Annotated in this window: 47 protein-coding genes and 1 tRNA gene (1 of these 48 running past the window's edge); 17 read left to right on the top strand and 31 right to left on the bottom strand. The window is 72.4% G+C overall.

What is annotated here, in order from left to right:
• The 4 genes from ACETWP_RS12945 to ACETWP_RS12930 all read left to right on the top strand — a co-directional run.
• Positions 1-706 carry the 3' portion of an HRDC domain-containing protein gene (locus tag ACETWP_RS12945; RefSeq protein ID WP_373972672.1) on the top strand. Its footprint begins 581 nt before the window's first position, so 706 of the gene's 1,287 nt are visible here — the last part of the coding sequence; its start codon lies beyond the left edge, outside the window; its stop codon occupies positions 704-706.
• Between the two features lie 137 nt (positions 707-843).
• Complete coding sequence (locus ACETWP_RS12940; protein WP_373972671.1) at positions 844-2,085, top strand: thiolase family protein; 1,242 nt, start codon at positions 844-846, stop codon at positions 2,083-2,085.
• A 2-nt stretch (positions 2,086-2,087) separates the two neighbouring features.
• Entirely contained in the window at positions 2,088-4,223 is a 2,136-nt protein-coding gene (locus tag ACETWP_RS12935) for a 3-hydroxyacyl-CoA dehydrogenase NAD-binding domain-containing protein (RefSeq protein ID WP_373972670.1), read from the top strand.
• A 116-nt stretch (positions 4,224-4,339) separates the two neighbouring features.
• Complete coding sequence (locus tag ACETWP_RS12930) at positions 4,340-4,768, top strand: Rieske (2Fe-2S) protein (RefSeq protein WP_373972669.1); 429 nt, start codon at positions 4,340-4,342, stop codon at positions 4,766-4,768.
• Positions 4,769-4,771: 3 nt separating this feature from the next.
• Here the strand turns inward: ACETWP_RS12930 and ACETWP_RS12925 are convergent, their stop codons facing one another.
• On the bottom strand, positions 4,772-5,749 hold the full coding sequence (locus tag ACETWP_RS12925) for an aldo/keto reductase (RefSeq protein WP_373972725.1): 978 nt from the start codon (positions 5,747-5,749) through the stop codon (positions 4,772-4,774).
• Between the two features lie 191 nt (positions 5,750-5,940).
• On the opposite strand from ACETWP_RS12925, the gene ACETWP_RS12920 reads away from it, so the two are divergent.
• Positions 5,941-8,148 (top strand): Stk1 family PASTA domain-containing Ser/Thr kinase, encoded by a 2,208-nt coding sequence (locus ACETWP_RS12920; protein WP_373972668.1) that lies wholly within the window; start codon positions 5,941-5,943, stop codon positions 8,146-8,148.
• A gap of 81 nt (positions 8,149-8,229) precedes the next feature.
• On the opposite strand, the gene ACETWP_RS12915 is transcribed toward ACETWP_RS12920, so the two are convergent.
• Both ACETWP_RS12915 and ACETWP_RS12910 read right to left on the bottom strand, forming a co-directional pair.
• The gene (locus tag ACETWP_RS12915; RefSeq protein ID WP_373972667.1) at positions 8,230-9,627 is read right to left on the bottom strand and encodes a class II 3-deoxy-7-phosphoheptulonate synthase; all 1,398 of its coding nucleotides are present in this window, start codon (positions 9,625-9,627) and stop codon (positions 8,230-8,232) included.
• A gap of 80 nt (positions 9,628-9,707) precedes the next feature.
• Entirely contained in the window at positions 9,708-10,625 is a 918-nt protein-coding gene (locus tag ACETWP_RS12910) for a lysophospholipid acyltransferase family protein (protein ID WP_373972666.1), read from the bottom strand.
• A gap of 595 nt (positions 10,626-11,220) precedes the next feature.
• On the opposite strand from ACETWP_RS12910, the gene ACETWP_RS12905 reads away from it, so the two are divergent.
• The 4 genes from ACETWP_RS12905 to ACETWP_RS12890 all read left to right on the top strand — a co-directional run bounded on the left by ACETWP_RS12905 (position 11,221) and on the right by ACETWP_RS12890 (position 15,138).
• Positions 11,221-12,966, top strand: coding sequence for a gamma-glutamylcyclotransferase (locus ACETWP_RS12905; protein ID WP_373972665.1), 1,746 nt, complete (start codon positions 11,221-11,223; stop codon positions 12,964-12,966).
• Between the two features lie 11 nt (positions 12,967-12,977).
• Complete coding sequence (locus tag ACETWP_RS12900) at positions 12,978-13,664, top strand: hypothetical protein (protein ID WP_373972664.1); 687 nt, start codon at positions 12,978-12,980, stop codon at positions 13,662-13,664.
• 159 nt (positions 13,665-13,823) lie between these two features.
• On the top strand, positions 13,824-14,609 hold the full coding sequence (locus tag ACETWP_RS12895) for an alpha/beta hydrolase (RefSeq protein ID WP_373972663.1): 786 nt from the start codon (positions 13,824-13,826) through the stop codon (positions 14,607-14,609).
• Positions 14,602-15,138, top strand: coding sequence for a hypothetical protein (locus ACETWP_RS12890; protein ID WP_373972662.1), 537 nt, complete (start codon positions 14,602-14,604; stop codon positions 15,136-15,138). Before ACETWP_RS12895 ends, ACETWP_RS12890 begins: the two co-directional genes overlap by 8 nt.
• Before the next feature lie 9 nt (positions 15,139-15,147).
• Here ACETWP_RS12890 and ACETWP_RS12885 read toward each other — a convergent pair whose 3' ends face one another.
• The gene (locus ACETWP_RS12885; protein WP_373972661.1) at positions 15,148-16,104 is read right to left on the bottom strand and encodes an ROK family protein; all 957 of its coding nucleotides are present in this window, start codon (positions 16,102-16,104) and stop codon (positions 15,148-15,150) included.
• Positions 16,105-16,245: 141 nt separating this feature from the next.
• On the opposite strand from ACETWP_RS12885, the gene ACETWP_RS12880 reads away from it, so the two are divergent.
• Complete coding sequence (locus ACETWP_RS12880) at positions 16,246-18,051, top strand: AMP-dependent synthetase/ligase (RefSeq protein ID WP_373972660.1); 1,806 nt, start codon at positions 16,246-16,248, stop codon at positions 18,049-18,051.
• 43 nt (positions 18,052-18,094) lie between these two features.
• Here ACETWP_RS12880 and ACETWP_RS12875 read toward each other — a convergent pair whose 3' ends face one another.
• The 3 genes from ACETWP_RS12875 to ACETWP_RS12865 all read right to left on the bottom strand — a co-directional run bounded on the left by ACETWP_RS12875 (position 18,095) and on the right by ACETWP_RS12865 (position 23,919).
• Positions 18,095-19,522 carry a mycothione reductase gene (locus tag ACETWP_RS12875; protein ID WP_373972659.1) on the bottom strand — a complete coding sequence of 476 codons (1,428 nt, stop codon included), beginning with the start codon at positions 19,520-19,522 and terminating at the stop codon, positions 18,095-18,097.
• Positions 19,523-19,526: 4 nt separating this feature from the next.
• Positions 19,527-20,369, bottom strand: coding sequence for a hypothetical protein (locus ACETWP_RS12870; RefSeq protein WP_373972658.1), 843 nt, complete (start codon positions 20,367-20,369; stop codon positions 19,527-19,529).
• 100 nt (positions 20,370-20,469) lie between these two features.
• Positions 20,470-23,919, bottom strand: coding sequence for a pyruvate carboxylase (locus ACETWP_RS12865; RefSeq protein WP_373972657.1), 3,450 nt, complete (start codon positions 23,917-23,919; stop codon positions 20,470-20,472).
• Between the two features lie 273 nt (positions 23,920-24,192).
• Between ACETWP_RS12865 and ACETWP_RS12860 the strand changes: the two genes are divergently transcribed.
• Entirely contained in the window at positions 24,193-25,035 is an 843-nt protein-coding gene (locus tag ACETWP_RS12860) for a ParA family protein (RefSeq protein WP_373972656.1), read from the top strand.
• Positions 25,036-25,236: 201 nt separating this feature from the next.
• Here ACETWP_RS12860 and ACETWP_RS12855 read toward each other — a convergent pair whose 3' ends face one another.
• The 13 genes from ACETWP_RS12855 to ACETWP_RS12795 form a co-directional block, all read right to left on the bottom strand.
• Positions 25,237-25,827, bottom strand: a complete 591-nt coding sequence (locus ACETWP_RS12855) for a MerR family transcriptional regulator (RefSeq protein WP_373972655.1) — start codon at positions 25,825-25,827, stop codon at positions 25,237-25,239.
• A gap of 181 nt (positions 25,828-26,008) precedes the next feature.
• Complete coding sequence (locus ACETWP_RS12850; protein ID WP_373972654.1) at positions 26,009-26,491, bottom strand: bifunctional nuclease family protein; 483 nt, start codon at positions 26,489-26,491, stop codon at positions 26,009-26,011.
• A gap of 19 nt (positions 26,492-26,510) precedes the next feature.
• Positions 26,511-27,260, bottom strand: coding sequence for a transcriptional regulator FtsR (ftsR, locus tag ACETWP_RS12845; protein WP_373972653.1), 750 nt, complete (start codon positions 27,258-27,260; stop codon positions 26,511-26,513).
• Positions 27,261-27,271: 11 nt separating this feature from the next.
• The gene (locus ACETWP_RS12840; protein WP_373972652.1) at positions 27,272-27,745 is read right to left on the bottom strand and encodes an FHA domain-containing protein; all 474 of its coding nucleotides are present in this window, start codon (positions 27,743-27,745) and stop codon (positions 27,272-27,274) included.
• A 242-nt stretch (positions 27,746-27,987) separates the two neighbouring features.
• A tRNA-Pro gene (locus ACETWP_RS12835) sits at positions 27,988-28,064 on the bottom strand.
• 86 nt (positions 28,065-28,150) lie between these two features.
• Positions 28,151-29,689 (bottom strand): ribosome biogenesis GTPase Der, encoded by a 1,539-nt coding sequence (der, locus tag ACETWP_RS12830; protein ID WP_373972651.1) that lies wholly within the window; start codon positions 29,687-29,689, stop codon positions 28,151-28,153.
• Positions 29,686-30,438: a (d)CMP kinase gene (gene cmk / locus ACETWP_RS12825; RefSeq protein ID WP_373972650.1), complete on the bottom strand. Its 753-nt coding sequence runs from the start codon at positions 30,436-30,438 to the stop codon at positions 29,686-29,688. Before cmk ends, der begins: the two co-directional genes overlap by 4 nt.
• 1 nt (position 30,439) lies before the next feature.
• Positions 30,440-31,543: a prephenate dehydrogenase gene (locus ACETWP_RS12820; RefSeq protein WP_373972649.1), complete on the bottom strand. Its 1,104-nt coding sequence runs from the start codon at positions 31,541-31,543 to the stop codon at positions 30,440-30,442.
• Between the two features lie 3 nt (positions 31,544-31,546).
• The gene (locus ACETWP_RS12815) at positions 31,547-32,686 is read right to left on the bottom strand and encodes a pseudouridine synthase (RefSeq protein ID WP_373972648.1); all 1,140 of its coding nucleotides are present in this window, start codon (positions 32,684-32,686) and stop codon (positions 31,547-31,549) included.
• Positions 32,687-32,720: 34 nt separating this feature from the next.
• Positions 32,721-33,458 (bottom strand): SMC-Scp complex subunit ScpB, encoded by a 738-nt coding sequence (scpB, locus tag ACETWP_RS12810; protein ID WP_373972647.1) that lies wholly within the window; start codon positions 33,456-33,458, stop codon positions 32,721-32,723.
• On the bottom strand, positions 33,455-34,441 hold the full coding sequence (locus ACETWP_RS12805) for a segregation and condensation protein A (RefSeq protein ID WP_373972646.1): 987 nt from the start codon (positions 34,439-34,441) through the stop codon (positions 33,455-33,457). Before ACETWP_RS12805 ends, scpB begins: the two co-directional genes overlap by 4 nt.
• Positions 34,441-35,337 (bottom strand): ParA family protein, encoded by an 897-nt coding sequence (locus ACETWP_RS12800; RefSeq protein ID WP_373972645.1) that lies wholly within the window; start codon positions 35,335-35,337, stop codon positions 34,441-34,443. Before ACETWP_RS12800 ends, ACETWP_RS12805 begins: the two co-directional genes overlap by 1 nt.
• Positions 35,338-35,594: 257 nt before the next feature.
• The gene (locus tag ACETWP_RS12795) at positions 35,595-36,914 is read right to left on the bottom strand and encodes a cation:dicarboxylate symporter family transporter (protein ID WP_373972644.1); all 1,320 of its coding nucleotides are present in this window, start codon (positions 36,912-36,914) and stop codon (positions 35,595-35,597) included.
• 132 nt (positions 36,915-37,046) lie between these two features.
• Between ACETWP_RS12795 and ACETWP_RS12790 the strand changes: the two genes are divergently transcribed.
• Positions 37,047-38,810, top strand: a complete 1,764-nt coding sequence (locus tag ACETWP_RS12790; RefSeq protein WP_373972643.1) for a sensor histidine kinase — start codon at positions 37,047-37,049, stop codon at positions 38,808-38,810.
• Positions 38,803-39,510, top strand: coding sequence for a response regulator (locus ACETWP_RS12785; protein ID WP_373972642.1), 708 nt, complete (start codon positions 38,803-38,805; stop codon positions 39,508-39,510). Before ACETWP_RS12790 ends, ACETWP_RS12785 begins: the two co-directional genes overlap by 8 nt.
• A gap of 19 nt (positions 39,511-39,529) precedes the next feature.
• Here ACETWP_RS12785 and ACETWP_RS12780 read toward each other — a convergent pair whose 3' ends face one another.
• Positions 39,530-41,449, bottom strand: coding sequence for an AMP-binding protein (locus ACETWP_RS12780; RefSeq protein ID WP_373972641.1), 1,920 nt, complete (start codon positions 41,447-41,449; stop codon positions 39,530-39,532).
• A gap of 273 nt (positions 41,450-41,722) precedes the next feature.
• On the opposite strand from ACETWP_RS12780, the gene ACETWP_RS12775 reads away from it, so the two are divergent.
• The 4 genes from ACETWP_RS12775 to ACETWP_RS12760 are packed head-to-tail and all read left to right on the top strand — an operon-like array spanning position 41,723 to position 45,986.
• Positions 41,723-42,373, top strand: a complete 651-nt coding sequence (locus tag ACETWP_RS12775; RefSeq protein ID WP_373972640.1) for a GntR family transcriptional regulator — start codon at positions 41,723-41,725, stop codon at positions 42,371-42,373.
• Positions 42,370-43,887 (top strand): MmgE/PrpD family protein, encoded by a 1,518-nt coding sequence (locus ACETWP_RS12770; RefSeq protein ID WP_373972639.1) that lies wholly within the window; start codon positions 42,370-42,372, stop codon positions 43,885-43,887. The genes ACETWP_RS12775 and ACETWP_RS12770 overlap by 4 nt, the downstream gene beginning before the upstream one ends.
• 1 nt (position 43,888) lies before the next feature.
• Positions 43,889-44,818, top strand: coding sequence for a methylisocitrate lyase (gene prpB, locus ACETWP_RS12765; protein ID WP_373972638.1), 930 nt, complete (start codon positions 43,889-43,891; stop codon positions 44,816-44,818).
• A gap of 22 nt (positions 44,819-44,840) precedes the next feature.
• Positions 44,841-45,986 carry a bifunctional 2-methylcitrate synthase/citrate synthase gene (locus ACETWP_RS12760; protein WP_373972637.1) on the top strand — a complete coding sequence of 382 codons (1,146 nt, stop codon included), beginning with the start codon at positions 44,841-44,843 and terminating at the stop codon, positions 45,984-45,986.
• Here ACETWP_RS12760 and ACETWP_RS12755 read toward each other — a convergent pair.
• The 10 genes from ACETWP_RS12755 to ACETWP_RS12710 form a co-directional block, all read right to left on the bottom strand.
• On the bottom strand, positions 45,983-46,603 hold the full coding sequence (locus ACETWP_RS12755) for an 8-oxo-dGTP diphosphatase (protein WP_373972636.1): 621 nt from the start codon (positions 46,601-46,603) through the stop codon (positions 45,983-45,985). The two genes, ACETWP_RS12760 and ACETWP_RS12755, sit on opposite strands and share 4 nt — an antisense overlap.
• 101 nt (positions 46,604-46,704) lie before the next feature.
• Complete coding sequence (gene xerD / locus ACETWP_RS12750; protein WP_373972724.1) at positions 46,705-47,694, bottom strand: site-specific tyrosine recombinase XerD; 990 nt, start codon at positions 47,692-47,694, stop codon at positions 46,705-46,707.
• Positions 47,695-47,715: 21 nt separating this feature from the next.
• Positions 47,716-48,435: an NUDIX domain-containing protein gene (locus ACETWP_RS12745; protein ID WP_373972635.1), complete on the bottom strand. Its 720-nt coding sequence runs from the start codon at positions 48,433-48,435 to the stop codon at positions 47,716-47,718.
• Positions 48,436-48,437: 2 nt separating this feature from the next.
• Positions 48,438-50,132 carry a CTP synthase gene (pyrG, locus tag ACETWP_RS12740; protein ID WP_373972634.1) on the bottom strand — a complete coding sequence of 565 codons (1,695 nt, stop codon included), beginning with the start codon at positions 50,130-50,132 and terminating at the stop codon, positions 48,438-48,440.
• 43 nt (positions 50,133-50,175) lie between these two features.
• The gene (gene recN, locus ACETWP_RS12735; RefSeq protein ID WP_373972633.1) at positions 50,176-51,909 is read right to left on the bottom strand and encodes a DNA repair protein RecN; all 1,734 of its coding nucleotides are present in this window, start codon (positions 51,907-51,909) and stop codon (positions 50,176-50,178) included.
• Positions 51,906-52,916 (bottom strand): NAD kinase, encoded by a 1,011-nt coding sequence (locus ACETWP_RS12730; RefSeq protein ID WP_373972632.1) that lies wholly within the window; start codon positions 52,914-52,916, stop codon positions 51,906-51,908. The genes recN and ACETWP_RS12730 overlap by 4 nt, the downstream gene beginning before the upstream one ends.
• A gap of 57 nt (positions 52,917-52,973) precedes the next feature.
• Positions 52,974-53,771: a TlyA family RNA methyltransferase gene (locus tag ACETWP_RS12725; protein ID WP_373972631.1), complete on the bottom strand. Its 798-nt coding sequence runs from the start codon at positions 53,769-53,771 to the stop codon at positions 52,974-52,976.
• Entirely contained in the window at positions 53,768-53,974 is a 207-nt protein-coding gene (locus ACETWP_RS12720) for a hypothetical protein (protein ID WP_373972630.1), read from the bottom strand. Before ACETWP_RS12720 ends, ACETWP_RS12725 begins: the two co-directional genes overlap by 4 nt.
• Before the next feature lie 42 nt (positions 53,975-54,016).
• Entirely contained in the window at positions 54,017-54,994 is a 978-nt protein-coding gene (locus ACETWP_RS12715) for an HAD-IIA family hydrolase (RefSeq protein WP_373972723.1), read from the bottom strand.
• A gap of 15 nt (positions 54,995-55,009) precedes the next feature.
• Positions 55,010-57,457 (bottom strand): hypothetical protein, encoded by a 2,448-nt coding sequence (locus tag ACETWP_RS12710; protein WP_373972629.1) that lies wholly within the window; start codon positions 57,455-57,457, stop codon positions 55,010-55,012.
• Positions 57,458-57,671 lie beyond the last annotated feature (214 nt).

Raw genomic sequence — 57,671 nt, 5'->3', positions numbered from 1 at the left:
GGTGCTCACCGAGCTGCGCGTCGAGCTGATCCGGCTGCTCGAGGAGGGCGGCAAGCTGGGCATCGCCGAGGAGGAGTTCGAGTCCATCCGCACGGCCCCGCCGTCCGGCCCCCGCACCGACCCCTGGCGCCGGACCTCGGGCCTGCACCAGCTGCGGGACCGCCGGCAGCTCGCCGCGGTCCGCGCGCTCTGGGAGGAGCGCGAGTCCCTCGCCGAGAACCGCGATCTGGCGCCGGGCCGCCTGATCCCCGACGCCGCGCTCGTCGCCGCCGCGAAGGTCATGCCGACGACCGTCCCCCAACTGCTCAAGACGCCCGGCTTCCACGGGCGGGCCGCGGGCAAGGAGGCCCCGCGCTGGCTGCGCTGCATCCAGGAGGCCCGGTCCACGACCGACCTTCCCCCGCTGCACCTGCAGTCGAACACGCCGCCGCCGCCGCGCACCTGGGCGGACAAGGACCCGGCTGCCGCCCGGCGGCTGAACACCGCGAAGCCGCGCATCGCCCGCGCCGCCCAGCAGCTGGACATGCCGCTCGAGAACCTGCTCACGCCGGACTACCTGCGCCGGATCTGCTGGCGGCCGCCCGCTCCGGTGGAGCCGGAGACCGTGGCCGACGCGCTGCTGGAGCTGGGGGCCCGTCCGTGGCAGGTCCGCATCGCCGCGCCGATCATCACCGTGGCCTTCCTCGACCCCGATCCGGCCCCCTAGGCAGCGGGTGCGCCGCCGCGGCCCATCCCGCCGCGCCTGGCGTGCCGTGTCCGTTCCGCCGTGCCTGTTGCGCCAGAAGTTACTCGCCAGTAACGTATGGTGTGAATCACAGTCCCTTCCGTGAACAGGAGTACCCGGTGACCGCAACCGCACCCCGTCCGCTCGGCCGGCAGCGCCAGATCCGCGACGTGGTCTTCGTCGACGGCGTCCGCACCCCCTTCGGGAGGGCCGGGGACAAGGGCATCTACCACGGCACCCGTGCCGACGACCTCGTCGTCAAGTGCATCAGGGACCTCCTGCGCCGCAACCCGTCGCTCCCTCCGGAGCGCGTGGACGAGGTCGCCGTCGCCGCGACGACGCAGACCGGGGACCAGGGGCTGACGATCGGACGCACCGCGGCCCTCCTGGCCGGGCTCCCGCAGTCGGTGCCCGGCTACGCGATCGACCGCATGTGCGCCGGCGCGATGACGGCGGTCACCACCACCGCCGGCTCGATCGCCTTCGGGGCCTACGACGTCGCCATCGCCGGCGGCGTGGAGCACATGGGCAACCACCCGATGGGCGCCGGGGCCGACCCCAACCCCCGCTTCCTCTCCGAACGGATCGTGGACCCCGCGGCCCTGAACATGGGCAACACCGCGGAGAACCTCCACGACCGGTTCCCCGCCATCACCCGCGAGCGCGCGGACCGCTACGCCGCGGCCAGCCAGGCCAAGCTCGCCGCGGCGTACGGCGCGGAGCGCATCCAGCCGGACCTCGTCCCGGTCGCCGCCCGGCGCCCCGGCGAGGGCTGGGCCGTGCGCACGACCGACGAGCCGCCCCGCCCCGGCACCACGGAGGCGGACCTCGCGTCGCTGCGCACGCCGTTCCGCGCCCACGGACGCGTGACCGCGGGCAACGCGGCGGGACTCAACGACGGGGCGTCGGCGGCCCTCCTGGCCTCCGCCGACGCGGCGCGGGAGCTCGGCCTGCCGGTGAAGATGCGGCTGGTGTCGTACGCGTTCGCCGGCGTCGAACCCCAGGTCATGGGCATTGGACCGGTCCCCGCCACCGAGAAGGCGCTCGCCCAGGCCGGCCTGGACATCGGGGACATCGGCCTGTTCGAGATCAACGAGGCCTTCGCGGTGCAGGTGCTGGCCTTCCTGGACCACTTCGGGATCCCCGAGGACGACCCGCGCGTCAACCCGTACGGCGGGGCGATCGCCGTCGGACACCCGCTCGCCTCCTCGGGGGTGCGGCTCATGACGCAGCTGGCCCGCCAGTTCGCCGAGGACCACGACGTCCGCTTCGGGCTCACGACCATGTGCATCGGGCTCGGCATGGGCGGCACCGTCATCTGGGAGAACCCCCACCACGCCGACTACGGGAAGGACGCCTAGCCATGGCGCAGGACCACTTCACACGCTTCGAGGAGCTCGCGGCCCTGGTGCCGGACGAGACCGTCACGCACACGCTGGCCAACGACGTCGCGCTCCCGGGCGGGCGCACCCTCGCCCTCCTCACGCTCGATAACGGCCTGGACCACACCCGCCCCACCACGCTGGGCCCGAACACGCTGATCGAGCTCGGCCGCGCGCTCGCGGCGCAGCGGGAACGCGCGGCGGCCGGCGAGATCCACGGTCTGGCCGTGACCGGCAAGCCCCATTTCCTTGTCGCCGGGGCGGACCTCTCCACCGTGCAGAACCTGCGCGACGCCCGCCAGGGCCGGCTGATGGCCGAACTCGGCCACGCGGCCTACGACCTGCTGGCGGACCTCGGCGTCCCCACGTTCGCCTTCATCAACGGCGTGGCGCTCGGCGGGGGCCTGGAGATCGCCCTGGCCGCCAACTACCGCACCGTCTCCTCCGGGGCGGCCGGCATCGGGCTGCCCGAGGCGTTCATCGGCCTGGTGCCCGGCTGGGGCGGGGTCTACCGCCTGCCCCGCCTGATCGGCCCGGAGGCGGCGATGACCGTCATGATCGAGAACCCACTGAGCAACAACCGGTCCATCGGCGGGACGGACGCCCGCCGGCTCGGCATCGCCGACGCGCTCTTCGAGCCGGCGGACTTCCTCGAGCGCTCCGTCGCTTGGGCCGAGGGCGTGATGGCGGGAACCACCGTCGTGGACCGTCCCCACGCCGTCGACCCCGGCACGGCCGACGGCGGCGCGCGCTGGGACGCCGCCGCGGCGAAGGCCCGCGCGTTCGTCGCCGCCAAGACCTCCGACGCCGCGCCGGCGCCGGGCAGGGTGATCGACGTCTTCGAGGCGGGGAAGTGCGCGACCCAGCGCGAGTCCGCCGAGTTGGAATGCCTGGCGCTGACCGAGCTGATGCAGACCCCGCAGTTCCACGACACCGTCTACGCGTTCCTGGATCTGGTCCAGAAGCGGTCCAAGCGACCGGCGGGCGCGCCGGACCGGAAGCTGGCCCGGCCCGTCACCAAAATCGGCGTCGTCGGGGCGGGGCTGATGGCCGGGCAGTTCGCCCTGCTCTTCGCCAAGGCGCTGAAGGTGCCCGTCGTCATCACGGACGTGGACCAGGAGCGCGTGGACAAGGGTCTGGCCTACATCCACGGAGAGGTCGACAAGCTCCGCGCCAAGGGCCGGATGTCGGCCGACGCCGCGAACCGCACCAAGGCCCTGGTGACGGCCTCCGTCTCCAAGGAAGCGTTCGCGGACGCGGACTTCGTGATCGAGGCCGTCTTCGAGGAGCTGTCCGTCAAGAAGCAGGTGTTCGCCGAGGTCGAGGCCGTGGTGTCCCCCGAGTGCATCCTCGCCACCAACACGTCGTCGCTCTCGGTCACCGAGATGGCCGCGGACCTCAGGCATCCCGAGCGCGTGGTGGGCTTCCACTTCTTCAATCCGGTGGCGGTCATGCCGCTGGTGGAGATCGTGCGCGCCCCGCGGACGGACGACGCGGTGCTCGCCACCGCCTTCGCGCTGGCCAAGGAGCTGAGGAAGACCGCGGTGCTCGTCAAGGACTCCGCCGCGTTCGTGGTCAACCGCGTGCTCCTGCGCCTCATGGGGGAGGTGTCCAACGCGTTCGACGACGGGACCCCCGCAGAGGTCGCGGACACCGCGCTGCGCCCCATGGGCCTGCCCATGACGCCGTTCGCGCTCCTGGCGATGGTCGGCATCCCCGTGGCGCAGCACGTGACCGAGTCGCTGCACGCGGCGTTCGGGGAGCGCTTCCGCGTCTCCGCCAACCAGCAGGCCCTCATCGACCATGGGGTCAGGGAACTGTGGGTCACGGGCGAGGACGGCGTGCGGAGGATCCCCGCCGCCACCCTGGACCTGCTGGCCTTCGGCGACAGGCCGAGCACCTCCGACGAGCTGCTCGTGCGCACGCAGGACGCGCTGGCCGAGGAGATCGGCCTGATGCTCGCCGAGGGCGTCGTCGCCGGTCCCGAGGACATCGACCTGTGCATGGTCATGGGCGCCGGCTGGCCCATGCACCTGGGCGGGATCACGCCCTATCTCGACCGCGTGGGCGCGTCCGAGCGCGTCAACGGCCGCAGGTTCCACCCCGCGCGGGCGTAGCGTCCCGCCGGGCGGCCGCCACCGTGGCCGCCCGCGGGGCCGCCCGCGGGGAAGCCGGCGCGGGAAATCGTCCGGAACCGCTTCCCAAACGGCCGGGCCGTGGAACACTATGGGGCATGAACGATTTCCTGGCCGGAAAACCGGCGCGACGTGCAGTTTTGGGAACCTCGCTGACGGCCGGGACGGTCGCCGCGCTAACAGCATGCGGGGGCGGGCAGGAGCCGGCGGCCAGTCCGTCGGCCGAGGCGGAGGCCACGGAGGCGACCACCACGGACAAGCTGCCCGTCGGGGGGCGCGCCTCGGTGGACCTCAAGGGGCACAACTACCTGCTCTACCGCCCGGACGAGACCACCGTGCTCGCCTACAGCGCGGTCTGCACCCACGAGGGGTGCCAGGTCGGCGTCGGCTCGAAGGTCTTCCAGTGCCCGTGCCACGGCTCGGAGTTCGCGTTCGAGGACGGGGCGCGGGTTGCGGGCCCGGCAAAGGACCCGCTCCCCAGCTACCGGGCGGTCATCGAGGGCGACAAGGTCCTCGTCTACCTGTAGCCGTCAGCTGAACAGGGCCACCTTCGGCGTCCGCGGGAAGATGCCGTCGAGGATCTCGAGGTCCCCGGCCGTGGGGACCCACGCCGCCGATCCGGCGTTCTCGGTCACCTGTTCGGGCCGCGTCGCCCCGGCGATCACGCTGGACACGGTGGGCTGCGCCGCGAGCCAGGAGAAGGCCACCTGAAGTTCCGTGAGCCCGCGCTCCCGGGCGAAATCGCCGAACTCGCGGAGCTGGCCGAAGTCGGCGCGGTCCAGGAGGTTCTGCCGCGAGTGCGTCAGCCGGCTTCCCTCGGGGGCGCGGCCCGCGGAGTACTTCCCCGTGAGCAGGCCGTTGGCCAGGGGGAAGTACGGCAGCACGCCCAGGCCGTAGGCCTCGGCGGCCGGGACGACCTCCAGCTCCGCCCGCCGGTCCAGCAGGTTGTAGTGGCTCTGGCTGGAAACGAACGGCGTGTAGCCGCCCTGTCGGGCGACGAACTCCGCCTCGGCGATCTGCCAGCCCGCGCGGTTGGAGTGGCCGATGTAGCGCACCTTGCCGGCACGGACGAGGTCGTCCAGCGCGGCCAGCGTCTCCTCGATGGGCGTCAGCGCGTCCGGCACGTGGAACTGGTACAGGTCGATGTAGTCGGTCCCGAGGCGCCGAAGGGACGCCTCGACCGCCGTCGCGATGTAGCGGCGGGAGCCCCGCGCGCCGAAGTCGCGGCCGTTCGTCCCGCGCATGTCCATGCCGAACTTCGTGGCCACCACGACGTCGTCGCGCCGGCCACCCAGCGCCTTGCCCAGGCGGGTCTCGGAGAGTCCGGGCTCCGCGCCGTAGCTGTCCGCCGTGTCGAACAGCGTCACGCCCGCGTCGATGGCCGCGTGCACGACGGCGTCCGTGCCGTCCTGGGACTCGGTGGCGGTCCCGGACCGGCCCAGGTTGTTGCACCCCAGCCCGACGACCGAGACGGCCAGCCCGGAGTCGCCGAGGCGGCGGTACTCCATCGTGGAAGGGGTGGGGGCGGCTGCGCGGTCGTTCATGGGTTCCTTTCCGTGGGGGCCGGCGGGTCCGGAGGGGCTGCCGGGCCGGGTTCGTGCCTCGTGGCGAGCCTAGTGCAGAACCCGGGGCGCGGGCGCACCCGGCGCCGGCGGACGTGTTGGTTCACTCCACACACAGCTTGTCTGGCTACCATCGAATGGTGACGGAACACGGGAGCGATCCCCTCATCGGGACGACGATCGACGGCCGGTACCGGGTCGGCAGCCGGCTGGCCCGCGGCGGCATGTCGACGGTCTACCTCGCCACCGATCTGCGCCTGCACCGGGACGTCGCCGTGAAGGTGCTGTACCCGCACCTCGCGGAGGACCCGAAGTTCGTCAGCCGGTTCGAGGCGGAGGCGATCACCGCCGCGAAGCTCTCCCACCCGCACGTGGTCAGCGTCCTGGACCAGGGGGTGGACGGCCACCTGGCCTACCTCGTCATGGAGTACGTCAAGGGCCGAACCCTGCGCCACCTGCTCCGCGAGCGCGGCAGCCTGCCGCCCCGGCAGGCGCTGGCCCTGCTCGATGCGATCGTCGACGGTCTCGCGTCCGCGCACGACGCCGGGCTGGTGCACCGGGACATGAAGCCCGAGAACGTGCTGCTGGCCGACGACGGCCGCGTCAAGGTGGCCGACTTCGGCCTGGCGCGGGCCACGAGCAACCACACGGCCACCGGGACGCTCGTCGGCACGGTCGCCTACATCTCCCCCGAGCTCGTGACCGGCGCTCCGTCCGACGCGCGGAGCGACATCTACGCCATCGGCATCATGCTCTACGAACTGCTCACGGGCGAGCAGCCCTTCACCGCGGACCTGCCGATCAACGTGGCCTTCCGCCACGTCAACGACACCGTGCCGCCGCCCTCGGAGGTCCTCCCGGGACTCGCCGAGGACCTGGACGAACTCGTCGAGTGGTGCACCGCCAAGGACCCCGAGGACCGCCCGCACGACGCGGCCGCGCTCCTGGGCGAGCTCCGGCACATCCGCACGAGCCTGACGGACGAGCAGCTCGACTTCGGTGCCGCGGGTCCGGCGGACGCCGACCTCGACCGCTACCGTTCCGCGGCCGGCGCCGCCGCCGCCGGGGAACGCGACACCGAGGCGATCTCCGGGACGGACGGCGCCTACCGGGCCACGGCGGCGGGTCGGCCCACGGAGGAGGCGACGTCGGCTATCCCGGCGTTCGACGGCGCCACCAGCGCGATCGCGGCCGAGGGCGCCACGAGCGTCATCCCCGCGGCCCCGCAGGCCACCCGCGCCATCCCCCGCGCGGACGACGCCCGCGCGAACGCGGCGCGCCGCGGCGGCGCCGCCGTTCCCGCGGCGCTTCCGAAGCCGGCGCTTCCGGAGACCGCGCAGCCGGAGCCCGCGCCGGTCCCGACGACGGCCCGGCAGGCCAAGCGCCAGGCGAAGGCGGTGCGCCGGGAGTGGGACCGCGAGGCGCAGCGGCCGCTGGAGCGGCTCGACACCCCGCGCTCGCGCCGCACCGGATGGATCCTGGCCGCCGTCCTCGTGGCGCTGGCCGCGCTCGTGGGCACCGCGGCGTGGTTCTTCGGCGCGGGTCCCGGGGCCGCCGTCGACGTGCCACAGCTCAGCGGACAGCCCGCGCAGCGCGCGGTGCAGGAACTCGCGGTCCTCGGCGTGGACGCGCGGCAGCGTCAGGTCTTCGACGAGAGGCTGGACGACGGCCTCGTGGTCTCCACCGACCCCGCGGCCGGGACGCGGATCCGCCGCTACCAGGACGTGCAGCTGCTGGTCTCCAAGGGGCCGGAACTGTTCGCCGTGCCGAACATCGTCGGGCGGACCGAGGACGATGCCAAATCCGTCCTGGGCGAGGCGCAACTCACCGCGGGAACGGCGACGCGCGAGTTCAACGAGTCCGTCGCCGCCGGGCGGATCGTGTCGCAGCGCCCCGCGCCCGACAGCGAGGCCCGGCGCGGCGCCGCCGTGGCCTACGTCGTCTCCCGAGGCCAGGCACCCGTCGCGGTGCCCTCCGTGGTGGGCGAGCCGGCGGACGAGGCCCGGGCCATCCTCGAGTCCGCCGGACTGCAGGGCCGGGAGTCCGGGAAGGAATTCAGCCGGGACGTCGCCGAGGGCGCCGTCATCTCCCAGGATCCCGCCCGGGGCGAGGTCAAGCGGGGTTCGACGGTCACCTACGTGGTCTCGCGGGGGCCGCGGATGGTCGAGGTGCCGAACGTGGTCGGCGACGACATCGAAGCCGGCCAGCGGGAGCTCGAGGAGCTCGGGTTCGTCGTGGAGCTCAAGGAGGTCGGCTTCGGCATCGTGTTGGGCAAGATCGTCGCGCAGGATCCCGCCTCGGGGGCGCTGCCGGAGGGTTCGACCGTCACCCTGCGCGTGGTGTAGCGGCGGCCCGGGCCAGACGGCCGCGGGGCGGCCTCACGCGGAAGCCGCCCCGCCCCGCCGTCGTGCCGGGCCCCCGGCCGCCTACGGGCGGACGCCGCGCTTCGCGAGCGCGCCGGACACCAGGAACGCCATCTCGAGAGACTGGCGGTGGTTCAGGCGCGGATCGCAGACCGACTCGTACAGGTCGTCGAACTGGTCCTCGCGGATCGGGTCCGCGCCGCCCAGGCACTCCGCGACGTCGTCGCCGGTCATTTCGACGTGCAGACCGCCCGGGTAGGTGCCCAGCGCGTCGTGGACCTCGAAGAAGCCCTTGACCTCGTCCATGACGTCCTCGAAGTTGCGGGTCTTGTAGCCGTTTTGGCTGGTGACGGTGTTGCCGTGCATGGGATCCGTGACCCACAGCACCTGCGCGCCGGAGGCGGTCACCTTCTCCACGAGGTTCGGCAGCTTCTCGCGGATGTTTTTCGCACCCATGCGGGTGATGAAGGTCAGGCGCCCGGGTTCGCGGTTCGGATCGAGTTTCTCGATGAGCGCCAGCGCGTCCTCGGCGGAGGTGGAGGGACCGAGCTTGACGCCGATCGGGTTGCGCACCCGGGACAGGAAGTCCACGTGCGCCCCGTCGAGCTGCCGTGTCCGCTCCCCGATCCACTGGAAGTGCCCGGAGGTGTCGTAGGGCAGCCCGGTGCGGGAGTCGATCCGGGTCAGCGCCCGCTCGTAGTCCAGAAGCAGCGCCTCGTGGCTGGCGAAGAACTCCGTGCGCTTCAGCGCCTCGAAGTCGGCGCCGCAGGCGGCCATGAAACGGACCGCGCGGTCGATCTCCGCCGCGAGGGACTCGTACTGCCGGTGCGCCGGGTTCTCGCGGAAGCCGCGGTTCCAGTTGTGCACCGAACGCAGGTCGGCGAAGCCGCCCTGCGTGAAGGCGCGGATGAGGTTCAGGGTCGCGGCCGAGGTGTTGTAGGCCTTGACCATGCGCGCCGGGTTGTGCGCGCGCGACTCGGGGGTGAAGTCGTAGCCGTTGACGATGTCGCCGCGGTACGCGGGAAGCGTCACGCCGTCGCGGGTCTCGGTGTCGGAGGACCGGGGCTTGGCGAACTGGCCGGCCATGCGGCCCATCTTGATGACGGGCATCGAGGCGCCATACGTGAGGACGACGGCCATCTGCAGGATGGTCTTGACCCGGGCGCTGATCTTGTCGGCGGTCGCGCCGGCAAACGTCTCGGCGCAGTCGCCGCCCTGGAGGAGGAAAGCCCGTCCCTGGGCGGCCTCGGAGAGGCGCTGCCGCAGGACGTCGACCTCGCCGGCAAACACCAGCGGGGGCAGGACGGACAGCTCCTCGACGGCGGCGCGGTGGGCCGGTGTCCCCTGCCAGCTGGGCTGCTGCTGGATCGGCAGCGCGCGCCACGCGTCCAGCTCGGGGTCGGGCGCCGGGCCGGCGACGGGGACTTCGGTGGACGGGGGAACAGTCGATGCGTCAGTCACGCAGTCAAGACTAGCCCCCGCCGTCGCGGCGCCCTATCCCCCGCGTAAAGGAGGCGCGGGGTCCGTTCACACTCCGTCCGCTACCCGGCTGCGGACCCGTCCGTGGCGTCGGGGCGCGTGCCCGGCGCGGGCTCGCCCTGGGAGCCGGGCCGCTTTCCCGGGGCGGGCTCGCCTTTGGGGTCGGGACGCTTCCTCGGGGCCGACTGGCCCTTGCCGTCCTTAGCCTCCTTAGCCTCCTTGGCCTCCTTGGCCTCTTTGGCTTCCTTGGCTTCCTTGGCCTCTTTGGCCTCGTGCCGTTGCGCGCGGGCCGCCTGGCGCTGGGCGGCGAGCTGCTGCTTGACCGTGGACGCGTACACGTCGACGTACTCCTGCCCCGAGAGGCGCATCAGCGCATACATGATCTCGTCGGTGACGGACCGCTGCACGAACCTGTCGTCGGCCATTCCGGCGTAGCGGGAGAAGTCCAGCGGCTCGCCCACGATCATGCCCACGCGCCGGATGTTGGGCACCGTCTTGCCGATCGGCTGGACCTTGTCCGTGCCGATCATGGCGATCGGGACGACGGGCACTCCGGTGGCGAGCGCCAGCTTCGCGACGCCGAGCTTGCCGCGGTACAGCCGGCCGTCCGGGCTGCGCGTGCCCTCGGGATAGATCCCGAGCAGTTGGCCCGACTTCAGGATGTCCTCGCCGGCGCCGAGGGAGTTCGCCGACGCCGAACCGCCGGAGCGGTCCATCGGCAGCTGGTTCGTCAGGCGGAAGAACAGAGCCGTCAGTTTGCCCTTGATCCCCGCGCCGGTGAAGTACTCGCTCTTGGCCAGGAAGACCACCGGCCGGTCCACGGCCACGGGCATGAAGATCGAGTCGGACACTGACAGGTGGTTGCTCGCCAGGATGGCCCCGCCCTCCGCGGGGATGTTGTCCAAGCCCTTGACCCAGGGCCGGAACAGCAGGTTGACCAGCGGCCCGATGAAGAGCCGCTTCATGATCCAATAAAACACGCGTGTTACCTTCAGCTTTCTGGTCCAGCCCTGTGTCTCGGGCGGATCGCTTGCCAACAAGGGATGCATGCAGTTTGTGGCAGCTATTGTATTTTGGGCTTGGTGGGCTCGCAGCCGTGCCTGCGAAGGTTCTTCGAACAAATTTTGACAGAGGTTGCAGGGGCGTGCGGACTCATGGTCCCACAGGGAATGCTTCAAACCACTCTCCGGGGCACCGCGGGATCAGCAGATTCGTTCATCGCCTCGCAAGCACCCGTGCACGGGCGACCACCGGCAGCGGTGGCGACGAGGGCCCCGGCTACATGGCCCCAGCGTTGCGCGGTGGTGGCGGACAGACACCGTTTGGCCGTCCCACGCGCCGACCGCGAGCCTCTGGAACTGCCCGTTGACGTGGGCAAAGACTCCCACGTGCCGGCGCGACACGCCGTGCGCGCACCCGCCCATCGGCTACCGGGCGCCGGTAGAGTTCTCACGCATTTACCACCGAATTCGCACCCGGGAACCCCTCAATGCCTGAGACCCGAGCCTCCACAAAACCCACCGGGTTCGTCGCGGCCGTGGCACGCAGGAAAGTCGAGGAACCCGAAGGGACACCATGATCTCCATCCTTCGCCTGACCGGCCTGGCGCTGGCCGCGTCCATCGCCGCGGGCATGGCCGGCACCAACCCGGCCCTCGCCCACCCCGCGACGCCCCCGGAACCGGCCGCGTCGAGCACGCCGGCGGTCGCGTCACCACTGCCGGTCCCGCAGCCCTCACCGGGCGGCGAACCCACGCCGACACCCGCTCCCGCGTCACAGCCCAGCCCGACGCCGACCGCCAGTCCCACGACGGAACCGGCGCCGACCACGGCCCCCACACGAACGCCGGCGCCGACACCCATCCCTGCGGTGGGGCCGACGCCGGTCGGGCCGACCATCGTCCCGGTGCCTCGCGGCACGAAAAAGGTGACCACCACCAGGACGACCGTCCGGATCCAACTTCTCGCCGGGGCCGGTTCAGCCCACGTGGTGAAAACCCTGGCCGCCGGCACCGCCGTCGTCCCCTCCGTGACCTCCGGCCTGTGGACCCGCGTGACGGTCGGGACCACCACCGGATGGGTGCCCGCCCGCTACCTCAAGACCAGCACCATCACGGTGAGCGTGCCGAACCACCGCTACCTGAGGACCCACACGGCCGCGTACGCGTCCCTCGGAGCGAACGGGGGAACCGGCGTCGCCACCAGCCTGGACAAGCGCACGAAGGTCGAGCTCGTGGCCACGTCCGGCGACTGGTCCCAGATCAAGGTCGGAAACGCCGCCCGGTGGGTGAAGTCCCTGCAGATTCAGGCGACACTCCCCGCGGCTACCCTGCGCTACCTCTCGACGCACACGGACACCCATGTCGAGGCCAACGCCAAGAGCCGCAAGGTGGCCGTCCTGGACGCGCGTACCCGGGTCGAAGTCCTCAACGTCCACGGTTCCTGGTCGAAGGCACGCTGGGGCAACGCCACCGGGTGGCTGGCCACGTCCCGGCTGCGGGCCACGCTCCCCGCCGCCGTCACCGCGTACACGACCACCGTCCTCACCGCGACCAGCGGACCCGGCTCGGGCTCCGCGACCGCCACGCTGGCCCAGAACACCCGCGTCGAGAAGGTCAACGTGAACGGGGCCTGGACCAAGGTGAAGTACTACTCGAAGTCGGGCTGGGTGCGCACCGTCCGGCTTTCCGCCAGCAAGACCGCGGTGCAGCACCGCTGGTCGACCCACGCGGTGAACGTCCGCGTCGGCGCCGGCACCGGGCACCGGTCCCTGGGCGTCATTGGCGCATGGGAACAGGTCGCCTACCACCGCAGCAGCGGCAGTTGGTCGTTCGTCAGCACCAGCCGCGGGCACGGGTGGATCATCTCCAGCTATCTGACCCGCACCGGCTACTATCCCGTCGCCGCGTACGGGACCCTGCGCAAGGGCCAGCGCGCGTACGATCTCCTGCGCGGGAAGACGAGCACCGAGCGGAACACGAGGCTCGTGAGGCACAACCTGTTCCTGGACCCCCAGTTCTCCTGGGGCTGGTCCTACCTCGTCCCCAGCCCCAGCGTGAAGGACACGGTCGCCGCCGAGGCCATGTCGATCAAGAAGCCGATCTACACATCCACGCTCTCCGCCGTCGACCGGTGGGAGCGGTTCGACCCGGCCAAGCCGCTGGCCACCCAGAACTACAACCGCAAGCTCGTCGTGGATGCCTCCGGCCAGCAGATGTACGCGTACGTCGCCAGCGCCCTCAAGATCGCGTACATGAAGTCCAAGGGAGTCGCGGTGCCCACGGGCGACTACCTCACGCGCCCCATCCAGTACCGCCGATAGGACGAACGCCCATGACCCCCCGCCGTCTGCTGCTGGCCGGCTGCCTCACCCTGGCTGCCGGGCTGGGCGCCTGCGCCGCCACCACCGCCACACCGGATACGACGCCGGACACCGCCGACTCCGGGGGTGCCGCCTCCGGGGATGCCGCCGCCGCCCCGGTCCCGGCCGCGGCGCCGGTCGCGGCCGCTGCGCCTTCGCCGGAGCCGGTGGGCACGGACCCCGAGACCGGCGAGACCCTAACGACGGATGCCGCCAACAATCTCCCCAAGACCATTGGGGAGAAGGCAGAACTGGTGGGCGGCGACGGCACGGCCCACTTCACGCTCAGCGTCGCCCGCATCCGCACCGCCACGGCCTGCCCGTCCCGGGCCGGCGGGACCGCCCAACCGGAGAACGGGATGTTCCTGATCCTGGATGTCACTGCCAGCCTGAGCGACGACGTCCCGCGGGCCGCGGGGGGCGAGGACCCGTACATGCCGCTGGTCGCGGACGCGTTCCACATCGACGGCGCCGACGGCACCGAGGAAGGGACGGCCACGGAGGCCGCCTGGGGCTGCTTCGAGGACGAGGACTTGGCGCCCGCGTTCCTGAGTCCCGGCGACACCGCCGCCGGCAAGGTCGTCCTCGACACCGCCCACCGGCACGGGAAGGTCGTGTACGACCCCGAGGACAACGGCGGCTGGAGCTGGGACTACTGATGGCCCACGCGGCGAAGGACGCCGCAGCGGGCGCCGGGAACCCGCGGGGCGGAAGATGCCGGGGCGGTACGGGCATGCCGCGGACCGCGGTCCGCTAGGGTCTACCCTAGGCACATATCGATCCCCGGGGCACCGCCTCCGGGCAGCAACGGGAGCAGCATGGACTTCTCGCCGCAGGCGCCGCCGACCGCGGAGGCTCCGTTCAGCCTGCGCGGCACCGGGCCGGACGCCGTCCTCCTGATCCACGGCTTCACCTCGGGCCCCCGGAGCATGCGCCCCTGGGCCGATGCCCTCGCCGCGGCGGGCCTAGCCGTGAGCCTCCCGCTGTTGCCGGGGCACGGCACCTCCTGGCACGACCTGGCCGGGACCCCTCACACCGCGTGGTCCCGGGCCGTGCTGGCGGAGTTCGACGCGCTGCAGCGCGGGCACCGACACGTGTTCGTGGCCGGGCTCTCGATGGGGGGCGCCCTGGCCCTGCAGCTCGCCGCCCGGCGGGACGTCGCGGGAGTGGTGGTCGTGAATCCCGGGCTGACCTTCGCGGACCCCGCCGCGCACCTGGCCGGCGTCCTGCGCCACGTGGTCGCCTCCGTCCCCGCGATCGCCAACGACATCGCGCTGCCGGACCAGGACGAGGGCGCCTACGAACGCACCCCCGTGGCTGCGGTCCACCAGCTCGCCGGACTGTTCCGCGACACCCGGCGCGCCCTGCCGCGCATCACCGCGCCGGTGCTGGTCTACCGCTCCCGGACGGACCACGTGGTCCCGGAATCCAGCGTCCGCGCCCTGCGCGCCGGCTTCTCCCGCCGCCCCGTCGGGCTGCCGCCGCTCACCGTCGTCACCCTCGAGGCGAGCTACCACGTCGCCACGCTGGACCACGACGCCCGGCGGATCTTCGACGGATCGATCAAGTTCTTCCGAACCGTGGCCGGGGCCGGCCGTGGCTGAGCGCGACCGGGGTCCCGGGCGCGACGGCGCCGCAGACGACGCCGTCTGGCGCGATCTGGTGAGCCGACTGGAGGGCGACGCGGACCCCCGTCCGTCCGACGGCCCGCGGCGGCCCTCCGACGGCGGCGCCACGGGACACCGGGGGGAGCCGGCGGCCCGGGACGTCCCGGGGATCGAGCCGGAATCCGGGCCGGGCGTCGACCGCCCGGCAGCCGTGCCCGCGGACGGGATCCGGTCCCTGGGCCCGCGCGACTACGAGGCTCCCGCGGAGTATGGGGAGGACGGGGACGACGGCGGGTTCGTCCCGGAGGAACCGCCGCCGCTGGGGGCGGGCAACCCGCTGAAGGTCCTCGCGTGGTGCGGGGCCGCCGGCGCCCCGCTGGCCCTGCTGCTCGTGGCGGTCCTCTGGCGCGACGCCCCGGCCGCGACGTGGCTCGGTCTGTGCGCGGCGTTCCTGGTCTCGGCCGGCTACCTGCTGTGGAACCTTCCGCGCCAGCGGTCCGGGGACGACGACGGCTCGCGGGTCTAGGACCCGCGGTCAGCGCGCCTCGGAACGGGCGAGGTCCGCGGCTCCGACCAGGCCGGCGTCCGCGCCGAGCCGGGCGCGCACGACGCGCGCGTAGGGCCGGTAGCCGCGCCCGGTGAGATGCCGGCGGTAGGAGTCCTCGGCCGTCTCGAGCAGCTGGGGCGACGCGGACCCCAGGCCTCCGCCGATGACGAACGTCCCCGGATCGAGCGAGGCGGCCAGGTTGGCCAGTCCGATGCCCAGCCACTCCCCGGCCTCGGCCACCAGGTCGCGGCTGGCCGGATCCCCGGCGAGCGCCATCCGGGTCACCAGTTCACCGTCGATGGCCTCCGGCTGTCCGCCGGCCGCGGCCAGGAGCGTCTGGGCCACGGGCGAGTGCGCGCGGGCGAGCTCCCGCCCGTCGCGTCCCAGCGCGTTGCCGGAGGCGTACTGCTCCCAGCATCCGCGGTTGCCGCACTCGCAGCGGTGGCCGCCCGGCACGAGCATCTGGTGGCCGAACTCCCCCGCCATCCCGTGGCGTCCCCGGCGCAACGCGCCGTCGAGCACCAGCGCGCCGCCGATCCCGGTGCCCAGGGTGAGGCAGACGAGCTGGTCCTCCCCGCGGCCCGCGCCGAAGCGCCATTCCGCCCAGCCGGCGGCGTCGGCGTCGTTCGTCACGGTCACCCCGCGTCCGAGCCGCTCCTCGAGGCGGTCGCGCAGCGGCTCGTGGCGCCAGGCGAGGTGGGGGCTGAACAGCACGGTCCCCGTGTCCGGATTGATCCAGCCCGCCGCGCCGACGCCGACGGGCGCGCCCGGTGCGTCGCGGGAGAACGCGCGGACCAAGTCGACGACGGCGGCCTCCACCTCGGGCTCGCTGTGCCCGGGTGTGGCGGTCACCAGGCGGTGCAGCACCTCGCCGGTCCCGGAGACCAGCCCGGCCGCGATCTTCGTCCCGCCGATGTCGATGCCGATGGCCGGACGGGTCGCCATGCGCGCTCCTCGCTAGTCGTTACGGACTTGTAGGTTACCAATCGGTATCTCCTGTGACGCAACGCACTAGGCTGGTGGCTACGACCGTCCCATGCCGGGACCGGTCGCGACCCGTCATCACTCGACGCAGAGGAGCACACCGTGCGCGAATTTAGCGTACCCCCGCTGGTGGTTAGCCCGCCGGAAACGAACGCCACGGACTTCGTCCTGCGGCAGGCGGCGTCGCCGTCGAACCCCGTCCTGTTCTCCCGGCCGGACGGCCGGGGCGGGTGGGCCGGTGTCAGCGCCACGGAGTTCGCCGCGGACGCCTCGGCCATCGCCAAGGGCATCATCGCCGAGGGCGTCGAGCCGGGGGGCCGGATTGGCATCATGGCGCGCACCCGCTACGAGTGGGCGCTGGTCGACTTCGCCATCTGGTTCGCGGGCTGCGTGTCCGTGCCCGTCTACGAGACCTCCTCCCCCAGCCAGGTCGCCTGGATCCTCGGGGACTCCGGCGCCGGGGCCGCGATCGTCGAGTCGGGCCGCCACGAGAACGTCGTCCGCCAGGCCGCCGTCCAGGAGGGGCTGGATGCGCTGGAACACGTGTGGCAGATGGAGGGGAACGGGCTCGACGCCCTGCGGGACGCGGGCCGGTCCGTCAGCGACGCGGCGCTTGAGGAACGGCGCGGTTCGCTGACCCTGGACAGCCTCGCCACGATCATCTACACCTCGGGCACCACGGGGCGCCCCAAGGGGTGCGAGCTGACCCACCGGAACTTCGTCGAGCTGAGCGAGAACGCGGCCGCCGCGTTGCCCGAATGCGTGCACCCCGGCGCGTCCACGATCATGTTCCTGCCGCTGGCGCACGTCTTCGCCCGCTTCATCTCGGTGCTCTGCGTCGCCGCCGGGGCCACGGTCGCCCACACCCCCGACGTCAAGAACCTCCTGCCCGACCTGCAGAGCTACCAGCCGACGTTCATCCTCGCCGTGCCGCGGGTCTTCGAGAAGGTGTACAACTCCTCGATGCTCAAGGCCGAGGACGGCGGCAAGGGCAAGATCTTCCACGCCGCCGCGGACACCGCGATCGCCTGGTCCCGCGCGAAGCAGGACGGCAAGGTCCCACTGGTGCTCAACCTGAAGCACCGCCTGTTCGACAAGCTGGTGTACGGCAAGATCCGGGCGGCCATGGGCGGGCGCGTCGAGCATGCCGTCTCCGGCGGCGCTCCGCTGGGCGAGCGCCTCGGCCACTTCTTCAACGGGATCGGCCTCATGATCCTCGAGGGCTACGGCCTGACCGAGACCACGGCCCCCATCACGGTCAACACGCCCAAGCGCATCAAGATCGGCACGGTCGGGGCCCCGATCCCGGGCAACGGCGTCAAGATCGCCGACGACGGCGAGATCCTGGCCAACGGCAACTGCGTGATGCGCAGCTACTACCACCGCCCCGAGCTGCAGGACGAGACGTTCAGCGGGGGCTGGTTCCACACCGGCGACATCGGCGAGCTCGACGGCGACGGGTTCCTGAAGATCACGGGCCGCAAGAAGGAGATCATCGTCACCGCGAGCGGCAAGAACGTCATCCCGGCGCAACTCGAGGACGAGATCCGCGCGGACGCGCTGGTCTCGCAGTGCGTCGTCGTGGGTGACCAGCGCCCCTTCATCTCCGCGCTGGTCACGCTCGACGAGGAGGCCCTGCCGGGTTGGCTGCAGCGCCACCACCTGCCGGCCACACCGGTGGCCGAGGCGGCGCGCCTGCCCGAGGTCCTCGCCGCCATCCAGGGAATCGTCGACCGCGCCAACGCCGCGGTCTCGAAGGCCGAGGCGATCAAGGAGTTCCGGATCGTGCCGACGGACTTCACGGAGTCCTCGGGCCACCTCACTCCGTCGCTCAAGATCAAGCGGAGCCAGGTCCTCAAGGACTTCGGACCTGTCGTGGACGACATCTACGCCGCGAAGGCGCGCTAGCCCCGGCCCGCGGAACCGGCCCCGCCCCGCTCTGACCGGCCGGTCAGAGCGGGGCGTCCGCCGGGACGTCGACGCCGAGGGACAGTAGGGCGTTCTCGACGACCTCCGCCAGCGCCGGGTGGATCCAGTACGGCCCCCGCGCCAGCGTCACGGCGTCGGTCCCGGCGGCCATGGCCTGGACCAGCGGCTGGATCAGCAGCGATGCCTCGTGGCCCATGATGTGCGCGCCCAGCAGCTTCCCGGAGGCCCGCTCCGCGACGAGCTTGACCACGCCCTCCGTGTCCTCCATCGCCCAGCCGTAGGCGGTCGACCCGTAGTCCTGCACCACGGAGACGACGTCCACGCCGGGGGCGGCCCGCTCGCGCGCCTGCGTCTCCGTCAGCCCCACCGCGGCGATCTGCGGGTCGCTGAAGACCGCGGCCGGCACGTGGGAGCGGTCCGTGCGGCGCTGGGCGCCGGGATGTTCCAGGTTGTGCGCCACCACGCGCGCCTCGCGGTTGGCCACGTGTTTGAGCTGGAACTCGTTGGAGACGTCGCCGAGCGCGTAGACGCCGTCCACCGGGGCGCCGCCCGAGAGCACGCGCTGGTAGTCGTCGACGCAGAGCGTCCCGTCGTCGCCGACATCGAAGCCGGCCGCGCCGGCGCCCAGCCGGTCGGTGTTCGGCACCCGTCCCGTCGCGACCAGCACGACGTCGGCCACCACGCTGAGGGGGCGCCCGGCGTCGTTCGCGGCGAAGGAGGCCGTGACCGAGCCGTCGCCGTTCGCGCTGATGCCCGTGATGGCGTGGCCCAGCTCGACGCGCCAGCGCCGGCCCGCGGCCTCGGTGAAGCGCCGGGAGATCTCGGCATCGTGCTGTCGCAGCAGCCGCGCGGACCGGTTGACCTGCACGACGTCGGACCCCAGCCCGTGGAAGACGTGGGCGAACTCCGCCGCGATGAACCCTCCCCCGAGCACGAGCACGCGGCGCGGCAGCTCGGGCAGCCGCATGACCGTGTCCGAGGTGTGGACCTGCGGCAGGCCCATCCCGGGCACGTCCGGCAGGACGGCGCGCGAGCCCGCGGCGACCACGATCCGGTCGGCCGTGATCTCCGCTCCGGAGTCCGTGAGCAGCGTGCGCGGGGCGGTGAAGCGCGCGTGCTCCTCGTAGAGGTCGACGTGGTCGAGCTCGTCGGCGCGGTAGCGGCGGCCGGCGGCGGAGATGGCGTCGATGCGGCCGAAGACCCGGTCGCGGATGTCCGTCCACCGGGTGCCGCGCAGCTCCAGGTCCACGCCCAGGGGACCCGCCTCGCGCACCGTGCCGGCCAGCCGCGCGGGGTAGACGAACATCTTCGTCGGGATGCAGCCCACGTTCAGGCACGTCCCGCCGAAGGTCCCACCGTCGACGAGGGCGACGCGCTTGTCGTCCCAGTGCGGGGTGATGAGTGAGTTTCCGGATCCGGAGCCGATGATGGCCAGGTCGTAGTGCGGCATGGCGCTAGCCCTCGAGCCGTTGGACGACGTGTGCGGCGAGGTCCGTCGCGGCCTTCCGCGTGTCCGGGCGGAGCCGGGACAGGTCGATCCCGGTCCCCTCGGCCAGGTGCGGGTCGTCGGGCAGGAGCACCACGGTGGGCGCCCCGGCCCGGGGCGGCGCCGCGCCCGCGGGGCCGACGCCGCGCCGCCCCGGCGTCGCAGTCCGGTTGAGGACGACGACGGCGCGCCCGGCGAGGTCGCCGCGGCCGTGGGCCTCGAGCCAGGCGAGCGTCTCGGCGCCCGGCCGGGCCCCGTCAGCGCCGGTGCCCGCCACCACGACGACGACCGCGCCGGCCCGGTCCAGCGCGCCCCGCATCGACGCGCGGACGAGCCCCGCGCCCGGATCGGCGACGACGATCCCGCGCTCCGGAGCGGCCGGTCCGGCCGCGATGCCGGGCATGCGGTCCGCCAGCGTCCCGCGGTCCGTGTCCACGTCCACGGCGGCCACCGGCTCGTCGAGCACGTGGGCCAGAACGGTGCCGAGCAGGGCGGCGACCGTGGTCTGGCCGGCCGCGCGGTCGGGGGACAGCACGGTCACGTGCCGGGCGCCGCCGGTCGCCGTCCCGGCGTTCCGGTGCTCCGCGTTCCGGTGCTCCGCGTTCCGGTGTTCCGCGTTCCGCGCCCGCCGGGTGGCGCCGACGCCCCGGGCCTCGAGGCGGCCGCGCGCCGCGGCGGCCAGACGGCGTCCGCCGTCGGCCAGCAGTCGGCGTCCCGAGGCGAGGCCGCGGCGCGCCGCGGCCCCGGGGACGCCCTGCCCGTCCGGGGGCGCGGCGGCATGGTCGTCGCTGGCATTGCTGTGCTCGGTCATGGTGTCCTCGGGGCGTGCGGGGTCCGGATCAGCCTTCACAGTAGCGCACGGCGGGGCCCGCACGCCGTGGCGTGCGGGCCCCGCCGTCGGGCCGGGAAGCCTAGGCCGGCTCCACCACGACGAGGAGGTCCCCGCCCTGGACCTGGAGGGTTCCGTCGATGGCGATGCGCGTGACCTTGCCCGCGACGGCGGACGTGATCGCGGCCTCCATCTTCATGGCCTCGATGGTCGCGACCGTGCCTCCGGCCTCGACCGTGTCGCCCACCGCGACGGTCGGGGACACCGCGCCGGCGAACGGTGCCGCGACGTGCCCGCTGTTCGACGGGTCGGCCTTCTCCGCGGCCTTCACGGTCGACTCCACCCCGCGGTCGCGGACGGTGATCTGCCGCATCTGGCCGTTGAGCGTGCACATGACCTGCCGCATGCCCTTCTCGTCGGGCTCGGAGATCGCCTGCAGCGTCGCGAGCAGCCGCACGCCCTTGCCCAGGGAGACGGTGTGCTCGCGGTTCAGCGTGAGCCCGTACAGGTAGTCGCGCGTGTGCAGCTTGGACACGTCGCCGTACTCCGCGGTGGACTTCTCGAAGTCGCGGGTCGGGCCGGGGAACAGCAGCCGGTTCAGGGTCCGCCGGCGGGTGTCCGAGTCGCCCCGCAGGGCCGCGGAGTCCTCCGTGGAGAGCTCCTCGACCCGGGTCCGGACCGTCCGGCCCTCCAGGGCCTTGGTGCGGAAGGGCTCGGGCCAGCCCCCGGGCGGGTCCCCGAGCTCGCCGGAGAGGAACTGGATGACGGATTCCGGGATGTCGAAGGCCTTCGGGTTCGCCTCGAACTCCGCGGGGTCCACGTTCATGCCCACCAGCTGCAGGGCCAGGTCCCCGACGACCTTCGAGGACGGGGTGACCTTCACCAGCCGGCCCAGGATCCTGTTCGCCGCCGTGTACATGTCCTCGATCGCCTCGAAGCGTTCGCCGAGCCCGAGCGCGATGGCCTGCTGGCGGAGGTTCGAGAGCTGGCCGCCGGGGATCTCGTGCCGGTAGACCCGGCCCGTGGGGCCGGCGAGGCCGGACTCGAACGGAGCGTAGAGCGCGCGCACCGACTCCCAGTAGGGCTCCAGCGCCGCGGCCGCCTCCAGCTCGATCCCGGTGTCGCGCTCGGTGTTCGCGAGCGCCGCGACGAGCGCCGAGGACGAGGGCTGCGACGTGGTCCCGGCCATGGACGCGACCGCGACGTCGACGGCGTCGACCCCGGCGTCGACGGCGGCCATGAGCGTGGCGAGCTGCCCGCCGGCCGTGTCGTGGGTGTGCAGGTGGACGGGCAGGTCGAAGCGCTCTCGCAGCGCGCGCACCAGCTTCGCCGCGGCGGCCGGGCGCAGCAACCCCGCCATGTCCTTGATCGCCAGGATGTGCGCGCCGGCGTCGACGATCTCCTGCGCGAGGCCCAGGTAGTAGTCCAGCGTGTACAGGTCCTCGGCCGGGTCCAGCAGGTTGCCCGTGTAGCACAGGGCGACCTCGGCCACCGCGGTCCCGGTCTCGCGGACCGCCCTGATGGCCGGGGCCATCTGCGAGACGTCGTTGAGCGCGTCGAAGATCCGGAAGATGTCGATCCCGGCCGCGGCGGCCTCCTTGACGAACGCGTCGGTGACCTCCGTGGGGTACGGCGTGTACCCGACGGTGTTCCGGCCGCGCAGCAGCATCTGCAGCGGGATGTTCGGCAGCTCAGCGCGCAGCAGCTCCAGCCGCTTCCACGGGTCCTCGCCGAGGAAGCGCAGCGCGACGTCGTACGTCGCCCCGCCCCACACCTCCATCGAGAACAGCTGCGGCAGCGTGTGCGCGAACGCCGGCGCCGCGGCCAGCAGGTCCCGGGTGCGCACCCGGGTGGCCAGCAGCGACTGGTGCGCGTCGCGGAACGTCGTGTCCGTGACGGCCACGGCGGTCTGCTCGCGCAGCGCCCGCGCGAAGCCCTCGGGACCGAGCTCGATCAGCCGCTGGCGCCAGCCGGCGGGCGGCCGGTGCTCCGACGGGCCGTCGAAGGGCGACCGGAACGGCTCCTCCGTCTTGTCCCCGGGGTAGCGCGGGAGCTTGTCCCGCGGGTCCAGGCCCTCGCGGCGCGGGCCGTTGGGCTGGTTCACGGTCACGTCGGCCAGGAATGTCAGGGCCTTGGTGCCGCGGTCCTGCGAGCGGTGCCCCTCCAGCAGGTCCGGGCGCGAGTCGATGAAATCGGTGGCCACGTCGCCGGAGACGAACTGCGGATCGGCCAGCACGTTCATCAGGAACGGGATGTTCGTGGCGACACCGCGGACGCGGAACTCCGCCAGGGCGCGGCGGGCCCGGCGCACGGCCATGTCGTAGTCCCGCCCGCGGCAGGTGAGCTTCACCAGCATCGAGTCGAAGTGCGGGGACACCTCGGCGCCGGTGTAGATGGTCCCGCCGTCCAGGCGCACCCCGGACCCGCCGGCCGAGCGGTACACGGTGATGGTGCCCACGTCGGGGCGGAAGCCGTTGGACGGGTCCTCCGTGGTGATGCGGCACTGCAGCGCCGCGCCGCGGATCCGCAGGTCCTCCTGCCGGATGTCCAGGTCCTCGAGCGTCTCGCCCGCGGCGATGCGCATCTGCGCGGACACCAGGTCCACGTCCGTGATCTCCTCGGTGACCGTGTGCTCGACCTGGATGCGCGGGTTCATCTCGATGAACACGTGCTGCCCGGCCCGCTCCCCCACCGTGTCCACGAGGAACTCGACGGTCCCGGCGTTCTGGTAGTCCAGCGCCTTCGCGAACTTCACCGCGTCCGCGTACAGCGCCTGGCGGATCCCCTCGTCCAGGTTCTGCGCCGGGGCGATCTCGATGACCTTCTGGTGCCGGCGCTGCAGCGAGCAGTCGCGCTCGAAGAGGTGCACCACGTTGCCGGCGCCGTCCGCGAGGATCTGGACCTCGATGTGCCGCGGGCGCAGCACGGCCTGCTCGAGGAACACGGTCGGGTCCCCGAACGCGCTCCCGGCCTCGCGCATCGCGGCGGACAGCGCCTCGGGCAGCGCGTCGCGGGTGTCCACGCGCCGCATCCCGCGCCCGCCGCCGCCGGCGACGGCCTTGACGAAGATCGGGAACCCGATCTTGTCGGCCTCCGCGATCAGCCAGTCGACGTCGTCGCTGGGCTCGGAGGAGTTCAGGACCGGAACGCCCGCGGCGCGCGCGGCCCGCAGCGCCTCGACCTTGTTGCCCGCGAGCTCGAGCACGTCCGCGGGCGGGCCGATGAATGTGATCCCGGCCTCCGCGGCCGCGCGCGCCAGGCCGGGGTTCTCCGAGAGGAACCCGTACCCGGGGTAGATCGCGTCGGCCCCGCATTCCTTGGCGACGCGGATGATCTCCGCGACGTCCAGGTAGGCGCGGACCGGGTGGCCCTCCTCGCCGATCTGGTAGGCCTCGTCGGCCTTCTGGCGGTGGATGGACCCGCGGTCCTCGTACGGGAAGACCGCGACGGTCTTGGCGCCCAGCTCGTAGCCGGCGCGGAAGGCCCGGATGGCGATCTCGCCACGGTTGGCGACCAGAACCTTGGAAAACATCTTGCTCCTACGAGGTGTCGGCGGACTGAACGGACGCTCGGACCGCGTCCCGCGCGTCGGCGACGGCGCCGACGCGGCCCGGGGGGCACGGCCTGCGCCTCACCCTACCGTGGCCCAGCCCACACCCGGGAAACATTGCGTCTCACGGCGCCGCCCACGTCGGCCGCCCGTGGGCGGCCGCGGCCCGGCGGCGGGGTGGCCCCCGGGGGCGCACCTATGATGGACGCAAAGCCGCAAGAGGGCACCAACACAACAGAGGTCGTGGTTCGTTCCGTGCAGGTCGTGAGCATCAGCAGTCTCAAGGGGGGCGTCGGGAAGACGTCGGTGACGATGGGTCTGGCCTCGGCGGCCCTCGCCGCGGGCCTGCCCACGCTCGTGGTCGACCTCGACCCGCACGCCGACGCCAGCACCGGCCTGGGCGTCCGACCGGGGGGCGGCACCGACATCGGCCGCCTGCTGAAGAACGCGCGGCGGGCGGACGTGCAGGAGAGCGCCGTGCCGAGCGGCTGGCTCTCCCGGGTCCCGGCGGGCGCGACCGGCGCTCGGGGGCCCGTCCTCGACGTGGCGTTCGGCGGCGCGTTCTCGGGTATCTACGACCGCCCCGATCTCGGGGTCCGGGACCTGCGCCGGCTGCGCACCCTGCTGGGGAAGACCTCGCGGTACGCGCTGGTGCTCGTCGATTGCCCGCCGTCGCTCAACGGGTTGACGCGCATGGCGTGGACCGCCAGCAACAAGGTCCTGCTCGTGGCGGAGCCCTCGCTGTTCTCCGTGGCCGGGACCGAGCGGGCCCTGCGGGCGCTGCAGCTGTTCCGCCGCGAATTCGCGCCCGACCTGACGACCGCCGGGGTCGTCGCCAACCGCTACCGGCCGGCATCGGCCGAGCAGCGCTACCGGCTGGAGGAGATGCGTTCGATGTTCGGCGACAAGCTCCTCTCCCCCGTGGTCCCCGAGCAGGCGGACTGGCAGCAGATCCAGGGCGCCGCCTACCCCGTCCACCAGTGGCCCGGCGACGCGGCGCGGCAGGCGGCGGGCCACTTCGACGAGCTCCTGCGCGGCCTCACGGACTCGGGCGGGCGCCGGAACCGCCTGGCGCGGGCCGGGCAAACGACCGCCTAGCGAGCGGCGGGGCAACCCGCGGGCGCGGCGCGTCCGCCCCCCGTGCGGCACCGCCGCGCGCCGGCCCGCCGGGCCGCCGGGAGGCGTGGAGGACCGGCGGGAGGCGTGGCGGACCGGCGGCGGCACGGACACAACGACGCCGGCGGCCCGCTCCCCCTTCGGAGCGGACCGCCGGCGTCGACGTCATGGGTGTTCGGCGGGTCAGCTCGCGGACTTCTTGGCCGCCCGGCGCTGGCGCAGCTCGTCGTCGGGAAAGGCCTCATCGGCGGCATGCTCGCTCGGCAGGGCGGACAGGCTGCCCTCCACCTCGCGCCAGACGCGGCCCACGGCGATGCCGAACACGCCCTGCCCACCCTGGACCAGGTCGATGACCTCGTCGGCGGAGGTGCACTCGTAGACGGACGCGCCGTCGCTCATGAGCGTGATCTGGGCCAGGTCCTCGACGCCGCGCTCCCGCAGGTGGCCGACGGCGGAACGGATCTGCTGCAGCGAGACGCCGGTGTCAAGGAGGCGCTTCACGACCTTCAGGACCAGGATGTCGCGGAAGCCGTAGAGGCGTTGCGTCCCGGAGCCCGCGGCACCGCGGACGGCCGGTTCGACCAGGCCCGTGCGCGCCCAGTAGTCGAGCTGGCGGTACGTGATGCCCGCCGCCTTGCACACGATCGGGCCGCGGTAGCCCGCGTCCTCGTCGAGGACCGGCAGGTCCTCGGAGAACAGCAGGCCCTGCGAGCTGGCGACGGGCGCGGGGCCGCCGCCCGCCGACGAATCTCGGTGATCACCTGTGGGACTCACGTGGACCCTCCTTGTTGAAGCTCCCCGTGGGAAGCGGCCCGCCGGGGCGATCGTGGGGCGGACTGATCCGTCCGAGCCACCGATATGTCATCACGCCGGGCAATGGGAAACCTATGCTTCGACGTTACGGGCGATGGGGCCCGAGGTCAAAGACCTTCAAGCTTAACTTGAGGGCGTGTCGCTACGTGTCGAAGTCCTCCGGCTCGACGTCCGCGAGGAACTCGCGGAACTCCCTCAGCTCGTCCTCCTCGCCCTCGCTCGACGTGCCGTCGTCGCTGACCAGGACGCCGGCCTGTTCCAGCACGTCGTCCGCGCACATCAGGGGGCACCCGACGCGCAGCGCCACCGCGACGGCGTCCGAGGCGCGGGAGTCGACCTCCACGCCCCCGTCGAACACCAGGCGCGCGTAGAACACCGTGTCTTCCACCGAGACCAGGCGCACCTCCATCAGGCGGCGGTCCAGCGCGGCGACCACGGAGACGAGCAGGTCGTGGGTCATGGGCCGGGGCGTCTCGATGCCCTGCTGGCTCATGGCGATCGCGGAGGCCTCCGGGGCGCCGATCCAGATGGGCAGGTGGCGCGGGCCGTCGGCCTCCTTCAGAAGCACGAGCGGCTGGTTCGACGGAAGCTCGATCCGAACCCCCACCACCTCTAGTTCCCGCATGGCGCGCCCCTTTCCTCGGTCAGTGGTCCAAGCGTGAGATCGCGCCGTTGACCAGCGCGCTGTGGAGGGCCAGGCACGCGTCGCTGATCTCGCGCGCCGTTTCCGCGGCCCGGGCCCGCGACGAGACGTCGCGGCGCGTGGTGAGCGGGGCGACCGCCCGTTCCACGAGGCCGAGCTCCCGGTCGGCGGCGGCGCGGAAGGGCCGCAGGTGGCGAGGCTCGATGCCATGGGCCGCGAGCTTCGCGCTCGCGGTGGCGATGCGGACGGCGTGCTCGTCGAAGCGCTGCGACTCCTCCACGATGATGCCGTACGCGAGCAGCTCGTCCACGAGTTCCGCGGAGGCTCCCGTCCTGCCCTGCAGCTCCGCGCGCGTCAGCGGCCGGGTGTGGCCGGCCAGCTCGCTGGCCAGCTGGTCCGTCACGCTGCGCGGGGCCAGGCTCAGCCCGCCATCGAGCTGCTCGGGACGCTCGCCGCGGTCCACCGCGTCGAGATAGTCCTTGATGACCTTCAGCGGCAGGTACTGGTCGCGCTGCAGCGCCAGGATGAAACGGAGGCGGTCGATGTCCGCCGGAGTGTACTTCCGGTAGCCGGCGGCGGTGCGCTGCGGCGTGACGAGGCCCTTTTCCTCCAGGAACCGGATCTTCGACGCCGTCGTCTGGGGGAAGTCGGAGGACAGCTCGGCGAGGACCTCGCCGATGTTCAGGACCTGCGAGCGGGAACCGTCGCCGCCCGTTCCCGGGGAGCGCCGGGTGTGTGCGGAAGAAACCACGGGAGTGACCTTCAGTCCTGCCGCGCGGACGGCGTGCGGCTGCCGGCGTAGAACGTGAGCCGGAACTTGCCGATCTGCACCTCGGAGCCCGTGCGCAGGAGGACCGAGTCCACCCGGTCGTGGTTCACGTAGGTGCCGTTGAGGCTGCCGGCGTCGACGACCTCGAACCCGGCCTCCAGGCGGCGGAACTCGGCATGCTTGCGGGACACGGTGACGTCGTCGAGGAAGATGTCCGCCTCGGGGTGCCGCCCGGCGGTGGTGACCTCCTGGTCCAGGAGGAAGCGCGCGCCGCGGTTCGGTCCGGAGTGCGCGATCAGCAGCGCCGAGCCCTCGGGCAGCGCGGCGACGGCGGAGCGTTCCTCGGGCGCGAGCGGCGCGTCGGGCACGGTCTCGCGGACGAGCGGCGTGAGGCTGATACTCGTGGTCTCCGCAGCAGTCTCCGCGCGGCCGGGCTGCGTGCCGCCCGTGCCGTTGTCCCCAACCATGTGGTGTCCTCCCTGAAGGCTCATGTCGTCTCGGTGATGCGGGTCCGGCGCGTGTTGCGCGGCGGCCGCATCGGTCCTTCCGTCAAGCCTAGCCTACCCGCGGACCGTCTTCGTCGGTGGTCAACAGGGACTTCACAATGCGTCGCCACCCGTGGGGGCGGGGCGCGGGGGCGGGCCCGGCGCGCCCGCCCGGAAACGGCGGAGGGGCCCGGGGAATCTTGCGATTCCCCGGGCCCCTCATGTGGTCGGGCTAGCGGGATTCGAACCCACGACCTCCTGACCCCCAGTCAGGCGCGCTACCAAGCTGCGCCATAGCCCGGCGTCCCCCGCAGGAATCCCGTCCGCCCGTTTCCGTGCGGTGGTCCCTGCGAAAAGCTCCTCCGTAACTCTACCGCATCCGGAGGACTACTTCTGACGCCCGCGCTTTTCGCGCACCCGCATGCTGACCTCGAGGGGCGTTCCCTCGAAGCCGAACGTCTCGCGGAGGCGGCGGGTGATGAAGCGGCGGTAGCCGGGATCCAGGAACCCGGTGGTGAACAGCACGAACCGCGGCGGACGCGCGGACGCCTGCGTGCCGAAGAGGATGCGCGGCTGCTTGCCCCCGCGGACCGGGTGCGGGTGCGCCGCCACCAGTTCCCCGAGGAAGGCGTTGAGCTTGCCGGTCGGGATGCGCTTGTCCCAGGACTCCAGGGCGGTGTCCAGTGCGGGCACCAGCCTGTCCTTGTGCCACCCCGTCTTGGCGGAGATGTTGACCCGCGGCGCCCAGTCCACATGGGCGAGATCCTGTTCGATCTCGCGCTCCAGGTAGCGGCGGCGCTCGTCGTCGAGCAGGTCCCACTTGTTGAACGCCAGCACAAGCGCGCGGCCGGACTCGATGGTCATTTGGAGGATGCGCACGTCCTGCTCGCTGAGGACCTCGTCCACGGCGATGAGCACGACGGCGACCTCCGCCTTGTCGAGCGCGCTCTGGGTGCGCAGCGAGGCGTAGTAGTCCGAGCCGTGGGCCATGTGCTGGCGGCGGCGGATGCCGGCCGTGTCGACGAAGCGCCACGTGCGTCCCCCGAGCTCGACGAGCTCGTCGACCGGGTCGCGGGTGGTGCCGGCGGTGTTGTCGACGACGACGCGCTCGCTGCCCGCGAGCTTGTTCAGCAGCGAGGACTTGCCCACGTTGGGGCGACCGATGAGCGCCACGCGGCGCGGCCCGCCGCGGGGGATGATCCCGCCGTGGGCGGAGAACTCGGGGAGCTTGCCGACCAGGTCGTCCAGCATGTCCGCGGTGCCGCGCCCGTGCAGCGCGGAGACCGGGTACGGCTGGCCGAAGCCGAGCGCCCAGAGGGCGGCGGCGTCGGACTCCTGGGCCATGTCGTCGACCTTGTTGGCGACGAGGAAGACCGGCTTCTTCATGCGCCGGAGCATGCGCACGACGCCCTCGTCGGTCGCGGTCGCGCCGACGGCCGAGTCCACGACGAAGATGATGACGTCCGCGAGGTCGGCGGCGATCTCCGCCTGCTCGGCCACGCGGGCGTGGATGCCCTTGGCATCGTGCTCCCAGCCGCCGGTGTCGACGAGCGTGAAGTCGCGGCCGGCCCACTCGGCCGAGTACGTGACGCGGTCGCGGGTCACCCCGGGGACGTCTTCGACGACGGCCTCGCGGCGTCCGATGATCCGGTTCACCAGCGTGGACTTGCCGACGTTCGGGCGGCCGATGATCGCCACGACGGGCGGGATCCGCACGTCCTCCTCTTCGAAGGAGTCGCCGTCGGTGTGGGACAGGAGCGCGGCGTCCTCGTCGTCGAGATCGTAGTCCGCGAGTCCCGCGCGCAGCGAGGCGGCCCGCAGCTCGGCGTCTTCGTCGGAGATCTCCTGGAGCTTCTCGGCGATGTGGTCCTCGCCCGAGGGGACGTAGTCGTCTCCGTCGCCCGGGTAGGCGGCGCTATCGGTCATGGTGAAGGGTTTCCTTTGTTCGCCGCTCCCGCAGACGCGGAAGCACCTTCCATTTTTGCATGCTTCGCGGCACCCGGGTTTTGCGCGCCCCCGCCGGCCCCCGCCACGACCCGCAGGACCGCCTGGACGGTCTGCTCGAAGTCGAGGTCCGAGGAGTCGAGGGTCACCACGCCGTCGGAGGCCGTCGTGAAGTTGGTGACGGTCGAGTCCTTGGCGTCGCGGGCCACGACCTGGCGGTGCAGGTCCTCGCCGGACTGGCCGCCCCCAAGCTGCAGTCCGCGGCGGCGCAGCCGGGCCTCCTCGCTCGCGGTGAGCAGGATCCGGGCCTGCGCCTCCGGCGCCACGACCGTGGTGATGTCCCGTCCCTCGGCGACGATCCGCGCGTGCCCGGCGATCAGTGCGCGTTGGCGCCGCACCAGCTCCTCGCGCGCGGCGAGGTTCGTGGCGACGGCGGAGACGGCCTCCGACACGAACGGCTCGCGGATGGTCCGCGTCACGTCCGTGCCGTGGATGAGCACCTCCTCGCTGTCCGGGTCCGTGCTGATGAACAGGTCCGCGGCGCGCACGGCGGCGGCAACCGCCGCGGCGTCGTGGAGATCCGTTCCGGCGTCGAGGCAGTGCCAGGTCACGGCGCGGTACATGGCCCCGGTGTCCAGGTACGCGGCGCCGAGCCGGCGTGCCGCCTCCCGGGACACGGAGGACTTCCCGCTGCCGGAGGGTCCGTCGATCGCGACCACAAGCTGTTCCACGCTACTGCACCACTTTCCATTGACGTTCGGTGAGCTCCCCGATGAGTTCGCCGCTGCGGCCCGGCAGGACGGAGATCTCCACCATCCCGACCTGGTGCCCGGAGGAATGCTCCATGCGCAGGTCCTCGACGTTCACGCCGGCCTCGCCGACGTCGGCGAGGAGCCGGGCGATCTGCCCCGGCCGGTCGTCCACCAGCACCGTGACGACCGCGAAGGCCTGGGGCGGCGCCCCGTGCTTGCCCGGGATGCGGGCCTGGCCCGCGTTTCCCTCGCCCATGAGCTCGGCGAGGTCCAAGAGGGCGCCCGGCCCCGTCGGATCCTCGAGGGTGGCGATGAGCCGGTTCAGGTCCTCGCGCAGCCCGTGGAGGATCGGCACGATCTGCGGCGCGTTGTGGCTGAGGATCTGGATCCAGAGCCGCGGGTCGGAGGCGGCGATGCGCGTGGTGTCGCGCAGCCCGTTGCCGGCCAGCGCCAGGGCGTGCGCCGGCGCGTTGAGCAGGCGGGACGCCAGCAGCGACGAGGCGACCTGCGGGAAGTGCGAGACGAGCGCGACGGCGGCGTCGTGCTCGGCCGCGTCCATCCGCGAGACGGTGGCCCCGAGGTCGATCGCGAGCGACTCGGCGGCAAGGCGGCACTCGGTGCGGGACTCGGGCAGGGCGCAAACGACCCACGGCATCGCCGTGAACAGCTCGCCGCGCGCCGCCGCGGGACCGGACTTCTCGCGCCCCGCCATGGGATGCGTGCCGACGTACCGCTCCAGCTCCGCGGGCCCGAGGCGCGTGTCGGCGCGCAGGGCCTCGAGGATCGAGGACTTCACGCTGGCGATGTCCACCACCGTCGCACCGGGGTGGTCGCGCAGCGCGCCGGAGACGACGTCGGCCGTCACATCCGGGGGCGCCGCGACGACCACGAGCTCCGGGGACGGCGCGGTCGCGGCGTCGAGGATCGTGCCGGCGCCGATGTCCTGCGCCACGGCCTGCGCCGTCGGCGAGGTGTCCGACAGCAGGACCCGCACGCCCCGGCGGCTCAGCCCGAGGCCGATGCTCGCGCCAAGCAGGCCGGTCCCGATGACCAGCACCGGGCCGTTGAGGTGTGTCGCCGGCACCGGCTACATTCCCACCGCGGCGAGCAGGTGCCCGATCTCGTGGCCACTCAGGGGGCGGATGGTCCCCTGCTTCTGGTCCCCGAGGCGGATGGGTCCCACCTGGACGCGCACGAGGCGCTTGACCGGGTGGCCGACGGCGTCGAAGAGCCGCCGGACGACCCGGTTGCGGCCCGAGTGGAGCACGACCTCGACGAGGACCTTGCCCGGGGTGGAGTCGACGAGCTTAAAGGAGTCGACGCTGGCCCAGCCGTCCTCCAGCTGGATGCCCTCCTTCATCTTCGCCCCGATGCCCTGCGCCATCGGGCCGGGGACCTGCACGAGGTAGGTCTTCGGGATCTCGTAGGACGGGTGCGTGAGCCGGTTGGCCAGCTCGCCGTCGTTGGTCAGCAGGAGCAGGCCCTCCGTGTTCACGTCGAGGCGTCCGACGTGGAACAGGCGCTCGCCCTTCTTGCGGACGTAGTCCGAGATGCAGCGGCGCCCCTCGGGGTCCTCCATGGTGGACACGACGCCGCGCGGCTTGTTGAACACGAAGTACTTCAGCGTCTCGTTGAGCTGGACGCGCATGCCGTCCACGTGGATCGTTGCGGTGGCGGGGTCGACGCGGCGGCCCAGCTCGGTGACGATCTCGCCGTCGACCTCGACGCGCCCGGCGGCGATCATGTCCTCGCTGACGCGCCGCGAGGCGACGCCCGCGTTCGCCAGCACCTTCTGGAGGCGCACGCCGTCCTGGTCCTCGGCGTCCTCGCGCGGGCTCGGGGCCGGGCGGGACGCGGCGGGGCGCTTGCGCTGCACGGGGCCGAGGTTGTTGCCGAAGCGCTCGTTGCCGAAGGGGCGCGGCCCCTTGGCGGCGCCCTTCTGGGGACCGCCCTTGCCGCCGCCCTGCGGGCCCTTCGGCCCGCCATGCTTGAAGCCGGCGCCCTTGGCGCCCGGGCCGGTCGCCTTGGCGCCGGGAGCCCGGTAGCCCGAACCCTTGTAGCCGGAGTCGCCGGCGGCGCCGTCGGACGGGCCGCCGGGGCGGGCGTCGCGGCGCGGCGCGCCCGAACGGCCGGAGGAGGCCGGTCCCTGGCCCCGGCGGGGGCCCTGGGCCGGTCCTTGCCGGCGGTTGTCGCCGCGGCCGGCGCCGGAACGGGATCCCTGGGTCATGTGTTGTCCTTCAATACTGCGTAGTGGTGTGGGGCTAGAACGCGTCGTCGCCGAATTGGTCGAGGTGCTCGAGCCCGGGCAGGTGCGGTGAGAGCTTCGGCAGCTCGGAAACGCTACCTATACCCAATCTTTCCAGAAAATACGAAGTGGTCTGATACAAGTGTGCACCGGTTTCCGGATCGACGGCGGCCTCCTCGACCAAACCGCGCACGGTCAGGGTGCGCACGACGGAGTCGACGTTCACCCCGCGGATCGCCGCGATCCGGGCCCGGGAGACGGGTTGGCGGTAGGCCACGACGGCCAGCGTCTCGAGCGCGGCCTGGCTCAGCCTGGCGGTTTGCCCGTCCAGGACGAACCGCGACACAAAGGGAGCAAAATCACGTCGGGAGAAGATCCGCCAGCCGCCGGCGACCTCCCGCAGCTCGAATCCGCGCCCGTTTCCGTAGTCGGCGCGCAGCTCCCGGAGGAGCGCCTCGACCCGTTCGACGGTGAGGCCGAGCACCGCGGCGAGCCGCACCGCGCTCACCGGCTCGTCGACGACCATCAGGATCGCCTCGACTCCGGCGCGGGCGCCGCCGGGCAGCGCGTCGAGATCCGGCTCGCCGTCACCTGCCGCGTCGGGCTCGTCGGCGTCCGGTTCGCCGGCGCCTGCCGCGTCGGGTTCGCCGGCGCCTGCCGCGTCGGGTTCGCCGGCGCCTGCCACGTCGGGCTCGTCGGCGTCCGGCACGTTGGCGTCGGCAGTTCCGGGCGCATCGGTCGGTGCGTGGCTCATGGTGTCGCCTCCTCCCCCGGCGCCACCGCGGGTGCGGCGGGACCGGCGTCGTCGTTGTGGGCCGCCGCCGCGGGCTCGGCGTCGAACTCCTCCCGGAGCGCCCCGGCATCCCAGTCGCGGCCAGCCGCATCCCACCTGACGGTCAACTCCCCCAGGGGCGCGTCCTGGTCGAAGTCCACCACCCGGTCCCGGAACATCTCCAGCAGGGCCAGGAAGCGCGCGACGACCTCCTGGATGGAGGCGGCGTCGGATACCAGGGAGCGGAAGCTGTGTCCGCCGCCGTTCCGGAGCAGCCCGGCCAGCAGGTCCGCCTGTTCGCGGACGCTCACGGGCGGCGCGTGCAGGTGGTCCAGCCCGACCTCGGTCGGTACCGCCGGCTTCGGCGCCAGCGCGCGCCCCGCCAGGTCCGCGAAATCCGCCAGGCTCGTCCTCCAGAGGAGCTCGGGCAGCAGCGCCGCGAACCGCGGGTCCGGGGCCGGCCGGCGCGGGAAGCTGGCCGACTCGGCCTCGAGTCGCTCGGCGAGCTGGCCGGCGACGACCTTGAAGGCCTTGTACTGCAGCAGGCGGGCGAAGAGCAGGTCGCGCGCCTCGAGCCGCGCGATGTCCTCGTCGGACTCGACCTCGCCGGACGGCAGGAGCCGGGCTGCCTTGAGGTCCAGCAGCGTCGATGCAAGGACCATGAACTGCGTGGTCTCGTCCAGCGCCTCGTCGCCGACGCGTTCGCGGAGCTCCCGGATGTACGCGATGAACTCGTCGGTCACCGTGGCCAGCGAGACCTCGGTGATGTCCAGGCGGTGCTTGGAGATCAGCCCCAGCAGCACGTCGAAGGGCCCGCTGAAGTTCTCCAGCGTGACGGCGAACCCCGGCTCCGGCGGCGCGTCGGGACCGCCCGCCGCCCGTGGCGCGGGCGGCGGCGACGGCACCTGCGGCCGCGCGGTCTCCGGAGGGGCGTACGGCGCGGCCGCCGCCCCCAAGGGCGTCATTACGGGGCGCCGCCGCGGCTGATGAGCTCCCGGGCCAGGTTGCGGTAGGCCTCGGCGCCCGGGTGGTTGCTGGCGTAGCTGGTGATCGGCTCGGCGGCGACGTTCGCGTCGGCGAACTTGATGGTGCGCTTGATGACGGTCTCGAAGACCTTGTCGCCGAACGCCTCCAGGAGCCGGCCCACGACCTCGCGGCTGTGCAGCGTGCGGTGGTCGTACATCGTCGCGAGCACGCCGTCGATCTGCAGGCTCGGGTTCAGCCGGTCCTGGACCTTCTCGATGGTCTCGACGAGGAGCGCCACGGCCCGCAGCGCGAAGAACTCGGCCGTCAGCGGGATGATGACCCCGTGGGCCGCGGTCAGCGCGTTGACGGTGAGCAGGCCCAGCGACGGCTGGCAGTCGATGAGGATGACGTCGTAGTCGTCCGCCACCTTGCGCAGGGCGCGGTCGAGCACCTGCTCGCGGGCGACCTCGTTCACCAGCTGGACCTCGGCCGCGGACAGGTCGATGTTCGCCGGCAGCAGGTCGACGTTCTCGACGCCGGTGTCCATGATGGCGTCGCGGATGTCCGTCTTGCGGTCCATGAGCACGTTGTAGACGGTGGTGTCCAGCTCGTGCGGGTTGGTGCCGAAGCCCGCGCTCAGGGCGCCCTGCGGGTCGAAGTCCACCAGGAGCACCTTGCGGCCGTACTCGGCCAGTGCCGCCGCGAGGTTGATGGTCGACGTCGTCTTGCCGACCCCACCCTTTTGGTTGACCATCGCGATGACGCGCGCGGGGCCGTGGCCCTCGAGAGGGGCGGGCACGGGAAAGTCGGTGAGGGGCCGGCCCGTGGGGCCCTTCGGCCGCGGCTCCCTCAAGAGACCTGCCGTCCGGGTGCTCGAACCCTGTTCCTCGCTCACGGTATGAACCACGCTTCCGATCGTTTGCCTATGGGTGTTTACCTAGCCTCTAGGCTATCGCCCGCGGACACCCCGGGCGCGCAGATCCGCGGGAAGGCGGCGGCGAGCCTTTACCTTGTAGCTGAGGTGGAGGGTTGCCGTCGCGGATCGGGAAGGGGCCCGGGACGGGCCCGGGAACGACGGCGGCCACCGCCCCCGGGCGAACCCGGGGCGCGGCGGCCGCCGTCGTGCGGGGCGCCCGCGGCGCCCCTGGGTCGCTAGTGCGACTCCGGGTGCAGCGAGAGCTCGTCGAACGGGCGCTCTCCGGCCATGACGGCGCGCGCCTGCTCGTGGTCCAGTTCCTTGGTCCACTTGCCGATGAGCAGCGTGGCGACCGCGTTGCCGGTGAAGTTCGTCAGCGCGCGGGCCTCGGACATGAACTTGTCGATGCCGACGATGACGCCCATGCCGTCCAGCAGCTCCGGGCGGTGGGCCTGGAGGCCCGCCGCGAGGGTGGCGAGGCCGGCACCGGTGACGCCGGCGGCGCCCTTCGAGGCGATGATCATGAAGATCAGCAGACCGATCTGCTCGCCGAGGTTCATCGGCATGCCCATCGCCGTGGAGACGAACAGCGAGGCCATGGTGAGGTAGATCGCGGTCCCGTCCAGGTTGAACGAGTAGCCGGTCGGCACGGTGATGCCGACGACGGGCTGGGAGACCCCGGCGTGCTCCATCTTCGCGATCAGGCGCGGCAGCGCCGACTCGGAGGAGGACGTGGAGAAGATCAGCAGGTACTCGCGGGCCAGGTAGCGCAGCAGCGAGAAGATGTTCAGACCGGTGACCAGCTTCAGCAGGCCGCCCAGGACCACGACGATGAACAGCGCGCAGGTGACGTAGAAGGCGCCCATGAGGATGGCCATGGAGCCGATGGCGGCCCATCCCGTGGCGCCGACGACCGCGGCGATCGCGCCGAAGGCGCCGATCGGGGCGGCCCACATGATCATCATCATGATGCGGAAGACCACGGCCTGGAGGTGTCGGACCGCGTTGAGCACCGGCTCGCCCGACTTGCCCATGGACTGCAGGGCGAAGCCCACGAGCAGCGCGAGGACCAGGGTCGGCAGGACCGGGATGTCGCCCGGGATGAGCTCGAGCAGGAACTTGACGGTCGCGTTCTCCTCGCCGCCGGCCGCCGTCTCGTACGGCTCGAGCTGCAGTCCGGAACCCGGGTTGATCATGTTGCCGACGAACAGGCCGATGGCCAGCGCGAAGGTGGACATGGTGATGAAGTACAGCAGCGCCAGCCCGCCGACCTTGCCGACGGTCGCGGCCTTGGCGATCGACCCGATGCCCAGGACGATGGTGCAGAAGATGACCGGGGCGATGATCATCTTGATCAGGGCCACGAACCCGGTGCCGAGCGGCTTCAGGGCCTTGCCGAGTTCGGGGAAGATGAGGCCGACCGCGGCGCCCGCCACCACGGCGACGATCACCATGATGTAGAGCCAGTGGGTGCGGTCCTTCTTCTTCGGCCGGGCGTTCTCCGGGGACTCCGGCCGCCGGCCGGGCTCCTCGGTCAAGGTTGGCGTCGTTGCCATGGGGGACTCCTCGTGAGATGGGGGTGGTGCTTCGGAGTCCATCGTGCCGCCGAGGGTGACACAACTCACCCTTGCGTTCATACTGTTCACGCCCATGGCAAGCTTGGGGTGCACCGCGACGGAGGGAGGGCCTTGGATCCGCATGCTGCCACCCGCCGTTCCGGATCCCCGGCGGGTCCCGGCGGAGCGTCCAGCCTGGCGACGCGGCTCTTCCTGTGGCAGCTGGTCCTGATCACGGCGGTCGCGGTCGTGGTGAGCGTCGCCAGCTACCGGAACGCCGAGGCACAGGCCCGGGACTCGGCCGCCGACCGCGTGATGAGCGTCGCCGCCACCCTCGCGCACGACCCCTTCGTCGTCGAATCCGTCCTGCGCCCCGACCCCTCCGCCGCGCTGCAGCCCTACGCGCAGGAGATCCTCGCGACGGCCTCCGTGGACTTCGTGACGATCATGGACACGGACCGCACGCGCTACACGCACCCGATCCCCGCGCAAATCGGGCAGGACTACATCGGCAGCATCGACCAGGCGCTCGCCGGCCAGCCGTTCGTGGAGGAGTACGCGGGGACCCTGGGCCCGTCGGTCCGCGCCATCGCCCCGGTGCGCGACGAAGCCGGCCAGATCACCGCCATGGTCGCCGTCGGCGTCACCCTCAGGACGCTCGGCATCACCCAGTCCGCCGCCATCCCCGCGATCCTCGGCGTCGCCGCGGCCGCCGTGGCGCTCGGCGGACTGGCGGCGTACATGCTCAGCCGGTACCTGCGCCGGGTGACGCTCGGCTACGGACCCGAGGAGCTGCGCCGGCTCTTCGCCTACTACGACTCGGCGCTGCACTCTTTGCGCGAGGGGCTGGTGCTCGTCGACGGCAGGGGGCGGCTGGTGCTCTACAACGACCACGCCGCGGACCTGCTGGGGCTGCCGCCCGCGGGCGCCCTGCGGCCGCTGCCGGTCGCGGACCTCGGCCTCTCGGAGTCGGTGCGCGACCTCTTCGCGAGCGGCCGCCGGGCCACCGATGAGATCCACCTGACCAACAGCCGGGTGCTGGTCATCAGCCAGGAGCGCGCGGCCGAGCCCGAGCTCGGGGCGGCTCCGCGCCTGCCCTTCGCCCGCCGCCGCGGCGGCCGCGCCGGGCGGCCCGACCGCGCCGAGGCCCGCCGCCCCGGCACCGTGGCGACCCTGCGCGACCACACGGAGATCCAAGCCCTTACCGGCGAGCTCGAGACCATGAAGACGCTCACCGAAGCCCTGCGGGCGCAGACCCACGAGCACGCCAACCGGCTGCACACCGTGGCCTCGCTGATCGAGCTCGGCCGCGAGCGGGAGGCGCTGGACTTCGCCGTCCGGGACCGCCAGGAGTCGCAGCGCCTCACCGACGACGTCGTGCAGGCCATCGACGAGCCGTTCCTCACCGCGCTGCTCGTGGGCAAGGCGGCGCAGGCCAACGAGCGCGGCATCGAACTGACGCTGACGGCCAGCGGGGAGCTCCCCCGGGACTCGCTGGACGCCCGGGACCTGGTGACGATCACGGGCAATCTGCTGGACAACGCGTTCGACGCCGCGGCCGCATCCGACGCGCGGCGCGTGTGGGCGGACTTCTCCGTCGTGGACTCCGACGTCGTCATCTCCGTCGCCGACTCCGGGCCGGGCATCGACCCGGACCAGCTGGACGGGTTCCTGCGCATGGGCACGACGACGAAGTCGGCCGGGGCCACGCCGGGCGGGCACGGGCTCGGCCTGGCCCTGGTGCGGCAGGCGGTGTCGCGGCTGGGCGGATCGCTCGAGGTGGACAACGACGCCGGGGCGATCTTCACGGTCACGCTGCCGCTCCGCGGCGGCGCGGCGACGGCGGCCTACGGCCGGCGCGCCCCCGACGGGTCCGGGGGCCGGTCCCGTGGCTGAGCCGGAGCGCGTCCTGCGCGTGCTCGTGGCCGACGACGAGCACATCACCGCGGCGGCGCACGCGGACTACGTGCGCAGGGTCGCCGGATTCGACGTCGCGGCGGTCGCGCACAGCGGCGGCGAGGTGCTCTCGCTCCTGGACGCCGCCGCGGACGCCGGCGAGCCGGTGGACCTGGTGCTGCTGGACATGAACCTGCCCGACCTGCACGGCCTGGACGTCGCGCGGCGGATCCGCGGACGCGGGAACACGGTGGACATCATCGCGATCACCGCGGTGCGCGACCTCAACGTGGTCCGGACCGCCATCGCCACGGGGGTGACGCAGTACCTCATTAAGCCCTTCACCTTCGCGGCGTTCCGCGACAAGCTCGAGAACTACCGCGGCTTCCGCCTCAACCTCGCGGGAGACGGCGGCGCGGCCACGCAGGCGTCGATCGACAACGCGTTCGCCGCGCTGCGCACGGCGGGAAGCCTCGGCCTGCCCAAGGGCCTGCTCGAGGAAACGCTGGCCGCCATCGCCGGACGGCTGCGTGGCGCGGACGGCGCACTCTCGGCGACCGAGGTCGCGGAGGCACTGGACATGTCCCGGGTGACGGCGCGGCGCTACCTGGAGCACCTGAGCGCGCAGGGGCTCGCCGTGAAGGCCCCGCGGCACGGCACGCGGGGTCGCCCCGAGTACGAGTACCGCTGGAAGGGATAGCCGCCGGCCCGGTGGGCCCCTACCGTCCCGGGCGCAGGAACGGCAGGAGCGCCTCGATCACGGCCGGGTCCTCGATGGTCGAGGGCACGGAGTAGGCCTTGCCGTCGGCGATCTGCCGCATGGTCTTCCGCAGGATCTTGCCGGACCGGGTCTTCGGGAGCGCCTCCACGACGCGCACCTCGCGGAAGTCCGCGACGGGCCCGATCTGCGCCCTGACCATGCCGACCAGCTCGGCGGCCAGCCGTTCCTCGGTGATGTCCGCCCCGTGCTTGAGCACCACGTACCCGCTCGGCCGCTGGCCCTTCAGCTCGTCGGCGACGCCGATGACCGCGCATTCGGCGACTGCCGGGTGGGAACCCAGCACCTGCTCCATGGCGCCGGTGGACAGGCGGTGCCCCGAGACGTTGATGACGTCGTCGGTCCGCCCCATGACGAACAGGTAGCCGTCGTCGTCGAGGTAGCCCGAGTCCCCCGTGGCGTAGTGTCCGGGGAACTGCTCGAGGTACGAGGCGACGTAGCGGTCGTCGTTGCCCCAGAGGGTGGCGAGCGTGCCCGGGGGCAGGGGCAGCCCGAGCGCGATGTTGCCCTCGGTCCCGGGGCCCACGGGCGAGCCCAGGGCGTCGAGGATGCGCACGGCGTACCCGGGAACCGGGACCGACGGGGATCCGGCCTTGAGCGGCAGGGGCTCCAGCCCGACCGGGTTGGCCGCGATCGGCCACCCGGTCTCCGTCTGCCACCAGTTGTCCACCACGGGGACGCCGAGGATCCTGCCCGCCCACGCGTAGGTGTCCGGGTCCAGGCGCTCGCCGGCCACGAACAGCGTGCGCAGCGCGGAGACGTCGCGCCCGGCCAGCAGGGACGCCTCCGGATCCGCCTTGCGGATCGCGCGCAGGGCGGTGGGCGCGGTGAACATCACGGCCACCCGGTGCTGCTCCACGAGCCGCCAGAAGGCGCCGGCGTCCGGGGTGCCCACGGGCTTGCCCTCGTACAGCACCGTGGTCGCGCCCGCGATCAGGGGGCCGTAGACGATGTAGGAGTGGCCCACCACCCATCCGACGTCGGAGGCGGTCAGCATGGTGTCGCCCTCCCCCACGCCGTAGATGTTGCGCATCGACCAGGCCATCGCGACGGCGTATCCGCCGGTGTCGCGCACCACGCCCTTCGGCGCGCCGGTCGTCCCGGAGGTGTAGAGGATGTACAGGGGGTCCGTCGACGCGACATCGACGGGCGGCGCCGGCTGCGCGGCGGCCGCGAGCTCCTCCCAGTCGTGCCACGCCGCGCCGTGGTCCCGGTAGTCGGCGAGCGCGGCGGCGAAACCGTCGCGGTGCTGGACGACCACGTGGGGCACCCGGTGTTCCGCCGCCTCGAGCGCGGCGGCGACGGCGGGAAGGTACTCCACGCGCCGGGAGGGTTCGATGCCTCCCGTGGCGGTGACGACGGCCGCGGGACGGGCGTCGTCGATGCGCGCCGCCAGCTCCTTGGGGGCGAAGCCGCCGAAGACCACGGAGTGCACCGCGCCGATCCGGGCGCAGGCAAGCATGGCGACGACGGCCTGGGGCACCATGGGCAGGTAGATGATGACGCGCTCGCCGGCCGTGACGCCCAGGCCCTTCAGCACTCCGGCGAACAGCTCGACCTCCCGCAGCAATTCCGCGTAGGTGTACGTGCGCACGGTGCCGAGCATCGCCGAGTCGTACACGAGCGCCGCGCGGTCCCCGTGGCCGGCCGCGACGTGGCGGTCCAGGGCGTTGACCGTGATGTTGAGCCGCCCGTCGGGAAACCACCCGTAGAGCGGGGCCCGCGAGTCGTCGAGCGCGCGGGACGGGGGCACCGACCAGTCGACCGCTGAGGCCGCCCGGAGCCAGAAGGCCGCCGGGTCCCGGACGCTCGCCGCGTAGGCGTCGGCGTAGGCGGTGTGTTCGCTGCCGGAGGGCGACATCGGGTCTCCTTGTGCTCGTGGTCGGCCGGCTGCCGGTCGACCGGGGTCGTGCTCGGGACCGTCCGTGGTTCCCCGGACGGCCGCGTGCGCCGCGCGGCTGCGGCCCGGGTAGTGCCGGGCCGCAGCCGGCGGGGCGGACGCTTCCCCCAGAGTATGGTGCGCGTCACACGGCCTCAAGGTGCGTGTATACACATTGGGCGTCTGATCGCTCAGCGGACGGACTAGGGCGGCGAACGGCGGGCAATTCCACGCATTACTGTATACACTGGTCCCATGAGGGCAAGTGATAGGGCCTACGCGGAGCTGCGTCGGGACATCGTGGAATGGCGGCTTCCGCCGGGCACGGTCCTGGGCGAGGTCGAGCAGGCCGAACGGCTCGGCGTGTCGCGGACGCCGTTGCGCGAGGCGCTGTCGCGGCTGGCCGCCGACGGCCTGGCCGTCCAGCAGCGGGGCCGCGGCGCGGTCGTTTCCGACGTCTCGCTCGAGCACGTCGACGACCTCTTCGGGCTGCGGCGGGCGCTGGAGGTCGAGGCGGCGCGCATCGCGGCGCGCTCCGGCGTCGCGGCCCCGTTCTCCGCCCTCGCCGAGCGCTTCTCCGCGGCCGCCGGACACATCGGTCCGCGGGAGCCGAGCGCCCCCTACTACGGCCTCGCCGCCGAACTCGACGCCGCGGTCGACGCGGCGGTCGACAACCCGTACCTCGAGCAGGCCTTGCGCGGCCTGCGCGTGCACCTGGCCCGGGTCCGCCGGCTGGCCCAGGACGACCCGCAGCGGCTGCGCGCATCCGCCGCGGAACACGCCGCGATCGCGCGGGCGATCGCCTCCGGCGACCCGGAGCTCGCCGCCGCGGCCACGATGCTGCACCTCCACCACAGTCTCGACCACATCAAAGCCCATGCAGGATCCAGAGAGGACACCCCATGATCAACCACGCCGTCCGCGTGTACCGCTCCGAGGAGAACCTTCCCCGCGAGGACCAGCTCGCCCACAAGATCGCGGCCGTCGCGGCCGACCCGGTGGACGTCACCGACGAGGTGACCGAGATGGTCATCAACCGCGTCATCGACAATGCCTCCGTGGCCATCGCCTCGCTCAACCGTGGGCCCATCGTCGCCGCCCGCGCCCAGGCGCTCGCGCACGGGCCCTCTACCGGCGGCCGCGGCGCCTGCGTCTTCGGCATCGCCGAGCGGGTCTCGCCCGAATGGGCTGCGTGGGCCAACGGCGTCGCCGTCCGCGAGCTCGACTACCACGACACCTTCCTGGCCGCCGAGTACTCCCACCCCGGCGACAACATCCCGCCGATCCTCGCCGTCGCCCAGCACACCGGCGCCTCGGGCCGGGACCTCGTCCGCGGGATCGCGACCGGCTACGAGATCCAGGTGGACCTCGTGAAGTCCATCTGCCTGCACAAGCACAAGATCGACCACGTGGCCCATCTCGGCCCCTCGGCCGCCGCGGGCATCGGGACGCTGCTGGGGCTCGACGTCGAGACCATCTTCCAGTCCGTCGGTCAGGGCCTGCACACCACCACGGCGACCCGGCAGTCGCGCAAGGGCGAGATCTCCACGTGGAAGGCGCACGCCCCCGCGTTCGCCGGCAAGATGGCCGTCGAGTCCGCCGACCGCGCCATGCGCGGCCAGACCTCCCCCGTGCCGATCTACGAGGGCGAGGACGGCGTCATCGCCTGGATGCTCGACGGGCCCGACGCCCGCTACGAGGTGCCCCTCCCGGCGGCGGGCGAGCCCAAGCGCGCGATCCTGGACACCTACACCAAGGAGCACTCCGCGGAGTACCAGGCGCAGGCGTGGATCGACCTCGCACGCAAGCTGCACCGCGAGCACCCCGAGACCACGGACCCCGCCAACGTGCGCGCCGTCCTCATCAAGACCAGCCACCACACGCACAACGTCATCGGCTCCGGGGCGAACGACCCGCAGAAGTACGACCCCACCGCGTCGCGGGAGACCCTGGACCACTCCATCCCCTACATCTTCACGGTGGCCCTCCAGGACGGCGCGTGGCACCACGTGGACTCCTACTCCCCCGGGCGCGCCGCGCGCCCGGACACCGTGGAGCTGTGGCACAAGGTCACGACCGAGGAGGACCCGGAGTGGACGCGGCGCTACCACTCGGTGGACATCGCGGAGAAGGCCTTCGGCGGCTCGGTCGAGATCACGCTGGCCGACGGCACGGTGGTCACCGACGAGATTGCGGTGGCCGACGCCCACCCGCTCGGCGCGCGGCCGTTCGCGCGCGAACAGTACGTCCACAAGTTCCGCACCCTGGCCGAGGGGCTCGTGGAGCCCGCCGAGATCGAGCGCTTCCTGGCCGCCGCGGAGCGGCTCCCCCAGCTGGCGGCCGGCGAGCTGGACCAGCTGAACATCCAGGCCGCGCCGGGAGTCGTCGACCTCGCGGCCGCGCCGAAGGGGTTGTTCTAGCATGCTGTACTCCACGGTCACGCCGGAGCAGAAGCGCGCCGCCCTGCGCTCCCTGCTGGTGCCGGGCACCGCGCGGCAGTTCCCGGGCGCCTTCAATCCGCTGTCCGCGCGGCTCATCGAGGAGAAGGGCTTCGACGGCGTCTACATCTCCGGCGCCGTGCTCGCCAACGACCTCGGGCTGCCGGACATCGGCCTCACGACCCTCACCGAGGTGGCGCAGCGTGCCGGCCAGATCGCCCGCATGACGGATCTCCCGTCGCTCGTGGACGCCGACACGGGCTTCGGCGAGCCGATGAACGTCGCGCGGACCATCCAGGAGCTGGAGCACGCCGGGCTGGCCGGTTGCCACATCGAGGACCAGTTCAACCCCAAGCGCTGCGGCCACCTCGACGGCAAGAACGTCGTCGGGCTCGACACGGCGGTCCAGCGGATCGCCGCGGCGGCCGACGCGCGGCGCGACCCGAACTTCCTCGTCATGGCGCGCACCGACGTCCGCGCCGTCGACGGGCTGGACGCCGCGATCGACCGGGCGAAGGCCCTGGTCGACGCCGGGGCCGACGCGGTCTTCCCGGAGGCGATGCGCGACGTGTCCGAGTTCGCCGCCGTCTGCGCGGCGGTGGACGTGCCCGTGCTGGCCAACATGACCGAGTTCGGCAAGAGCGACCTGTTCACGCGGCGCCAGCTGGCCGACGCAGGCGTCGCGATGGTCATCTATCCCGTCACCCTGCTGCGCAGCGCCATGGGCGCCGCCGAGCGGACGCTCGACGCGATCGCCGCACACGGCACCCAGGAGAGCGAGGTGCCGAATATGCTGACCCGCGTGAGACTCTATGAGCTAGTGGACTACGAGGCCTACAACCGTTTCGACACCGGCATCTTCAATTTCCAGGTCCCCGGCCTGGACATCGACGGCAACAACGCCAACCCGTAAGAGTTCGAAGGAGAGCACCGCCATGGGCGAGACCGACATCAAGGACATCAAGAAGGGGCTCGACGGGGTCGTGGCCGACTACACGGCCGTCTCGAAGGTCAATCCGGACACCAACTCGCTGCTCTACCGGGGCTATCCGGTGCAGGAGCTCGCCGCGCGGAAGAGCTTCGAGGAGGTCGCCCTGCTGTTGTGGACCGGGGAGCTGCCCTCCGCCGACGAGCTCGCGGAATTCACCGCGTTCGAGCGCTCGCACCGCGCCATGGAGGCGAACGTCAAGGCAGCGATCGACCTGCTGCCGCTGACCTGCCACCCGATGGACGTGGCGCGGACCGCGGTGTCCGTGCTCGGCGCCAACCACCCGCTGGCGGAGGACTCCTCCCGCGAGGCGGAGCTGAGCAAGGCGAAGTCGCTGCTGGCGCAGTTCCCCGCGGCCGTGGCGTACGACCAGCGGCGCCGGCGGGGGCAGGAACCCGTGGAGCCGCGCGAGGACCTCGACTACTCGCAGAACTTCCTGTGGATGACGTTCGGCGAGGAGGCGGCGCCGGCGGTCGTCGACGCCTTCCGCGTCTCGATGGTCCTCTACGCGGAGCACTCCTTCAACGCCTCCACCTTCACCGCCCGCGTCATCACGTCGACGCTCTCGGACCTGCACTCGGCGGTCGTCGGCGCCATCGGCGCGCTCAAGGGGCCGCTGCACGGCGGGGCCAACGAGGCCGTGATGCACACGTTCGAGGAGATCGGCATCCGCAAGGACGAGTCGCGGGCGGAGGCGGCCACGCGGGCCAAGGCGTGGATGGAGGACGCGCTGGCGCAGAAGAAGAAGGTCATGGGCTTCGGGCACCGGGTCTACAAGAAGGGCGATTCGCGGGTTCCCACGATGAAGTCCGCGCTGGACGCGATGATCGAGCACTTCGGGCGCGACGAGATGCTGGGCCTCTACGACGGCCTGGAGCAGGCCATGGGCGAGGCGAAGAACATCAAGCCGAACCTCGACTACCCGGCGGGCCCCACGTACCACCTGATGGGCTTCGACACGCAGATGTTCACGCCGCTGTTCATCGCCTCGCGCATCACCGGGTGGACCAGCCACATCATGGAGCAGCGCGCCGCGAACTCGCTGATCCGCCCGCTGTCGGAGTACAACGGCCCCGACGAGCGCCACCTCTAGGCGCCGGGCCCCGTTCGCGCCGACCGGGACCCGTTCGGTCCCGGCGGCGGGGGCGGGCCGGGTCCCGGGTCCCCGGTGGTCCGGGCGACGTCGGTCCGGGCGACGGCGGTCCCGTCGGTGACCCTGCCGTCGAATGCGCTCCTGTCGACGGCCACGTAGCCGGCGACCGTCTCGTTGTCCGGACCCAGCACCACCGTGACGTCGAGACGCCGGCCCGCGAGGACCTCCGGAAGCCAGCGGGACGAGTCGTCCCACATCGCCGCGGTGGGCAGCGCGTCCGCCCGGCACCAGGCGGGCTCCAACTCGTCCGACTCGCGGGCGGTCCCGACCGCGGCGCGGGCCAGGAACACCACGCAGTCCATGTCCGACGCGGGCCGCGCCGGGAACCTGAAGGCGATGCTCGCCACGTCCTCGAGGTCCCGCGGGTCCGCGACGAGCGAGGTCTCCTCGGCGAGCTCGCGTGCGGCGGCCTCGGCGGGGCTCTCTCCGGCCTCGACCTTCCCGCCCGGCGCGACCGTCTTGCCCCGCCCGAAGCCCTTTTTCTTGCGGCCCAGCAGGACCCAGACGGTTCCGTCGCCCTCGCGGACGGGCAGGCACAACACGACGGCGACGGGCATGGCCCCAGTGTAGCCGCGGCGCCGCGGCCGGTTTCCGGTCCGCGTTGCGGCCCGGTCTTCGGGCCCGTCGTTCGGGCGGCGTGGGGTTCGGCTGCCGCGGCCTAGGCGAGGGCGCGCGGGTGCGCGGCGGCGTAGACCTCGCGGAGCGTCTCTGCGGTCACGCGGGTGTACACCTGCGTGGTGGTCACGGAGGCGTGCCCCAGCAACTCCTGCACGACGCGCACGTCCGCGCCGCCTTCGAGGAGATGGGTCGCGAACGAGTGCCGCAGCGTGTGCGGCGAGACGGGCTTGTCGATCCCCGCGCGCTCCGCCGCGGCCTTCAGCACCGTCCACGCGGACTGCCGGCTGAGCCGGCCGCCGCGCACGTTGAGGAACAGCGCGGCCGTGCCGACGCCCTTGGCCGCGAGGACCGGCCTGCCGCGGACCAGGTAGGAGTCCAGCGCGTTCGCGGCGTAGGAGCCCAGCGGCACGATCCGCTCCTTGGACCCCTTGCCGAAGAGGCGCACCACCGCGGGGCCGTCCTCCGGCCGCTCCAGGTGGAGATCGTCGACGTCCAGGCCCACGGCCTCGCTGATGCGAGCCCCGGTGGAATACAGGAACTCCAGCAGCGCCCGGTCGCGCTGCCCGGCCTCGGTCTCGGTCGGCACGGACTCGAGGATCGCCGTCACCTCGGCGACGCTGATGGCCTTGGGGAGCCGCTGGCCTGCGGCCGGCGGGTGGAGGTCGACGGCCGGGTTGTCCGGCGTCGTCCCCTCCAGGGCCCAAAAGCGGTGGAGGCCGCGGACGGCGACCACGCAGCGGGCGGCCGACCGCGCGCTCAGGGGCGAGCCGCCGTCCGATCCGTCGCGGAGCGCCTGCGCGAAGTCCGTGAGGGTCCGGCCGTCCACGGCCTCGGCCGACCCGACGCCGCGCGCCTGGAGGAAGGTGGCGTAGCGGGCCAAGTCGCGCCGGTACGCGGCGATGGTGTTCAGGGCCATGCCGCGTTCCACGGCCAGGTGCTGCAGGTAGGCGGACATCTGCCGGCCCGGACGGGTTCCCTCGAGCGCGGCCCGCGGGTCCTGCTTGCCGCCCGGAACCCCCTCAGCAATCACCGCCGACACGGTCGGCCGCCCTCAGGACCCGGACGGCGGCGCGTCGGCCGCCGTCGGATCCGTAGCCGCCGGATCCGTCGCCGCCGGATCCGTCGCGCGAAGCTTCGGATGGGCCTCCCAGGGCGCGTCCGACGGCCGCAAGGCGGCGAAGTCGCCGGAGGACGCCGCCCGGCAGGCCAGGATGCCCGCCACGGCCGAGGGGTTGTGGATGCGGCCGGCGAGGACGGCGTCGACGGCCTCCGCCAGGGGGACCCAGCGGATTTCCATGTCGGCTTCCTCGTCCGTGCGCGCGTGGCGCTGCCCGTGGGGGACCTCCGCGGGGCCGCGGGCCAGGAAGATGCGGATGGCCTCGCTGGAGGATCCGGGCGAATTGAACATGTCGGCCAGCACGTGCCAGGTGGCGGCGGTCAGGTCCGCCTCCTCGGCCAGCTCGCGCGCCGCGGCGTCGACGGGCGGCTCGCCGTCCACGTCCAGCAGGCCGGCGGGGATCTCCCACAGGGTCATGCCCACGGGGTGGCGGTACTGGTTCAGGAGCAGGACGCGCCCGTCGTCGTCGAGCACCACCACGGCCACGGCGCCGGGGTGGTCGATGTAGTCGCGCACGAGCGGTTCCTGGTCCGTCGAGTACTCGAAGCGGTCCTGCACGACGTCCCAGATGCGGCCGCGGTACACGGTCTCGGAAGACAGCAGGTGGCGGCGGCTGACCTCGTCGGCCAGCCCGCCGCCACCCTCCGGACGCATGGCTACTTCCCGGCCTTCTGGTGCTCCAGGGCGGCCTTGATCAGCCCGGCGAACAGCGCGTGCGGGCGCGTCGGCCGTGAGCTCAGTTCCGGGTGCGCCTGCGTGGACACGTAGTACGGGTGCACGGACTTCGGGAGCTCGACGTACTCGACGAGCTTTCCGTCGGGGGACGTGCCGGAGAACACCAACCCGGCCTCCTCGAGCTGCGCGCGGTAGGCGTTGTTGACCTCGTAGCGGTGCCGGTGCCGCTCCGAGACGCTCGTCGCCCCGTAGGTCTCGGCGACCACGGAGCCGTCCGCGAGGGTGGCCTCGTACAGGCCCAGGCGCATGGTGCCCCCCATGTCGCCCTTGCCCTCGACGATGTGCAGCTGCTCGGCCATCGTGGCGATGACCGGGAACTCCGTGTCCGGGTCGAACTCGGTCGACGACGCGCCGGCGAGCCCGGCGACGTTGCGCGCGTACTCGATGACCATGCTCTGCAGCCCCAGACACAGGCCCAGGGTGGGCAGCCGGTGCTCGCGGGCGTGGGTCAGCGCGCCGAGCTTGCCGTCGAGGCCACGGATGCCGAATCCGCCGGGGACGCAGATCGCGTCAACGCCGGAGAGCGCGGCGGCCGCGCCCTCTTCGGTGGCGCAGTCGTCGGAGGGGACCCAGCGGATGGAGACCTTCGACTTGTTGGCGAACCCGCCGGCGCGGAGCGCCTCGGTGACGGACAGGTAGGCGTCCGGAAGGTCGATGTACTTGCCGACCAGCGCGACCTCGATGGTGTGCCGGGGGTTGTGGACGGCGTCCAGCAGGCGGTTCCACTCGCTCCAGTCGACGTCCTTGAACTTCATGCCGAGGGACTGCACGATGTACGCGTCCAATCCCTGCTCGTGGATCGTGACCGGGATGTCGTAGATGCTCGGCGCGTCGGCGCAGTTGATGACCGCCTCGGCGTCCACGTCGCAGGTCCGGCCGAGCTTGACCCTCATGTCCTCGGGGATCTCGCGGTCCGAGCGGATGACGAGCGCGTCAGGCTGGATGCCGATGGACCGCAGCGCGGCCACGGAGTGCTGGGTGGGCTTCGTCTTGAGCTCCTGCGAGGGGCCAATGAACGGCACCAGCGACACGTGGACGAAGAAGACGTTGTTGCGCCCGATGTCCTGGCGGACCTGGCGGGCGGACTCGAGGAACGGCTGGGACTCGATGTCCCCGACCGTGCCGCCGATCTCGGTGATGATGACGTCCGGAGCGTTCTGGGACTCCGCCGGCAGGCGCATGCGCCGCTTGATCTCGTCGGTGATGTGCGGGATGACCTGCACGGTGTCCCCGAGGTAGTCGCCGCGGCGTTCCTTCTCGATGACGGTCGAGTACACCTGCCCGGTGGTCACGTTGGCCGAGCCGTCGAGGTTCTCGTCGAGGAAGCGCTCGTAGTGGCCGATGTCGAGGTCGGTCTCGGATCCGTCGTCGGTGACAAACACCTCCCCGTGCTGGAACGGGTTCATCGTTCCGGGATCGACGTTCAGATACGGATCCAGTTTCTGCATGGTGACGGAAAGGCCGCGCGCCCGAAGCAGGTGACCGAGGCTGGAAGCCGTCAGTCCCTTGCCCAGGGACGAGGCCACGCCACCGGTGACGAAGATCTGTTTGGTAGTTTCGGAGGACCGGGAATCACGGGAAAAAGTTCGCTGCACCACGGAATTCGAGCCTACCATCATTTCGCCGGACGGGTCGGGATCACTGTAGCCGACCGACCCGTCAGAACGCCGCCACTGCCCGCTGCGCCTCGGCCAGAAGCTCCTCGGCGTGCGCCTGCGCGGTGTCGGAGTGCTCCTGGCCGGCGAGCATCCGCGCCAGTTCGCGCACGCGCTGGGCGTCGTCGAGCAGCACCACGTCGCTGGCCGTGAACCCCGCGCCGCCGTCCGCCGCGGCGTCGGAGTTCTTGATCACACGGATGTGCCGGTCGGCGTAGGCGGCCACCTGCGGCAGGTGCGTCACCACGATCACCTGCACGTGCCGGGCCAGCATCGCCAGCCGGCGGCCGATCTCGACGGCGGCCTTGCCTCCTACCCCGGCGTCCACCTCGTCGAAGACGAAGGTCGGCACGGGGTCGGCCTCGGCGAGGACCACCTCGATCGCCAGCATGACCCGCGAAAGCTCGCCCCCGGAGGCACCCTTCCCCAGCGGCCGCGGCGCGCTGCCGGCGTGCGGGCGCAACAGCATCCGGATGTCGTCCCGGCCGTTCCGGGAGTGTTCCAGGGTCGGCTGGACCTCGACGACGAAGCGCGCGTCCGGCATGGCCAGCGCGGCGAGTTCGGCGCTGACGCGCTCGGACAGAAGCGCCGCGGCGTCACCGCGCACGGTGCTGATCGTCTCTCCCAGCGCATCCAGCGCGGCGGACAGCTCGGCCTCCTCCGCGGTGAGGGCATCGATGCGGCCGGAGTCGTCCTGCAACTCGTCGAGCCGGCCGCGCGCCCGCTGCGCCCACGCGATGACCTCGTCGACGCTGGGCGCGTACTTGCGGATGAGCCGGTTGAGGTCCGCACGCCGGGACTCGATCTCCCCGAGGCGCTCCGGGCCCTCCGAATCGAGCGAGGACGCGTAGCTGGCCAGCTCGGCGGACACGTCGGCCATGAGGTAGCCGATCTCCGCGAGGCGGCCGGCCAGGTCCTTGAGCGCGGGGTCGTCCTCCTCGACCTGCTCGAGCGCGCGCTTGGCGGCGTCGATCAGCACCACGGCGTCGGGCCCGTCGCTGAACTCGTCGGCAGCCAGCGCGCCCTTCGCCACCGTGGCGGCCGTGCGCAGGCCCTCCACGTTGGCGAGACGCTGGGCGTGGGCCTTCAGGGTGTCGTCCTCCCCCGGCTCGGGGTCCACCGCGTCGATCTCCTCCAGGGCCAGCTGGAGCGCCTCGGCTTCGCGGAGCCGCTCGCGGGACTGGGACACCAGCTCCTCGCGCGTCGCGCGGACCTCCTTCCACCGGTCGAACGCGCGGCGGTACTCCGCCAGGGGCCCCACGAGCGGGGCGCCGGCGAACCTGTCGAGGGAATCGCGCTGCGCCACGGCCCCCTTGAGCCGCAACTGGTCCGTCTGGCCGTGGACGGCCACCAGGCCCTCGCCCAGTTCGGCCAGCACGCCCACGGGGGTCGCGCGCCCGCCGACCGCCGCACGGCTGCGGCCCTCGGCGCTGAGCACACGGGCGATGATCAGTTCGGCGACGTCGCCGTCCGGGTCCACCAGGGCGCCGGCCTCCTCGGCGCGCGCCAGCACCGCGCTGTCGCGGGGCAATCGCACCGTCGCCTCGGCCACGGCCTGCTTCGCGCCGTGCCGCACGGCGCCGGAGTCCGTGCGGCTGCCCAGCAGCATGCCGAGGGCGGTCACGACCATCGTCTTGCCCGCGCCGGTCTCGCCGGTGACCACGGAGAGCCCCGGTCCGAGTGGCAGCGTGGCGCCGTCGATCACGCCGAGGTCGGTGATGCGGATTTCCTCGATCACGGGCGGTGCTCCGTTTCGGCGCGGGGCTCGTAGTGGCGGGGCTCCACGACCTGCATGGCCGGGGTGACGAGGGGGATCGCACTCGTCGCCGTCTCGCGGTCCTGCGCCGGCACGGGACCGCGCCACCCGCGGGTGGGCAGTTCGAACTTCCGGACCAGTCGCTCGCTGAAGGGCGTCCGGTTGACGCGGGCCAGCCGGACCGGCTTCTTGGACCGCGTGACCTCGACGCGCGAACCCGGCGGGAGGTCGACCGTGCGGCGCCCGTCGCACCACAGGACCGCCTGCGCGTCGGTGCGCGTGAGGATCTCCAGGGCCATGGTCGACGTCGGCGCGACGACCAGCGGCTTGGCGAAGAGCGCGTGGGCGCTGATCGGCACCATGACCAGCGCCTCGACCTCCGGCCACACCACCGGCCCGCCGGCGGAGAAGGCGTACGCCGTGGAGCCCGTCGGCGTGGCCATGACCATGCCGTCGCAGCCGAAGGTGCTGATCGGGCGCCCGTCGACCTCCATGACGACCTCGATCATCCGCTCGCGGTTGGCCTTCTCGACGGCGGCCTCATTGAGGGCCCAGGTGTGGGCGGTCCGCCGGTTGCCCAGCCAGACCTGCACGTCGATCGCCATGCGCTCCTCGACGGTGTACTCCCGGTTGACCACCCACTCCACGGTCTGCTCGAGGTCGGCGCGCTCGCTCTCGGCAAGGAACCCCACGTGTCCGAGGTTGACGCCGAGCAGCGGGACGGCCGAGTTCCGCACCAGTTCCGCCGCGCGCAGGACGGTGCCGTCGCCGCCCAAAACCATGCCGAGGTCGATCTGGTCCAGCTCGGCGTCCTCCCCGAGGATCTCGACCTCGAGGGTCTCGCCGTCGATCGTGTTGCGCAGATTCTGCAATTCAAGGCGCCGCATCACCGGGATCAGTCCCGATGCGCGAAGGCTCAGGCAGGTGTCGAGGGCGGCCTGCAGCGCGTCTGTCCGGCCGGTGTGCGCCAGGACCAGGATCCTTCTCATGCGTTCCTTCCGTCGGCGGCTGCCCGATGCCCGCGTATCCACGGGGCGGGGTTCACCTCAAGAATAGTCAACTCCCGCGAGCACGGCCGCCGCGTTCGCCCCCGGTGGAGAAGCCCCGCCGTCGGGCCGGCGCATCCACAGGAAGAACTCGACGTTGCCGTCCTGTCCCGGCAGCGGGCTCCGGGCGAGGCCGGCGAGCCGCAGCCCGGCCGTCGTTCCGGCCGCCACGACCCCTTCGACGGCCCGCCGACGCCAGCCCGGGTCGGTCACGACGCCGGTGCGGGCCAGGTTGTCGCGGCCGACCTCGAACTGCGGCTTGACCATGAGAACCAGATCGCCGCCGGGGCGTGTCGCGGCGGCCAGGGGCCGGACGACGAGGGTCAGGGAAATGAAGGAGAGATCCGCGACGACCAGGTCCACCGGGCCGCCGATGTCGGCGGGGTCCAGGTGGCGGACGTTCAGGCCCTCCCGCGCGTCGACGCGCGGGTCATCCCGGAGCTGCGGCACCATCTGCCCGTGTCCGACGTCGACGGCGACGACGCGGCCCGCCCCGCGGCGCAGCAGCACGTCGGTGAAGCCGCCGGTGGAGGCCCCGGCGTCGAGGCAGCGCCTGCCGGCGACGCCGACGGAGCCGAAGACCTCCAGGGCGCCGGCGAGCTTGTGCCCGGCGCGGCTCACGTAGTCCGCATCGTCCGCCGGCAGGACCTCGACGACGCTGCCGTCGTCGACCGCGCGGGCGGCCTTGGGCGAGGGGACGCCGTCGACCAGCACGCGCCCCTCGCCGACGAGTTTGGCGGCGTGCGTGCGCGAGCGCGCGAGGCCCCGGGCGACGAGCGTCTGGTCCAAACGCGTCATGCCTCGGCGCCGCTGTCGTCGAGCGCGGCGCGCAGGTCGTCGTGGACGGACTCGTAGGCCGCCCGGTGGTCCGCCAGGGGCAGTGCCGGCAGCTCGTCCAGCGGCGCGAGGCGCGCGTCGATGCCGGGGTCTCCCGTGGTCGGCGACACGCCGGGCCAGTCGGCGGCGCGCGGCTCCACGGGCGTGGGGTCCTGCTGGGTCACGGAATCCTCCATCTGGCTGGCTCGGCGATCGGGCGGGGACACTCAGCCGGCCGTGAACTCGGGCTCCGGCGTCGTCGGGGCGTCCGCCCGCGGATGCGCCGACCACCAGGCGGCGCAGGCGGCGCGCCAGGCGTCGAGGTCCTCGGGCGAGCCGTCGACACGCAGGAGTCCGCCGTCGGCCGTGGCGCGGGCGTCGCCGCAGGCGAACCCCGCGCCGCTGGCCTCGACGGCCGGATAGGGGCGGTACAGGTCCGTGAGGTCGTTCAGCAGGAAGTCCGGCCGTTCCGCGTGGCGCGCCGCGAGGACACTGCGGGGAGAGTCGATGCCGGTGAACACGACGGCCGTCGCGTAGCCGGCGCGGTTGCCACCGAGGATGTCGGTGTCGAGCCGGTCCCCCACCACCAGCGGCCGGGCGGACCGGAGGCGCTCGGCGGCGCGGTGGAACAGGCGGGGCTCGGGTTTTCCCGCGACGTGCGGGACGGTGCCCGTCGCCGCGGCGACCGCCTGGACCAGCGCCCCGTTGCCGGGGGCGATGCCCTCTGCGCGGGGAATCGTCAGGTCGGTGTTCGTGGCCACCCAGACGGCGCCGCCGGCAACGGCGTAGGACGCCTGGGCCAGGTCCGACCAGCCGAGCGCTGGGTCGAATCCCTGGATCACGGCATCGGGTCGATCCGAGGCGGCTCCCACCGGCCGGAGCCCGCGGGCGGCGACGCAGTCGCGGAGGTAGCCGCTCCCCACGACCAGGACCCGCCCGCCGGGTCCGATGAGGCCGGCCAGCAGGTCGCTCCCGGCGTCGGCCGAGCCGAACACACGCTCCGCGGTCGCCGGGGCGCCGAGGTCACGCAGGTGCTCGGCCACGGCCCCCGGCGATCGGGAGGCGTTGTTGGTGATGTAGGCCAGTTCCACGCCGGCCCCGGCGAGGCGCCCGAGGGACTCGATGGCACCCTCGATCGCACCGGGGCCGGCGTACACGACGCCGTCGAGATCCGAGAGAACGGCGTCGTAACCCGCGATCAACATGGGCAAGCGGCCTTCCTAGCGGTCGTCGTCGCTGGGGTCGATCGTCGTCGGATCCTGGGCGGCGGCGGGGTCGGGAGCGTCGGCGTCGTCGGCCTCGGCCCCATCCTCTGCGCGCTCGTCGTCCTCGTCGTCGTCCTCGTCGTCGTCCGGATCCAGGTCCGGCTCGTCGGTGGAGTCCCAGTCATCGGTGCTGTCCGGATCGATGTCACCCTCGGTGTGGCCGGGCAGGGCGTCGTCGCCGGTCGCGGCGGGCGCGGTCGCGTCGGCGTCCGGGTTGGCCCCCGTCTCAACCGACACGTCCCGCAGACCGTCCTCGGCGTCGATTCCGGCGGCCGCCGGCGCCTGCTCGACGACGTCCTTGGCACGGGGCTTGCGCTGCGGCTCGTCCTCGTCGTCCTCGTCGAAGTCCATGATCTCCGGCTCGGCGAACTCGCCGACGCCCAGGGCGTTTTCCGCGACGCTGACCTGGCGGCGCCACAGCGCGGCCTCCTCGTTCTTGCCCAATGCCTCCAGGGCATCCGCGTAGGCGGCGAAGAGGCGCGGGCTGAACGAGAACGCGCGGTTGATGTCCAGCTGCGGAATCTGCAGCTCGGCCAAGGCCTCCTCGAGGTGGCCGAGGTCGGTCTGCGCGCCGGAGGCCACGATCGCCATCTCGACCTGCGCGGGGGCGTCGAGCATCTTTGCCTCGTCGCTCCGGGCCAATTCGAGCGCCTTCTCGGGCTTGCCGAGACCACGCTCGCAGTCGGCCATGATCGGGAGGTGGATGTTCGATCCGCTGATGCGGCGGAACGTCCGGAACTCGCGCAGCGCGTCGGCGTAGTTGCCCGCCGCGTAGGCCGTCAGACCCACCGCTTCCCTGACGACGGCGACGCGGCCGCCGCGGCGGCTGGCGGCCAAGGCGTGCTCGTAGGCGAGCTCGGGCTCGAGGTCGATCAGGCGACCCGCCATGACGAGGTGCTTGGAGACCCAGTCGAGGTTCTTCTCGTCGAGGTAGCGCAGTTCGGCCTTCGTGACGCGGTCCAGTTCCTTGCCGGTGACGTCGTCATCGATCTCCGGGGAGCGCGGTCGGTCGGCGCGGTTGGCGCTGCGCAGGTCGGCGGGATTGTGCGCGGCGCGCTCGCCTTCGGCCACACCAGGGAAGGACCGGGTGTCGTCGCCGAGGTTCTCGCGGCGCGGCCGGTCGAAACCACCGCTGCGGGCTCCACCCTTGTAGCCGCCTTCGCGGCGGTCGCCGGAGGGACGGTCCGTGGTGCCGCGGTATCCGCCCACGTTGCGGTCCCCGCCCTTGTATCCGCCTTCGCGGCGGTCGCCGCCCTTGTAGCCGCCTTCGCGACGGTCCCCGGAGGGACGATCGCTCGAGCCACGGTATCCGCCTTCGCGGCGGTCGCCGGAGGGACGGTCCGTATTGCCGCGGTAGCCGCCCTCGTTGCGGTCGCCCGATGGACGGTATCCGCCCTCTCGACGGTCGCCCGAGGGACGGTCCGTGTTGCCGCGGTAACCGCCCTCGTTGCGGGCTCCACCCTTGTAGCCGCCTTCGCGGCGGTCGCCGGAGGGACGGTCCGTGTTTCCGCGGTAGCTGCCTTCGCGGCGGTCGCCGCCCTTGTAGCCGCCTTCGCGGCGGTCGCCCGAAGGACGATCCGTGGTGCCGCGGTATCCGCCTTCGCGACGGTCTCCGGAGGGACGGTCCGTGTTGCCGCGGTAGCCGCCCTCGTTGCGGTCGCCCGACGGACGGTATCCGCCCTCTCGACGGTCCCCGCCCTTGTAGCCACCTTCGCGACGGTCGCCCGAGGGACGATCGCTCGAGCCACGGTATCCACCCTCGCTGCGGTCGCCACCCTTGTAGCCACCCTCACGGCGGTCGCCGGAGGGGCGATCATTCGAGCCGCGGTATCCGCCTTCGCGGCGGTCGCCGGAGGGACGATCGCTCGAGCCGCGGTATCCGCCTTCGCGGCGGTCTCCGGAAGGGCGGTCCGTGTTGCCGCGGTAGCCGCCCTCGTTGCGGTCGCCCGACGGACGGTATCCGCCCTCTCGACGGTCCCCGCCCTTGTAGCCACCTTCACGGCGGTCCCCGCCCTTGTATCCGCCTTCGCGGCGGTCGCCGGAGGGACGGTCCGTGTTTCCGCGGTATCCGCCCTCGTTGCGGTCGCCACCCTTGTAGCCACCTTCGCGACGGTCGCCCGCCGGACGGTAGCCACCCTCACGGCGGTCGCCGGAGGGACGGTCGGTGTTTCCGCGGTAGCCACCTTCGCGACGGTCGGCCGCCGGACGGTCACTCGAGCCACGGTATCCGCCCTCGTTGCGGTCACCGGACGGACGGTAAGTACCCTCACGACGGTCGGCGCCACCTTTGTAACCACCCTCGCGGCGGTCACCGCCAGTGGGGCCACGGCCACGGCTGCCGGAATCCGGCTTGTTGAACTGGCGCGGGTTGCCCCCGCCGGAGTTCCTTTGATCTTCAGCCACTGTGGCCGTTCCTCTCTGAGGCGCGCGATTTCCGCGCCTGGGTGTCTATTCAACTGCTGATGGCAGAACGTGCCTCGAAAATTTCGACTCATTCAATCTTAGTCGAACCACTCACCGTCGCAGGTGGGTGATGCCGGCTATCACACCTGGACCAAACCGCGGGTGCCGCGGTGGGTGTGGAGTTCTTAGCGGTCCGGTTCCGTGGATGCGGTCC

Source organism: Arthrobacter halodurans, from assembly GCF_041877255.1.
Lineage (GTDB): Bacteria > Actinomycetota > Actinomycetes > Actinomycetales > Micrococcaceae > Arthrobacter_N > Arthrobacter_N halodurans.
Note: the sequence above shows the minus strand (reverse complement) of the source record. Positions and strands in the feature narration are given on the sequence as shown.

What these genes read in the sequence shown, in the direction of transcription:
- ACETWP_RS12935 (WP_373972670.1), top strand. Translation starts at nt 2,088, where the DNA reads ATGGCGCAGGACCACTTCACACGCTTCGAGGAGCTCGCGGCCCTGGTG.
- ACETWP_RS12930 (WP_373972669.1), top strand. Translation starts at nt 4,340, where the DNA reads ATGAACGATTTCCTGGCCGGAAAACCGGCGCGACGTGCAGTTTTGGGA.
- ACETWP_RS12925 (WP_373972725.1), bottom strand. Translation starts at nt 5,749, where the DNA reads ATGGAGTACCGCCGCCTCGGCGACTCCGGGCTGGCCGTCTCGGTCGTC.
- ACETWP_RS12920 (WP_373972668.1), top strand. Translation starts at nt 5,941, where the DNA reads ATGGTGACGGAACACGGGAGCGATCCCCTCATCGGGACGACGATCGAC.
- ACETWP_RS12905 (WP_373972665.1), top strand. Translation starts at nt 11,221, where the DNA reads ATGATCTCCATCCTTCGCCTGACCGGCCTGGCGCTGGCCGCGTCCATC.
- ACETWP_RS12900 (WP_373972664.1), top strand. Translation starts at nt 12,978, where the DNA reads ATGACCCCCCGCCGTCTGCTGCTGGCCGGCTGCCTCACCCTGGCTGCC.
- ACETWP_RS12895 (WP_373972663.1), top strand. Translation starts at nt 13,824, where the DNA reads ATGGACTTCTCGCCGCAGGCGCCGCCGACCGCGGAGGCTCCGTTCAGC.
- ACETWP_RS12885 (WP_373972661.1), bottom strand. Translation starts at nt 16,104, where the DNA reads ATGGCGACCCGTCCGGCCATCGGCATCGACATCGGCGGGACGAAGATC.
- ACETWP_RS12875 (WP_373972659.1), bottom strand. Translation starts at nt 19,522, where the DNA reads ATGCCGCACTACGACCTGGCCATCATCGGCTCCGGATCCGGAAACTCA.
- ACETWP_RS12870 (WP_373972658.1), bottom strand. Translation starts at nt 20,369, where the DNA reads ATGACCGAGCACAGCAATGCCAGCGACGACCATGCCGCCGCGCCCCCG.
- ACETWP_RS12865 (WP_373972657.1), bottom strand. Translation starts at nt 23,919, where the DNA reads ATGTTTTCCAAGGTTCTGGTCGCCAACCGTGGCGAGATCGCCATCCGG.
- ACETWP_RS12850 (WP_373972654.1), bottom strand. Translation starts at nt 26,491, where the DNA reads ATGCGGGAACTAGAGGTGGTGGGGGTTCGGATCGAGCTTCCGTCGAAC.
- ACETWP_RS12840 (WP_373972652.1), bottom strand. Translation starts at nt 27,745, where the DNA reads ATGGTTGGGGACAACGGCACGGGCGGCACGCAGCCCGGCCGCGCGGAG.
- der (WP_373972651.1), bottom strand. Translation starts at nt 29,689, where the DNA reads ATGACCGATAGCGCCGCCTACCCGGGCGACGGAGACGACTACGTCCCC.
- ACETWP_RS12815 (WP_373972648.1), bottom strand. Translation starts at nt 32,686, where the DNA reads ATGACCCAGGGATCCCGTTCCGGCGCCGGCCGCGGCGACAACCGCCGG.
- scpB (WP_373972647.1), bottom strand. Translation starts at nt 33,458, where the DNA reads ATGAGCCACGCACCGACCGATGCGCCCGGAACTGCCGACGCCAACGTG.
- ACETWP_RS12805 (WP_373972646.1), bottom strand. Translation starts at nt 34,441, where the DNA reads ATGACGCCCTTGGGGGCGGCGGCCGCGCCGTACGCCCCTCCGGAGACC.
- ACETWP_RS12795 (WP_373972644.1), bottom strand. Translation starts at nt 36,914, where the DNA reads ATGGCAACGACGCCAACCTTGACCGAGGAGCCCGGCCGGCGGCCGGAG.
- ACETWP_RS12780 (WP_373972641.1), bottom strand. Translation starts at nt 41,449, where the DNA reads ATGTCGCCCTCCGGCAGCGAACACACCGCCTACGCCGACGCCTACGCG.
- ACETWP_RS12775 (WP_373972640.1), top strand. Translation starts at nt 41,723, where the DNA reads ATGAGGGCAAGTGATAGGGCCTACGCGGAGCTGCGTCGGGACATCGTG.
- ACETWP_RS12770 (WP_373972639.1), top strand. Translation starts at nt 42,370, where the DNA reads ATGATCAACCACGCCGTCCGCGTGTACCGCTCCGAGGAGAACCTTCCC.
- prpB (WP_373972638.1), top strand. Translation starts at nt 43,889, where the DNA reads ATGCTGTACTCCACGGTCACGCCGGAGCAGAAGCGCGCCGCCCTGCGC.
- ACETWP_RS12760 (WP_373972637.1), top strand. Translation starts at nt 44,841, where the DNA reads ATGGGCGAGACCGACATCAAGGACATCAAGAAGGGGCTCGACGGGGTC.
- ACETWP_RS12755 (WP_373972636.1), bottom strand. Translation starts at nt 46,603, where the DNA reads ATGCCCGTCGCCGTCGTGTTGTGCCTGCCCGTCCGCGAGGGCGACGGA.
- ACETWP_RS12745 (WP_373972635.1), bottom strand. Translation starts at nt 48,435, where the DNA reads ATGCGTCCGGAGGGTGGCGGCGGGCTGGCCGACGAGGTCAGCCGCCGC.
- pyrG (WP_373972634.1), bottom strand. Translation starts at nt 50,132, where the DNA reads ATGGTAGGCTCGAATTCCGTGGTGCAGCGAACTTTTTCCCGTGATTCC.
- ACETWP_RS12730 (WP_373972632.1), bottom strand. Translation starts at nt 52,916, where the DNA reads ATGAGAAGGATCCTGGTCCTGGCGCACACCGGCCGGACAGACGCGCTG.
- ACETWP_RS12725 (WP_373972631.1), bottom strand. Translation starts at nt 53,771, where the DNA reads ATGACGCGTTTGGACCAGACGCTCGTCGCCCGGGGCCTCGCGCGCTCG.
- ACETWP_RS12715 (WP_373972723.1), bottom strand. Translation starts at nt 54,994, where the DNA reads ATGTTGATCGCGGGTTACGACGCCGTTCTCTCGGATCTCGACGGCGTC.